Annotated in this window: 50 protein-coding genes (1 of these 50 running past the window's edge); 24 read left to right on the plus strand and 26 right to left on the minus strand. The window is 43.0% G+C overall.

Annotated features, from left to right (window positions below; genetic code table 11):
• The first annotated feature begins 582 nt into the window (after positions 1–582).
• Positions 583–708: a hypothetical protein gene (locus L1070_RS20355; RefSeq protein ID WP_275423278.1), complete on the plus strand. Its 126-nt coding sequence runs from the start codon at positions 583–585 to the stop codon at positions 706–708.
• A 32-nt stretch (positions 709–740) separates the two neighbouring features.
• Entirely contained in the window at positions 741–1301 is a 561-nt protein-coding gene (locus L1070_RS12065; RefSeq protein ID WP_070983683.1) for a hypothetical protein, read from the plus strand.
• A 99-nt stretch (positions 1302–1400) separates the two neighbouring features.
• Here the strand turns inward: L1070_RS12065 and L1070_RS12070 are convergent, their stop codons facing one another.
• The 9 genes from L1070_RS12070 to dinG all read right to left on the minus strand — a co-directional run bounded on the left by L1070_RS12070 (position 1401) and on the right by dinG (position 11624).
• Positions 1401–2507 (minus strand): efflux RND transporter periplasmic adaptor subunit, encoded by a 1107-nt coding sequence (locus L1070_RS12070; protein WP_237125734.1) that lies wholly within the window; start codon positions 2505–2507, stop codon positions 1401–1403.
• 10 nt (positions 2508–2517) lie between these two features.
• Positions 2518–5640, minus strand: a complete 3123-nt coding sequence (locus tag L1070_RS12075) for an efflux RND transporter permease subunit (protein WP_237125735.1) — start codon at positions 5638–5640, stop codon at positions 2518–2520.
• A gap of 290 nt (positions 5641–5930) precedes the next feature.
• Complete coding sequence (locus L1070_RS12080) at positions 5931–6725, minus strand: NPP1 family protein (RefSeq protein WP_237125736.1); 795 nt, start codon at positions 6723–6725, stop codon at positions 5931–5933.
• A gap of 69 nt (positions 6726–6794) precedes the next feature.
• Positions 6795–6971 carry a pleiotropic regulatory protein RsmS gene (gene rsmS, locus L1070_RS12085; protein ID WP_070983676.1) on the minus strand — a complete coding sequence of 59 codons (177 nt, stop codon included), beginning with the start codon at positions 6969–6971 and terminating at the stop codon, positions 6795–6797.
• A complete protein-coding gene (locus tag L1070_RS12090) occupies positions 6968–7240 on the minus strand; it encodes a late competence development ComFB family protein (protein ID WP_237125737.1) in 273 nt (90 codons plus the stop codon). Before L1070_RS12090 ends, rsmS begins: the two co-directional genes overlap by 4 nt.
• 33 nt (positions 7241–7273) lie before the next feature.
• On the minus strand, positions 7274–8176 hold the full coding sequence (locus L1070_RS12095) for a histone deacetylase (RefSeq protein ID WP_070983671.1): 903 nt from the start codon (positions 8174–8176) through the stop codon (positions 7274–7276).
• Entirely contained in the window at positions 8176–8778 is a 603-nt protein-coding gene (locus L1070_RS12100; protein WP_237125813.1) for a primosomal replication protein PriC, read from the minus strand. The genes L1070_RS12095 and L1070_RS12100 overlap by 1 nt, the downstream gene beginning before the upstream one ends.
• Positions 8772–9551, minus strand: coding sequence for a TSUP family transporter (locus L1070_RS12105; protein WP_237125738.1), 780 nt, complete (start codon positions 9549–9551; stop codon positions 8772–8774). Before L1070_RS12105 ends, L1070_RS12100 begins: the two co-directional genes overlap by 7 nt.
• Positions 9552–11624, minus strand: a complete 2073-nt coding sequence (gene dinG / locus L1070_RS12110; protein WP_237125739.1) for an ATP-dependent DNA helicase DinG — start codon at positions 11622–11624, stop codon at positions 9552–9554.
• Positions 11625–11648: 24 nt separating this feature from the next.
• Here dinG and L1070_RS12115 point away from each other — a divergent pair, with 24 nt between their 5' ends.
• The 3 genes from L1070_RS12115 to L1070_RS12125 all read left to right on the plus strand — a co-directional run bounded on the left by L1070_RS12115 (position 11649) and on the right by L1070_RS12125 (position 20305).
• Positions 11649–14033, plus strand: coding sequence for a DNA polymerase II (locus L1070_RS12115; RefSeq protein ID WP_237125740.1), 2385 nt, complete (start codon positions 11649–11651; stop codon positions 14031–14033).
• A gap of 200 nt (positions 14034–14233) precedes the next feature.
• A complete protein-coding gene (locus tag L1070_RS12120; protein ID WP_237125741.1) occupies positions 14234–17050 on the plus strand; it encodes a TonB-dependent receptor in 2817 nt (938 codons plus the stop codon).
• Between the two features lie 441 nt (positions 17051–17491).
• Positions 17492–20305: a TonB-dependent receptor gene (locus tag L1070_RS12125; RefSeq protein WP_237125742.1), complete on the plus strand. Its 2814-nt coding sequence runs from the start codon at positions 17492–17494 to the stop codon at positions 20303–20305.
• A gap of 307 nt (positions 20306–20612) precedes the next feature.
• Here the strand turns inward: L1070_RS12125 and L1070_RS12130 are convergent, their stop codons facing one another.
• Together L1070_RS12130 and L1070_RS12135 are read right to left on the minus strand one after the other, a co-directional pair.
• Positions 20613–21209, minus strand: coding sequence for a porin family protein (locus L1070_RS12130; RefSeq protein ID WP_237125743.1), 597 nt, complete (start codon positions 21207–21209; stop codon positions 20613–20615).
• A gap of 126 nt (positions 21210–21335) precedes the next feature.
• Entirely contained in the window at positions 21336–21704 is a 369-nt protein-coding gene (locus L1070_RS12135; protein ID WP_237125744.1) for a hypothetical protein, read from the minus strand.
• A gap of 344 nt (positions 21705–22048) precedes the next feature.
• Between L1070_RS12135 and L1070_RS12140 the strand changes: the two genes are divergently transcribed.
• Positions 22049–22957, plus strand: coding sequence for a DMT family transporter (locus L1070_RS12140; RefSeq protein WP_237125745.1), 909 nt, complete (start codon positions 22049–22051; stop codon positions 22955–22957).
• 11 nt (positions 22958–22968) lie between these two features.
• Entirely contained in the window at positions 22969–23682 is a 714-nt protein-coding gene (locus L1070_RS12145; protein WP_237125746.1) for a Sir2 family NAD-dependent protein deacetylase, read from the plus strand.
• A gap of 8 nt (positions 23683–23690) precedes the next feature.
• Here L1070_RS12145 and L1070_RS12150 read toward each other — a convergent pair whose 3' ends face one another.
• Positions 23691–24392, minus strand: coding sequence for a hypothetical protein (locus L1070_RS12150; protein ID WP_237125747.1), 702 nt, complete (start codon positions 24390–24392; stop codon positions 23691–23693).
• A 256-nt stretch (positions 24393–24648) separates the two neighbouring features.
• Between L1070_RS12150 and L1070_RS12155 the strand changes: the two genes are divergently transcribed.
• The 4 genes from L1070_RS12155 to L1070_RS12170 all read left to right on the plus strand — a co-directional run bounded on the left by L1070_RS12155 (position 24649) and on the right by L1070_RS12170 (position 31050).
• Positions 24649–27048 (plus strand): response regulator, encoded by a 2400-nt coding sequence (locus L1070_RS12155; RefSeq protein WP_237125748.1) that lies wholly within the window; start codon positions 24649–24651, stop codon positions 27046–27048.
• On the plus strand, positions 27041–28285 hold the full coding sequence (locus tag L1070_RS12160) for a hybrid sensor histidine kinase/response regulator (protein ID WP_237125749.1): 1245 nt from the start codon (positions 27041–27043) through the stop codon (positions 28283–28285). Before L1070_RS12155 ends, L1070_RS12160 begins: the two co-directional genes overlap by 8 nt.
• Before the next feature lie 238 nt (positions 28286–28523).
• The gene (locus L1070_RS12165; protein ID WP_070986584.1) at positions 28524–29954 is read left to right on the plus strand and encodes a RimK family protein; all 1431 of its coding nucleotides are present in this window, start codon (positions 28524–28526) and stop codon (positions 29952–29954) included.
• Positions 29947–31050: a GNAT family N-acetyltransferase/peptidase C39 family protein gene (locus L1070_RS12170; protein ID WP_237125750.1), complete on the plus strand. Its 1104-nt coding sequence runs from the start codon at positions 29947–29949 to the stop codon at positions 31048–31050. Before L1070_RS12165 ends, L1070_RS12170 begins: the two co-directional genes overlap by 8 nt.
• Here L1070_RS12170 and L1070_RS12175 read toward each other — a convergent pair.
• Positions 31021–31515, minus strand: coding sequence for a hypothetical protein (locus tag L1070_RS12175; RefSeq protein ID WP_237125751.1), 495 nt, complete (start codon positions 31513–31515; stop codon positions 31021–31023). The two genes, L1070_RS12170 and L1070_RS12175, sit on opposite strands and share 30 nt — an antisense overlap.
• A gap of 39 nt (positions 31516–31554) precedes the next feature.
• On the opposite strand from L1070_RS12175, the gene L1070_RS12180 reads away from it, so the two are divergent.
• Positions 31555–32391 (plus strand): SDR family NAD(P)-dependent oxidoreductase, encoded by an 837-nt coding sequence (locus L1070_RS12180; protein WP_237125752.1) that lies wholly within the window; start codon positions 31555–31557, stop codon positions 32389–32391.
• Between the two features lie 9 nt (positions 32392–32400).
• Here the strand turns inward: L1070_RS12180 and L1070_RS12185 are convergent, their stop codons facing one another.
• A complete protein-coding gene (locus tag L1070_RS12185; protein WP_237125753.1) occupies positions 32401–33288 on the minus strand; it encodes a LysR substrate-binding domain-containing protein in 888 nt (295 codons plus the stop codon).
• A gap of 380 nt (positions 33289–33668) precedes the next feature.
• Between L1070_RS12185 and L1070_RS12190 the strand changes: the two genes are divergently transcribed.
• The 3 genes from L1070_RS12190 to L1070_RS12200 are packed head-to-tail and all read left to right on the plus strand — an operon-like array spanning position 33669 to position 37431.
• Positions 33669–35180 carry a cytochrome c peroxidase gene (locus L1070_RS12190; protein ID WP_237125754.1) on the plus strand — a complete coding sequence of 504 codons (1512 nt, stop codon included), beginning with the start codon at positions 33669–33671 and terminating at the stop codon, positions 35178–35180.
• A gap of 9 nt (positions 35181–35189) precedes the next feature.
• The gene (locus L1070_RS12195; protein ID WP_237125755.1) at positions 35190–36725 is read left to right on the plus strand and encodes an ATP-binding protein; all 1536 of its coding nucleotides are present in this window, start codon (positions 35190–35192) and stop codon (positions 36723–36725) included.
• 13 nt (positions 36726–36738) lie between these two features.
• On the plus strand, positions 36739–37431 hold the full coding sequence (locus L1070_RS12200; RefSeq protein ID WP_070986590.1) for a response regulator: 693 nt from the start codon (positions 36739–36741) through the stop codon (positions 37429–37431).
• A 34-nt stretch (positions 37432–37465) separates the two neighbouring features.
• Here L1070_RS12200 and L1070_RS12205 read toward each other — a convergent pair whose 3' ends face one another.
• Positions 37466–38359, minus strand: a complete 894-nt coding sequence (locus tag L1070_RS12205; protein ID WP_083330581.1) for a LysR family transcriptional regulator — start codon at positions 38357–38359, stop codon at positions 37466–37468.
• Between the two features lie 113 nt (positions 38360–38472).
• Between L1070_RS12205 and L1070_RS12210 the strand changes: the two genes are divergently transcribed.
• From L1070_RS12210 to L1070_RS12220, 3 genes are all read left to right on the plus strand, one after another.
• Positions 38473–39129, plus strand: coding sequence for a glutathione S-transferase family protein (locus tag L1070_RS12210; RefSeq protein ID WP_070986591.1), 657 nt, complete (start codon positions 38473–38475; stop codon positions 39127–39129).
• An 8-nt stretch (positions 39130–39137) separates the two neighbouring features.
• Positions 39138–39833 carry an aspartate/glutamate racemase family protein gene (locus L1070_RS12215; RefSeq protein ID WP_237125756.1) on the plus strand — a complete coding sequence of 232 codons (696 nt, stop codon included), beginning with the start codon at positions 39138–39140 and terminating at the stop codon, positions 39831–39833.
• 85 nt (positions 39834–39918) lie between these two features.
• On the plus strand, positions 39919–42228 hold the full coding sequence (locus L1070_RS12220; RefSeq protein ID WP_237125757.1) for a TonB-dependent receptor: 2310 nt from the start codon (positions 39919–39921) through the stop codon (positions 42226–42228).
• A 54-nt stretch (positions 42229–42282) separates the two neighbouring features.
• On the opposite strand, the gene L1070_RS12225 is transcribed toward L1070_RS12220, so the two are convergent.
• Genes L1070_RS12225 through L1070_RS12235 form a run of 3 tightly spaced genes read right to left on the minus strand, consistent with a single transcriptional unit; the run spans position 42283 to position 43127 of the window.
• On the minus strand, positions 42283–42474 hold the full coding sequence (locus tag L1070_RS12225; protein ID WP_237125758.1) for a hypothetical protein: 192 nt from the start codon (positions 42472–42474) through the stop codon (positions 42283–42285).
• Between the two features lie 4 nt (positions 42475–42478).
• Positions 42479–42655, minus strand: a complete 177-nt coding sequence (locus L1070_RS12230; RefSeq protein ID WP_070986595.1) for a DUF1328 family protein — start codon at positions 42653–42655, stop codon at positions 42479–42481.
• A 25-nt stretch (positions 42656–42680) separates the two neighbouring features.
• Positions 42681–43127: a PA2169 family four-helix-bundle protein gene (locus L1070_RS12235; RefSeq protein ID WP_070986596.1), complete on the minus strand. Its 447-nt coding sequence runs from the start codon at positions 43125–43127 to the stop codon at positions 42681–42683.
• Between the two features lie 473 nt (positions 43128–43600).
• On the opposite strand from L1070_RS12235, the gene L1070_RS12240 reads away from it, so the two are divergent.
• Positions 43601–44158 (plus strand): BON domain-containing protein, encoded by a 558-nt coding sequence (locus L1070_RS12240; RefSeq protein ID WP_070986597.1) that lies wholly within the window; start codon positions 43601–43603, stop codon positions 44156–44158.
• Between the two features lie 89 nt (positions 44159–44247).
• Positions 44248–44829: an outer membrane beta-barrel protein gene (locus tag L1070_RS12245; RefSeq protein WP_237125759.1), complete on the plus strand. Its 582-nt coding sequence runs from the start codon at positions 44248–44250 to the stop codon at positions 44827–44829.
• A 214-nt stretch (positions 44830–45043) separates the two neighbouring features.
• Here the strand turns inward: L1070_RS12245 and L1070_RS12250 are convergent, their stop codons facing one another.
• Positions 45044–45940, minus strand: a complete 897-nt coding sequence (locus L1070_RS12250; RefSeq protein ID WP_237125760.1) for a mechanosensitive ion channel family protein — start codon at positions 45938–45940, stop codon at positions 45044–45046.
• Between the two features lie 450 nt (positions 45941–46390).
• Between L1070_RS12250 and L1070_RS12255 the strand changes: the two genes are divergently transcribed.
• Genes L1070_RS12255 through L1070_RS12265 form a run of 3 tightly spaced genes read left to right on the plus strand, consistent with a single transcriptional unit; the run spans position 46391 to position 47412 of the window.
• Entirely contained in the window at positions 46391–46738 is a 348-nt protein-coding gene (locus tag L1070_RS12255) for a hypothetical protein (RefSeq protein ID WP_237125761.1), read from the plus strand.
• Between the two features lies 1 nt (position 46739).
• Entirely contained in the window at positions 46740–47150 is a 411-nt protein-coding gene (locus L1070_RS12260) for a hypothetical protein (protein WP_070986601.1), read from the plus strand.
• Positions 47151–47157: 7 nt separating this feature from the next.
• Complete coding sequence (locus L1070_RS12265) at positions 47158–47412, plus strand: hypothetical protein (protein ID WP_237125762.1); 255 nt, start codon at positions 47158–47160, stop codon at positions 47410–47412.
• A gap of 38 nt (positions 47413–47450) precedes the next feature.
• On the opposite strand, the gene L1070_RS12270 is transcribed toward L1070_RS12265, so the two are convergent.
• The 6 genes from L1070_RS12270 to L1070_RS12295 all read right to left on the minus strand — a co-directional run bounded on the left by L1070_RS12270 (position 47451) and on the right by L1070_RS12295 (position 54692).
• The gene (locus L1070_RS12270) at positions 47451–49409 is read right to left on the minus strand and encodes a hybrid sensor histidine kinase/response regulator (RefSeq protein WP_237125763.1); all 1959 of its coding nucleotides are present in this window, start codon (positions 49407–49409) and stop codon (positions 47451–47453) included.
• Positions 49410–49422: 13 nt separating this feature from the next.
• Entirely contained in the window at positions 49423–49869 is a 447-nt protein-coding gene (locus L1070_RS12275) for a response regulator (RefSeq protein ID WP_070986604.1), read from the minus strand.
• A complete protein-coding gene (locus L1070_RS12280) occupies positions 49841–51346 on the minus strand; it encodes a sensor histidine kinase (protein ID WP_237125764.1) in 1506 nt (501 codons plus the stop codon). Before L1070_RS12280 ends, L1070_RS12275 begins: the two co-directional genes overlap by 29 nt.
• 40 nt (positions 51347–51386) lie before the next feature.
• Complete coding sequence (locus tag L1070_RS12285) at positions 51387–51584, minus strand: histidine kinase dimerization/phospho-acceptor domain-containing protein (RefSeq protein ID WP_070986606.1); 198 nt, start codon at positions 51582–51584, stop codon at positions 51387–51389.
• A 26-nt stretch (positions 51585–51610) separates the two neighbouring features.
• On the minus strand, positions 51611–53002 hold the full coding sequence (locus L1070_RS12290) for a sigma 54-interacting transcriptional regulator (RefSeq protein ID WP_237125765.1): 1392 nt from the start codon (positions 53000–53002) through the stop codon (positions 51611–51613).
• Positions 53003–53063: 61 nt separating this feature from the next.
• Positions 53064–54692, minus strand: a complete 1629-nt coding sequence (locus L1070_RS12295) for a diacylglycerol kinase family protein (RefSeq protein ID WP_070986608.1) — start codon at positions 54690–54692, stop codon at positions 53064–53066.
• Positions 54693–55095: 403 nt separating this feature from the next.
• Here L1070_RS12295 and L1070_RS12300 point away from each other — a divergent pair, with 403 nt between their 5' ends.
• On the plus strand, positions 55096–57120 hold the full coding sequence (locus L1070_RS12300; RefSeq protein ID WP_070986609.1) for a methyl-accepting chemotaxis protein: 2025 nt from the start codon (positions 55096–55098) through the stop codon (positions 57118–57120).
• Here L1070_RS12300 and L1070_RS12305 read toward each other — a convergent pair.
• On the minus strand, positions 57110–57671 hold the 3' end of the coding sequence (locus L1070_RS12305; RefSeq protein WP_070986610.1) for an iron-containing alcohol dehydrogenase. The gene runs 641 nt beyond the window's last position; only the last 562 of its 1203 coding nucleotides appear in the window; its start codon lies beyond the right edge, outside the window; it ends in the stop codon at positions 57110–57112. The genes L1070_RS12300 and L1070_RS12305 overlap by 11 nt on opposite strands.

Consider the following 57671-nt stretch of genomic DNA (forward strand, 5'->3'; position numbering starts at 1 on the left):
ACATCGCCAGGTCCTATTTAAGTAAAAAGCCCGATTCGAAAGAGTCGGGCTTTTTTGCGTTTTTGGGTCTGTAGGCCGTGATAAGCACAGCGCCATCCGACGTTTAAGAGAGTCCCTCGGCATTCTATAACCCTCGGCATTCTATAAAATGGCTCACTTCACCTTGCGCAAAGGAAACGCCCTCACTGCGTTCGTTATCGTTAACCCTTTGCACCCAACTTGCGTAAAAGCTACGGACTTCATCCGTAATTTTGCACCCCACGAGTGTTTCTATTATTCGAATACACTGCACATTGGCTATATGAAAAGTGAGTGTTGTTGCAATAGAGAATTTCAATAGTTGCAATTGGTATACGATTTAAATTAAGCTGAATATGAATATATTCATATGTCGATAAAGGATCTGTATCGGTGTTTAACCTTGTAGTTGTTATAGATCCGGCCCGTTGCGTTTCTAAAATCAGTAGCTAGATTTATAGATGTACATAAAAACTGCTCGAAGGTTGTTGGTATGTGTTAGTCATCGAGCGTGTTTATTTGTCCGGCCTATATTGTGCTATGTAAATAAAAGGTGTAGATTGCATGAATACTAATAAAAAGAGTTTTACAATACTATCGAAAAGCTTGTTAAAACAAGTCTTTGGAGGTAACGGCGGAGCAGGTGGTGGTCATGAACCGCCTATTTCTGTTTCCAACGTTATGAAATAGAGGAACAGAGGGGAAAAAGGAGCTTTGTTGCTATGAGTGGCATTTTGGTGCACATAGAATTAACGCTGACGGTGATTAAAATCCTCACGCTTATAATTCTTGGCGCATTTGGCAAGGATTCTATAAGGGCAATGATATTCAACCGCCCAGAATCTGGTAGTGTTGAGCAGTTTGAGCACTCACTATTTGTCTTTGTATTTACTTCAATGGTATTTCAGTTGATAGCCATTGCCATAAGAGATGTAATTTACAGCCTTGATGTAGGTGTGCAGGCCGTTCGGCAAATATTTTACATTAGTTTTAGTATTCACGAAGGCTTGTTCATGGTTGCGGTGATTCAATGGCATAACTTTAAGAAATGTAACTTTGCTAAAATTACGACCTACGGATTTTACGTATCAGGTATGTTAGTTATTCTACTGATGTCACGGTATGTTGATCGGGTGGTGTTTGGCACGGATGTTCTTAAAGTTATATATACCCAAATAGTGGTATTAACCAATGTATTTATGTGCTTACTGATGGCAGCTTACCCTATGCAAAAATTGCTTCAGTTTATAACCTTTAAGTTTAAGCCATCAAGTCGCCAGTGAGGCGATTAAAACCTCTAAAATTGACGATGTGAAAGTAAATAAATGAGGGAGGTTCATATAGGTGAACCTCCCTCATTGGGCTAGTAAACGTTGATATTGTTATGGCGCATTAGAAGGCATATGTACTTCTACTTCCTGACCCGTTGATAGACGCTCAGCACCACGTACTGCAACCGAGTCTCCGACCTTTAACTCATTTTCTCCTAGAGCCTTAATCGCAACATACTTTCCCTGTCCTTTTCCCACTTCTACTTGGATTTGCTCAGCCTTGTTGTCTTCATTAATACGCACCACATGGACACCCTGCTTTCTGAGTATTAATGCATCTCGATTGACTAGTAGCTCAGGCTTTCCCGAGCTTAGCGGTAAGGTTACATCCACTAATTGACCTGCGGCCCATTTTCGTGCAGTTTGCTTTGGCAAAGTTGCCCGCACTTCAAAAGATTGTGAACGCGGATCTGTTGCTGGAATAATTGCTGTAATGGATGCCTCTACATGGCTTGAGAGATCTGTGTTACTTGTTGCTATTGGTAGTGTTACACCATTGTCTAGGCTACTTAGATATTTGACCGGTACATAAAATCTAGCTTCCAAGTTTTCAATATCGATTAACCGCACTAGCTTGTCGGCACGGTTAATATCTTGCCCAGAGCGATTAAAACGTTCACTGACCACACCTGAAAAGGGAGCCTTGAGTGTTGAACGTGCGATTTTATCAGCGATCACGCGCAGCTCAATCTTCGCAAGTTGGATATCTGACTCAGCAAGGTCGTGCTGCTGTTTAACACTATCAACCTGACTTGCGGCTGCACTACTAGTTTGGGCTAATTGGGTTAAACGCTTCAACTCCTGCTTATGAAACTGCAGGTTAATTTTGGCTCTATTAAGCATCTCTTGTTGACGAGCTTGTTCTAGCTCTAATGGTAAAGTGTCGATGCGAGCTAGTATGTCACCTTTGGTAACTGTGCTGCCTGGTTCGACAACAAAGGTGAGTAGACCACCAACGCCAGCGGTTAGCGTAACATCTTGCTTGCCGTATAACGTACCGTGTAAAAGTATTGAGCTTCCGAGCGGAGCCATAGATACCGTCTCGACAGAAACTGGAGATTTTGCAAATGTTGGCGTAGTAAATGTAACCATAAGTGCAAGCAGCAGTGTGCTAACAACAGGTCTGCTTAAATTTAGGTGTCTTTTAAATAACAACATAGTAATTTCTCTATTGGTTGGCGACTAAATTGAGTTTAGGTTGGTTGCCTCTTAGGCGATCGCCGTCAATAGGCGCTTTTTGTTTTCCCAGTTGTAGCAGACTGGGCATGAGTAATAACGTGAATAAAGCGCTAATTGCCATACCTCCAACTATTACAGTAGCCAAGCCTCTATATATTTCAGAGCCGACCCCAGGCATCAACATTAATGGCAGCATTCCAAATAGACTTGTGAGGGTGCTTAAGTAAACGGGGCGTGCTCGAAGTAAAACGGCTTGTTGCACCGCTTGTTTTCTTGAGGCCCCAGCGCGTTCTGATGCTCTAGTCTGGTCGACTAATAAAATGGCATTATTTACAACTAGCCCCAAAAGAATAATAAATCCAATCATGGTGAGAAGGTCTAGTGATTGGAAAGCGAATAAGTTTAGTACATACAGCGCTAGCACCCCCCCTGCAATTGCTAGAGGCATGACCAACAAAACTAGCAGGCTGTCTTTCGCTGATTTAAACAAGGCGGTCATGAGCAGGAATAGGATAAATAGCGCAAGTAGAAAGTTGAGGGTCATTTCTTCGATTGCTGAATTCATCTTTTGAGCATTTCCAGCAAGTATGGCGCTAGCATTTGCTGGTAAGGCGTCTCTAAGTTTTGGCATAACTTCTTCAGACAGAAGCGCTTGAGCTTGTTGCAAACTCATATCTGCCGGAGGCGTTACCACGATGGATACAGTACGCTTCCCGTTAACTCTGCGTAATTGTGTGGGACCAACCGTACGCTCTACTAAGGCAAGTTCACCAAGAGTTTGAATACCCGAGTTGGGAGTTACGATAGGGAGTGCTTGTAGCTCTTCAGGTGTGTTCCATGCGCTTGCCCTGAGGATGACATTCATTCTCTCATTTCCGTTAAAGTATTCGTTCACGAAAAGACCCCCAGTAAATGCTTGAACAGCTTGCGCGACGTCGTTTCTCGTTAAACCAGCTTGGGTGATTCGTCTATCATCGGGCTGCAAACGGAGCTCAGGCTCCGCCAAATCTAATCTTGGTTGTGGCTGAGCGGTGGCTTGTGGCAGCGCTTCTTTAACAGCGGCTAAAGCGACTTGTGCACCACTGATCAGGTCGTCCATGCTTGGGCCAGTTAAATCAATATTAATAGCGCGCCCATCACCACCGTTTGCTACTTGGATCATCGAACCTCTAAACAGGTACACTTGAGTATCCGGTAAATCATGAAAAATCTCTTTACGTGCAACGTCCATTAATTCTTCTACGCGTTGTGGATCATCTGAGTAGATGAAGCCCCCCGCGTTGGAGCCAAAAACATAGAAATTAAAGTCTTTAATTTTCGGTAGTTTTTCGCCCTCATAGTAGGGCATGACTCTCTCTTTTACGCGCTTTGCTATTTCCTCTTCCATAAAGCCAATATTTCCACCAGGTGGTGTGTTTAAACTATAAAAGAAGCCATCCGTAGGTGCTCTAGGCATAAAATCGGTTTGCGGCAGTAAAGTCAATGTTATAGCGACAGAGCTCCCAAGCAAAGTAGTAATCCAGGCGAGCTGCTTTTTTCGGCTGTTGGTCAGTGCCATAATCCACTTTGTTAGCTTGCTCCAGTATTCTAAGTAAGGGTCAACTGTCAGTTCTTTTTCAGGTAAATATTTATTAGCAATGGGTATAATAGTCAATGCGCAGACGAGCGACGCAATGACAGCAATTGATAGTGTCAGTGCTAGGTCAGAAAATAGTTGCCCTTCTACCCCGGCCATAAACATAATCGGTAGAAATATGGCTACGCTAGTCGCGGTTGAGGCGAATAGGGCCCCAGCAACTTGTGTGGCACCCTTAAGTGCGGCTTTGGCGTTGTCTATGCCTTCACTTTTTAATCTAGCTATATTTTCTTGAACTATAATTGCGGCATCTAATACTAAGCCTACAGCAAATGCAAGGCCCGCTAGAGAGATCACATTTAAGCTGCGTTCAAACAAGTTTAGTGCGAGAAATGCCACCATCAAAGAAATGGGGATTGTGACTGCAATGACGAGTGTAGCTCTGAACCCTCTAAAAAATAACCATAATATGCCGCATGCCATCAACACGCCCAAACCAAGATTACTTTTAACTAGCTGTAGCGCGTTGCGAATGTGAACAGATGCATCAAAGCTAAGTTCAATAGACAGTCCTGCCTCTTTAAGTACGCCAGAGTTTAATTCATCTATAGCCTGATTAATGCCATCAAGCACGGCAACAGTGTTTGATTCATTGCTTCGTGAGATGGTGATGTAATATGCTGGTTTGCCGTTTCTGAGCGTCATTGAACGTCTATCTGTAACAGTATCTGCCACACTGGCGATATCGCCAAGGTAGATGGGCCTGTCTCCAGAATAGCCTACTCTCATTGTTGTTAAGCTATCAACGTCGTATTTACCAGTAAAGCGTACCGTATACTGTCGTCTACCCACATCAGCGATGCCCCCTGATACATCGGTAGAAGAAGAAATGGTATTACGAATTTGGGTTAAGCTAATGCCATATGAAGCGGCTTTGTACGGGTCAAATGTCACTCGTAATTCGCGTTGCCTTTGACTATTTAAGTTTACGCGCGACACGCCGGGAATGCGGGCAAGCCTAGGTTCAATAAAGTCCTCAATTTGCTTTTGGTAGACTGCCATATCGAAGTTATCGCGTTCATAATTCAGTGGTAAAACGAGCAAGCTCGCAGCCGTGGGGCCACCTGATCCCGGCCCACCACCACCGCCAGACGTCACGATTGGATCCGTAGCGTCAAGTGGGAGAGGGGGGGCTTGATTGAGGCTGGTAAGTACATCAAGCATTGCCTGCTGCATATCGGCACCTACTGCAAAAGTGAGAGTAATAGTACCGTTGCCCTGATTAATTTGCGTATTGACTTCGAGCGCGCCTGGCGTGTTCTTAACTGCATTTTCAAGCGGTTCGATGATCATAGACTCGATTTCTTCTGGCGCGGCCTGTCGCCACCCAGAAAATATAGTGATCTGTGGTTGTTCAATATCAGGTGTGAGTTGAATTGGCAGTTTAAAAATACTGATCAAGCCAAATAACATAATCAGCACTAATATCACTAACACACTGGCAGGGTTTTTAAGCGAACTACGTGTTAAATTCATAACAACATCCAATCTTTTTCTTTACTCAACAAGTATCAGGTAAAAGAGTGAGCTGCGCTAGCGGCTATTTTTCGCTTTCCACAGGGTACAGCGATTAACAGCCGCTATTTTAAGATAAATAACTAAGTTGCAATAATTTGTAACGAAATTAGATAATTTGAAATACTTTTAGAAACCTAATTTACATGTATTGCTGGACATGAACTAGGATGACTACAATAGGTTGGTAATACTGGAAAGGACAATAAAGTTGGGGGAGGCACATGATAACTTATGCCTACCCCGGAATGCTACAGTGGCTGTGTATCTGCAAACTCAAATGTTGGGTAGTTAGCTGGCTTGAAACGGTTGATGTTGTATAGGAATCGGCTATCTTTTACGGGTAATGTGGCTGATCCATAATCATATTCATTCAGTTTGGCGCGTAATGTCTGATTGTTTACTCCGTCGCCCTGCATTTCGTACCAGCTGATTATATTGGGTGTTACAAAACGGTTATAACCGTTTTCTGCAACTTCTTGATACTTAGCAAATCGTAATGCATGGGTTAACAAACCATCCTTGTGGTAAACGATTTTCAAATGGCCATTTTCGAAAGGTAGCTCACTTGCTGGCTTGGTGTACAGATCCCCATGGGCACTGTAACTACCATGTGTAACTATACCGTCATGGGTCCATACCGCCGCATATTCCCAATCATGTCGATGTCCGCCTCCAAAATAATGGAAAACTTGGTCTTTTTTGAAGTACAACGCATAGAAATGGGCGCAGTATTGTCCCTGAGCATCGTTATGACAGGCGTACCTGTGCACGGTATTGGATGTTTTTAAAAATAAGCTGTCACGACAGTCTCCTCCTAACGTGCCTGAGGTTTTTAGTCCCGCGTTTTGTTGTCCGGTTCGACTGATCCCCGCACTTGGTAAACAACCATCGCCATCAAAGTCAAATACTGGCTCTGTGCCGTTGATGACGTAGCTTGGTGGCAGTGCAGTGTCTAAAGCTAAAAAGTCATTTGCTAAGATGGTATGGCTAAAAAAAGGGGCTGTAAGTAGAGTGAGGCGAAAGAATCTAGCTGTTGTTGTCATAATAATAACTCATCATAATGTTATAAAATTAGAATAAGTTATCAATATGACATAAATGTATACCGCTTGTTAAGTTTTGTGTTTTTGTTCTTTTTGCTGCGACAGGAGCTTGTTCATAAAGTCGCTCTCTACTATTTTTAAAGCAGCCAATACTTCCTCAGGGTCAAGCTCATTTTGCTCAAGCAACATGATAAGGTCAACGGCCAGCTTTACGTGGTTTGGTGCGGTTTCTAGAGAATTATTCATTGCGGAGTCTTTTTCTTTTTTGCTACCTGTTCGCCTGCGAATTTGATTGCTTTTTCTACTAGCTCTTCCATTACGATACGCTCGCTTTGTGGCAAGTAGAAAGCCATATCTACGTCATTTCTGATATAACGGGCGGGCAATTGATTGAGAACGGTACAACAGAAATCAGCCATAACATCTTCATCGTACTTTTCATGTAAGTTGTGCTCTACAATCTTGTCTAAAACGATTTTCTCATAATAGTTATGTACATCATCATGTAATTTCATTTTGCTTACCTGCCGCGTTAGTACATTCAGTCTCTATATCATAATAGCTGGGTTAGCGGTCAGGGCAACAAAAAACTGCTTATGTACATCAACGAGTTGGGTTATATTTTTTTGATAGCCACCCCCCATGGCAGCGGCCATGGGAATATTATTTTGGCGGCAGTAATCCATCACAAGTTTATCACGCGCTAATACGCCATCGAGGCTAACATTCAACAGGCCTAATTCATCTTGCTTATATATATCCGCACCCGCATTGTAAAGGATCAGATCGGGTGAGTGTAGGCGACAAACCAGTGATAATGCTTGATGAACAGTATCTAAATACGCTTCATCTTGGGCATTTGCTGCAAGTGGAAAGTCGTAATCGGATTCAGCTTTGTTGCGAGGAAAGTTTTGTTCACAATGAATCGAACAAGTTATGATATCAGACCGTTCGGTCAAAATACTTGCGGTTCCGTCACCTTGATGCACATCACAGTCAAATATAACGATGGTTTCTGCCAACGCTTGCTGAATTAAATAGCAAGCGGCGACAGCAAAGTCATTGATAATACAAAATCCAGAGCCGAAACCTTTGTGAGCATGATGATAACCCCCACTTAAGTTGGCAGCGACTCCATGTTTCAACGCACAATTTGCAGCTTCAATGCTGCCACCAACAGAATACAGAGTACGTTCAACAAGCGCTTTAGACCAAGGAAAGCCCATTTTCCGAATTGCTTTTTCTGATAATGTGCCGTTTATAAAGCTCTGTACGTAGTTTGCATCATGGCACAACAAAAGAGATTCTATGTTGACTTTACTAGGGCAAACCAGCTTATTCTGTAATTGTAACTGCACTAATTGGTCTTTTAGCAATACATATTTTTGTATTGGAAAACGATGCCGAGGCGGTAGTGACAATGCGGAGTAAGATGGGTGATAGAATAACATTAGCGATTTTGTTGTTTTTCAACTTGCTGAATCTTGGCTTCCGTTTCTGAAATGGCTTTTCTACAGCGCCCAAGTCTAGCGTGCAGAGCGAGGATCTCTTGGTTTATTTTCTGTGCTTCAGCATTGCTTGCTTTATCGAGCTTTTCTCGGCGAATTTCTATCATTTCTTGTAGCCGTCTTTCAAACTCATGGTTTTGAGACAGTTCTTGATATAGCTCATGAGAGCTTTGCATGATTTTCTGTACAGCTTTACGGTAGACTTTATGCTTTTTGCTAAAACTGGCTTTGTTCTCTTTGGCCCAGACTGGTGTTGACTTGAGTACTTTAATGATAGCTTCAATCTGTGTCGCTATACGTTGTACAGCAAAGCTGTATGCGTGACGCTTTTCCATTGGCGGAAGATGCTTTACTTGCGCTTTTATCTCATCAACATAGTCACAAAGTAACAGGCTTTTAGTGGCAAACACTGTACGGTCAAATAGGCTTGGTTGGGCCTGAATATAACGGTTTTTATCAAACCACTTGGCATTATCAAACTGCTGGGCTTGCTCACTCAATCTGGCCAGTTGCTGGTGCAACTTATCAAGCGCGTTATTCACGATAAATATGCCTCAATGACCAACTTTCCTGCGAGTATTATAACAATGGTATTAAACAAAGGTTTTATTAATTTGTTGCCAAATTTAATAGCAGAATGCGCGCCAATCCATGCCCCAAGCATCAAAAACACACCCATTGATATCCCCAGTAGAAAGTTAACATGGCCTAACGCTACAAACGTGATCAAAGAAATGAAATTGGAGACAAAATTCATTGAGCGGGCTAAACCACAGTTTAACAATAAGCTTATCTTGTAAAGCATACTGTTAGATGCGGTCCAAAAAGTACCAGCTCCAGGGCCCGCCATGCCATCAAAAAAGCCTAAACTTAGGCCTTGAGCCCACTGCTTTATTTTTAGTAGTCGAGTAACGGGTGGTAGTGTATGTGATTCGGTTGGGCTTAATTTACCAAACAGGCTATAGCAAGCGACAAGAATAATTACCACAGGGAGTAACTTGTTTAAAAACTCAGTACTGAGATAATCAACGAGAAGTGTACCTAGTATTGCGCCAATTGCGGTGGCGAGAATAGAGGCTGCCCAAAACCTTGGGTTAAATAATTGCCTGCGGTAGTAGGTCAGGCTGGCCGTTATAGAGCCAAAACTCGCAGCCAGTTTATTTGTACCAAGGGTAACATGGGGTGGTAGACCAGCTGTCAGTAAGGCTGGTACAGTTAACATACCCCCACCACCGGCGATAGCATCAATAAAGCCAGCGGCTAAAGCAACTACACAAAGCAGTCCCCAGGTCATTGGATCGAGCGCGAGTTCAAACATTTAATAATCTATTTTTCTTTTAAATGGAGGCAGCGTATCTAACATGGCTTTACCGTAACGTTTAGTTACTAAGCGCCTGTCAAGTATGGTTATGCGGCCATGATCAGATTCTTTACGCAGCAGTCTACCACAGCTTTGTACTAATTTCTTTGCAGCATCAGGAACGGTGATAGATAAAAATGGATTCCCACCTTTGCTTTGCACGAACTCAGCCTGTGCTTCCTCAATCGGTGAGGTGGGAACGGCAAAAGGAATTTTTGTAATTATGAGGTTTTCCAAATATGCACCTGGTAGGTCAAGACCTTCCGATAAACTCTGTGTGCCAAACAGTATACTGCCTTTGCCCTTATCAATATTACCCTTGTGGGTTTGTAATAGACTCTCTCTCGATTGTTCGCCTTGTACCAGAATTTGCCAGCGTTCTTTGCGTAGCAGCTTAACCACATGATCCATTTGCCAATACGATGCGAATAGCACCAGATTACCCTTATCACGTTGTAGATATTGAGGAAGAACTTGTGCCAGATAATCACTAAATTCTTGGTTCGTGGGTTCTACTTCAGCTTTCGGTAAGTGCAGTGTTGCTTGAGCTGGATAATCAAATGGCGAGTTAGCTTTTATGTACTTGACTCCGGGTTCGTTGCTTAGACCGTTCTCTTTTGCAAAGTGATCAAAAGTGCCCAGCGCACTTAAAGTCGCCGAGCACAGCACTGCACCTGCACACTCTCTCCAAAGCTTATCTTTGAGGTAGTAGCCCACTTCGATAGGGCAGTCACATAACAGGTAGTCATGATGGTGTTTATACTCTAGGCGTTTTATCCAACGTGCATGAGGCGTGTTTTCGCCTTTGCGTGCATAACTGTCCCACAATTTATGAAGTTGTTCTAAACGATTAATGTATTGCCCACTTTCACCAAGTAATGGGTCTGCTAGAAAGGGTTTAACATCGCCATCACTTACATCCTGAGTGAGTGCATCATGCATTTTATTGAGTGTGCGAAGCACATCTTGTGTAGCATCGCTTATATCTTTTGCCTTAGAAATAAGAGAGTCGGGCACCAGTCCATGCTCAAAGCGATAGGTGTCATCCTGATTGTAATTAAATTCCGCGCGCTCAAGGATGTCCCTAACTGCTTTGAGATCTTTACTTGCGTCGTTGGCTGCATCATTAAGTTTGAAGTTTTGGCCGATGGCTTTTTGCGACACGATAGTCGCAGCCATTTTGCCACTAAATTTTAATAACTTTTCGAGCCAGTCTAAGGTGCCTTTGATAGTTGCCGCGGCAGACGAAAAATCTCGGGTAATATGAGGCAGGTGGTGTGCTTCATCGATTACATAAAATGTGTCATCTGGCTCTGGTAAAATTTTCCCGCCCCCCAATTCCAGGTCGGCCAGCAACAGGGCGTGGTTAATGACCAATACGTCCATCTGCGCCATCTTTTGACGTGCCATATGAAATGGGCAAAGATGATGCGATTTCATTTGTCGCTGACATGCATGCTTATCACAGGCAATAAGATTCCAGACTCTATCAGGTATGGTGTCGGCCCAACTATCTCTGTCTCCTTGCCAGCGCTTGTCCTGATAAGCAAGGTGTAAATCTCTAAGGCACTTTTGTTCCATGTCTGATAATGGAGAAGTCAAAGTCGGCGTGATTGATAACTGTATACTGTCTTCATTGAGAGCCGCGTTAAGTTTTTGCGCACAAATATAGCGCTGGCGCCCTTTGACGAGGTCAAACTTGAAGTCAAAACCACAGTGCTCCTTGAAAAAGGGTAGCTCCTTATTAATCAACTGTTCCTGCAATGCAACCGTTGCGGTCGATATAACCAACTTTTTCTTTTTAGCTAACGCCGTTGGCAGCGCGCTGAGGCAATATGCGAGTGATTTACCTGTGCCTGTTCCTGCTTCTATCACACAGATGCGTTGGGTCTTGTGATATTCCCCTGCAAGCGTTTTAGCTATTTCTGCAACGAGATAATTTTGGCTACTGCGCTGACGGTATCCATCTAGGCTGTCGGCAATATTTTGATGGGTATGCCGAATGGTCTTTTTGAGAGCGTCTGAAAGCATGGGAATCGCCTAACTTGGATTTATATGTATATAATTACAGTGTCAAAGGGCTATTTTAGATGGGGAACGGATTTGGCACAAGCAGTCTATGCAGGCTTCATACTATCACGACAGCAGATTAATCACCATGGGCGATTACAGCTGTGCTATTGGCTTAAAACGGACCAAGGAACAATAAAGGCTTACGTTGATAATGAGCAACCAGTGTTCTTCATCCGATACAGCGACCAGCCACAAGCGCAGCGCTTGCTCAAACAAGAAAGTATCGAGACAAGTTTTAAAAATGTTGGTTTAAAGCACTTCGATCAAGAAGAGATGATTGCCTGCTACTGTCAAAATACACGCTCGTATCATCAGGCAAAGCAAGCATTAGACGGTGTTGTGAATATGTATGAGGAGGATATCCGGCACTGTGATCGCTTCTTGATGGAGCGATTTATCCGCGGTGGGATATGGGTACAAGGTAACTCAGTCGCCAAGACCGGCTATATGGAATTAACATCAGCCAAATTAAAAGCGCACCGCAGTTACCGGCCTACGCTTTCAGTATTATCATTAGACATTGAGTGTAGTGGTGACGGTGTTTTATTTTCCATTGGATTGGCCAGTGAGAATCATCGTTGCGTGATTATGATTGGAGAACCACCAGAGGGCCAAGATACACCAGCGTATATCCATTGGGTCCCGGATGAATCTGCTTTGCTATTTGCGCTCATGGAGAAAATTAGCGTACTAGACCCTGATGTAATCATTGGGTGGAATGTAATTGAATTTGACTTTGTGGTGCTAGCCGAGCGAGCACAGATGCTCGGTATTGAGCTTATTCTAGGTAAAGATGCACAGCCAATAGATGTGTACAAGGGCAATTACGTTAGGGTGATGATTTCTGGGCGTGTTGTGATCGACGGTATTGATACCTTAAAAAATGCGACGTATCACTTTGATAGCTTTCGTTTATCCAATGTAGCTGAAAAGGTTCTGGGTGAGAAAAAGCTGATCGAGCAAGACGACAGGTTAGAGGAAATTATACGGCAGTTTAACGAAGACAAGCTGAACCTTGCAGCCTATAACCTCAAAGACTGTGAGTTAGTCCTAGCAATCTTTGCCAAGCTAAATTTATTAGATTTTGCCATTGTCAGAAGTCAGTTGACAGGGCTTGAGCTTGAACGAATGGGGGGGTCGGTCGCCGCATTTACCAATTTGTATTTACCACTGTTACACCGCAGTGGCTACGTAGCGCCGAATTTAGGCGAGCATGGACTAAATTTTGAAAGCCCAGGTGGCTATGTGATGGATTCTAAACCTGGGTTGTATAAAAATGTAGCAGTACTGGATTTTAAAAGCCTTTATCCTTCTATCATCCGGACATTCTGCATCGACCCTATGGGGTTAATCGAAGGCCTCAAATCGCCTCAAGATGCAGTGCCCGGTTTTCACAATGGTTCTTTTTCTAGAACTCGGCATCACTTACCCACTTTGGTGGCTGAGCTTGCACAAGCAAGACAGAGCGCTAAACAAGCACGCGATGATATGCTTTCACAGGCAATTAAAATCATCATGAATAGCCTGTATGGCGTGTTAGGTTCAAAAGGGTGTCGCTTTTACGATCCGCGTTTAGCCAGTTCAATCACATTGCGAGGTCATGAAATAATGCAGACCACGCAAGAGCTAATAGAGGAGCAGGGTTTAGAGGTCATATATGGAGATACAGATTCAACATTTGTAAAACTGCCTGATGAGTGGGGTATTACTAAGTGTGAAGCTGAAGCTGTGGCATTGGTCAATATCGTGAATACCTTTTGGCAACAAGAATGCAGTGCATCTTTCGACTTAACCAGTCATTTAGAAATTGAGTTTGAAACTCTGTACCACACCTTTTTTATGCCTACGATTCGAGGGCAGGCGGTTGGTTCTAAAAAGCGCTATGTTGGAGAAATCATTGACAATGGCAGAGCAAAACTAGTTTTTAAAGGAATGGAAAGTGTGCGCAGTGATTGGACGGAAATAGCCAAGAAATATCAACAAGATGTTATTAGAGCTTTGTTTGATGGGGAATGTTTGTTGCGTATAACAAAAGGGTACGTAAATTCTATACGGTCAGGTGAGGTTGATCGCATGTTGCGATATTCGAAACGTTTGGGTCGCGCTTTGGAAGAATATACCAAAACAGTCCCCCCACACGTCAAAGCTGCAAGGCTTTCCGTGTTAAATAATCAGAGTCGAAATTTGTCAAAAGGCAGTGTTATCAATTATTACATGACTAATAACGGACCTGTTATGCACCTTGAAAACAACAAAATAGACTATGAGCACTATATAGAAAAGCAGATTTACCCCATTTTGATGATGATACCTGATTACGAAAATGTTCTTTTTCAGTTAACAGGGCAGCGCTTTTTTTCTTTTTGAGATCAAATATATGTTTATTATTTGTTGGTTTAATGTTGTACCTTATACTGGTAATTTCTAAAAATTAAATAATTTGCGGTTGACGCTAACGTCAATGCTTGTTTAATATTCATGGTGAATGTTGCACGAGTGCAACTTCCCATAAGGGCAAAGCCCACAAAAAATTACAAGCTACTAACAAGTAGTCCAGGGAGATACAAATGTTAAATAGTAAAGTTTCAAAAGCGGTTCGCTTAGCAATCGCGTTTGGCGCTGCTTCTACGGCTGCGTTTTCTGCGAATACGTTCGCGGCCGAAGGTGAACAGAAAGTAGAACGTATCGAAGTTACTGGTTCTGCAATCAAAAGAACTGACTTAGAAGGTGCATTACCTCTAGACGTAATCGATGCTTCAGCAATTGCAAAATCAGGCGTAACAAGCGTACCTGATCTAATCGCTAACCTTCCTGCGATGCAGGGTTTCACAGCTGCTGGTGAATCAGTAGGTGGTGGCGGTGGCGGTATCCAGACTGCTTCACTAAGAAACCTAGGTTCTGAATACACGCTAGTTCTTCTAAACGGTCGTCGCATGGTATCTTCTGATTCAGGTGGTACAATCGACCTTAACTCAATTCCTCTAGCGGCTATTAAGCGCGTTGAAATCCTAAAAGATGGCGCATCTGCACTATATGGTTCTGATGCTATCGCAGGTGTTGTTAACTTCATCCTTAAAGATGACGTACAAAGCACAACTATCAGCGCTCGTTATGACAAGCCAAAAGATACTTCAAGCTCAAACTTCTCAATCACGACTGGTTTCGGTGATTTGAGTACTGATGGTTTCAACATCACAGCTGCATACAGCCGCGATGAGCAAGATAACCTACGTTCAGTTGACCGTGATTTTGCAAAAACTGGTTTCGTTGAGTTTGAACACGCTGGTCAAGACTTGGTTGCTATCGCAGGTTCTTCGAATGCGATTCCTGGTAACGCGTATGTTACTTACCAACTTCGTGATGATAACGGTGATCTAATTGTAGACCCTGATTCAGGTAAAGTTAAAACAAGCACTTACTCGCTAAACCCATATAATGAGAAGAATGGTTCTTGTCACGGCACAAGTGCTCCTTCAGGTAATGCATGTCAGTTCGACTACACCAGCACTCTAGAAATTCAGCCTGAGTCAGAGCGTGACAACGTATTTGTTCAAGCGCTTGCTGAAATCAATGACACGACTCAAGTGTTTGCGAACGCTTCTTGGTCAAACTTCAAAATGACGACTCGCATCGCGCCATACCCAACAGGTACATTCTCGCTATCTGCTGATTCTGCGTTAGTACAAGAAAATGTTATGCCTTACCTACCTGAAAATGTAGCGGCGGACATGACTCGTGTAGCTGCGCGTTGGCGTGTACTACCAGGCGGTAACCGTACTGATGAATGGAATACAACAACTAGCCAAATCACAGCGGGTATCCGTGGTGAGATTTCTGAGTGGTCTTATGACTTATCTGTGACTCGTGGTGATTCAGAGCGTGAGCAAAACCGTATCACAGGTTACCCACTTGAAGAAGAATTCATGGCCTTGGTTACTTCAGGTGATGTTGATATCTTCGCAGCGCCTGAAGACCTAACAGCAGAACAAAACCAAATGGTTGCAGACACTATGTTCAGCGGTCTTTGGGAAAAAACTGAAACTTCACTAACAACTATTGAAGGTAAGCTTTCAGGTGCAATTGCTGACCTTGACGCAGGTAGCGTATACCTAGGTGTTGGTTTTGATTACCGTATGGCTGAGTACTCTCGCGTAAATGGCCCTGGTAATACAGCTGAAGTTGTATTGTTTGAATCTGCTTCAGACGAGTATGATCTAGAGCGTGATACGTACGGTGCGTTTGCGGAAGTAATCGTTCCAGTAATGGATAACTTAGAGTTCACAGGTTCAATCCGTTACGATAACATCGGTGAGATCACTGATTCACTACGTACTGGTAACCAGAAAGTAAACAACAGCGAAAACGATACTACTTACAAGTTGAGCCTATCTTACCGTCCAACAGACGAACTATTGCTACGTGCTTCAATGGGTACTGGCTTCAAGATGGCTACCATGCGCCAGATAGCTGAACCTCGTGTAGAGTTCGGTGTAACGGCTTCTCCTTACGACTGTCCGTTCCAATCAGGTCACCCACTTAAGCAATACTGTTACTCAGATAAGCTTCAGTACGATGTATACCGTGAGGGTAACGCAGAATTGAAGCCAGAGACTTCTGAGCAGTATACATTAGGTTTCGTATGGGCTGGTGACACAGGTACAAGTGTATCTGTTGACTACTGGAACATTGAGATGGAGAACGAAGTTCAACGTCTTACTCAGAACCAAATCTTCGGTGATCCAGCTACTTACGGTCACTTGTTCGTAACTAAGACAGATGCTGGTACAGGCGATACAGTTCTTGCTATCGTACAGGCTGCTGATAACGTAGGTAAGTCAAATACTTCAGGTATCGACTGGAGCATCAACTTAACGAATGAACTATCTTTCGGTACGTTGAAGACTGGCATCATGGGTACTTACCTAATTGAGTCTGAAAGCCTACGTGTGGGTACAACTGACGTTTGGGATACAAGCTTAGGTAAAGTTGGTCTTGATGAAGCAGTTGCATTCCGTAACATCATCAACATCAACAACACGTTCACTCACGGTGACTTCACTCATGACTTGAACATCAAAGCTCGTAGCGGCTATACAGATGCTGCTGCAGATATCAGCTTCTATGTTGCAAAAGCTGATGATTGGAATGACGCAGTAGATGGAAGCGTTATCCAGAAACACATCCCAGTTTACTTCACTGTTGATTACCGCTTGTCATATGCTTACGGCGACAATGCAAACGTAACATTCGGTGTTAAGAACCTATTAGACAAAGAGCCACCATTTACTCTAAATGCTGCTGCTGGTCACCAAGTAGGTTACGATCCACGTTACGCAGACCCGTACGGTCGTCAGTTCTACATTCAAGCTGACTACACTTTCTAAGTTAGTTTGATGTAATAAAAATTACAAACCCCACTTTATGTGGGGTTTTTTTTAATGAGCTATCCAAAAACATTTCATTTGCTACCTTTTGATAAATATTTCAAATAAATTTAATTTTTTATTGTTGATCCACTTATTTGAAATAAAATGTTAATTTTACACCATCGTTTCTTGTTGTTAATTTAGGTTCAACATTTCAAATTCATAACCCTTTGATTTTAAACGATCTCTTATTTTATAAACTTTTGTTCACACGTTGCTATTTTTGGTACTTTTGGTTTTAACTTGTACCTTTAATGGGTTTTTCAGATGTTGACCTGTCGTTTCAACCAAGCTTAGTATTGAACCCAATATCTAAATAGGAACACTTTGTTTTAGTTTTGGATATTTCAATAAAACTATAAAAATCAATTGATTAGTTTTAATCAGGGAGAAAAATACATGTTAAATTCAAAAGTTTCAAAGGCGGTTCGCTTAGCAATCGCGTTTGGCGCTGCTTCTACGGCTGCGTTTTCTGCGAATACGTTCGCGGCCGAAGGTGAACAGAAAGTAGAGCGTATCGAAGTTACTGGTTCTGCAATCAAAAGAACTGACTTAGAAGGTGCATTACCTCTAGACGTAATCGATGCTTCAGCAATTGCAAAATCAGGTGTAACAAGCGTACCTGATCTAATCGCTAACCTTCCTTCAATGCAGGGTTTCACAGCTGCTGGTGAGTCAGTAGGTGGTGGCGGTGGCGGTATGCAAACTGCTTCACTAAGAAACTTAGGTTCTGAGTACACGCTAGTTCTTCTTAATGGTCGTCGTATGGTATCTGCTGACTCAGGCGGTACAATCGACCTTAACTCAATTCCTCTAGCGGCTATTAAGCGCGTTGAAATCCTAAAAGATGGTGCATCTGCACTATATGGTTCTGACGCTATCGCAGGTGTTGTTAACTTCATCCTTAAAGATGACGTACAAAGCACAACTATCAGCGCTCGCTATGACAAGCCAAAAGATACTTCAAGCTCAAACTTCTCAATCACGACTGGTTTCGGTGATTTGAGTGTTGATGGTTTCAACATCACAGCTGCATACAGCCGCGATGAGCAAGATAACCTACGTTCTGTTGACCGTGATTTCGCAAAAACTGGTTTCATCCAATTTGAGCACTCAGGTCAAGACCTATTAGCAGTTGCTGGTTCTTCAAGTGCTATCCCTGGTAACGCGTATGTTAGCTATAACAAGCGTGATGAGAATGGCGAACTAATGTTCGATGAAGATGGTAATAATATTACTACTACTTACTCGTTCAACCCGTACAAACTGAACAACAACGATACTTGTCACACTACAAGTGCACCGTCTGGCGCACGTGCGTGTCAGTTTGACTACACAAGTACTTTGGAAATCCAACCAGAGTCTGAGCGTGACAATATCTTCGTTCAAGGTGTTGCAACTGTAAATGATACGACTGAAGTATATGCGAATGCTTCATGGTCAAAATTCGAAATGATCACACGTATCGCGCCATACCCAACAGGTATTCCTCTAGCTGCTGACTCAGAGCTAGCTAAAAAATACGTTATTCCTCACACACCGCAAGCTGTTTTAGATGATATGGTTGGTATCAGTGCTCGCTGGCGTGTACTTCCAGGCGGTAACCGTACTGATGAGTGGAATACAACAACTAGCCAAATCACAGCGGGTATCCGTGGTGAGATCTCTGAATGGTCTTATGACTTAGCAGTAACTCGTGGTGATTCAGAGCGTGAGCAAAACCGTCTAACAGGTTACCCTAAGCAGGATGAATTCCTTGCACTGCTTAACTCTGGTTCAATTGATATCTTCGCAGCGCCTGAAGATTTAACTGAAGAAGAAAACGCAGCGGTAGCTGCAACTATGTTTAACGGTCTTTGGGAAAAGACTGAAACTTCAATGACTTCAATCGATGGTAAGATCTCAGGTGCAATCGCTGATTTAGACGCAGGTAGCGTGTACCTAGGTGTTGGTTTTGATTACCGTACATCTGAGTACTCTCGTTCAAACGGCGAAGGTAACAACAACAAGGTAGTATTGTACGAGTCAGTATCTCCTGAGTATGACCTAGATCGCGAAAACTACGGTGCGTTTGCAGAATTGATTGTTCCAGTAATGGAAAACCTCGAAGTAACTGGTTCAATCCGTTACGACAACATTGGTGAAGTTACTGATTCACTTCGTGAAGGCAACAAAACAGTTAACGATAGCGAAAACGATACAACTTACAAGTTAAGCCTATCTTACCGTCCAACAGACGAGCTATTGCTACGTGCTTCAATGGGTACTGGCTTCAAGATGGCTACTATGCGTCAAATCGCTGAGCCTCGTGTAGAGTTCGGTGTAACGACTTCTCCGTATGACTGTCCATTAGCATCAGGTCACCCACTGAGATCAGCATGTCACTCAGACAAACTTCAGTATGACGTATACCGTGAAGGTAACGCGGCATTGAAGCCAGAAACTTCTGAGCAGTATACATTCGGTTTCGTATGGGCTGGTGACACAGGTACAAGTGTATCTGTTGACTACTGGAACATTGACATGGAGAACGAGGTTCGTCGTCTAACTCAGAACCAAATCTTCTTCAACCCAGCGACTTATAACCACTTATTCACTACTAAGTATGATGAGAGCTTGAAAAAAGACGTTCTAGCTATCGTTCAAGCAGCGGATAACGTTGGTAAGTCAACGACTACAGGTATCGACTGGAGCATCAACTTAACGAACGAACTATCTTTCGGTACGTTGAAGACTGGTATCATGGGTACTTACCTAATTGAGTCTGAAAACCTACGTGTTGGTGAAGACAATGTATGGGATTCAAGCCTAGGTAAAGTTGGTCCAGATGAAGAAGTTGCATTCCGTAACATCATCAACATCAGCAACTCATTCACTCACGGTGATTTCTCTCATGACTTGAACATCAAGGCTCGTAGTGGTTACACAGATGCAGCTGCTGATGTAAACTTCACAGTTTTCAGATCTGACTTGAGCGAGACAGTTGACGGAAGCCTTATCCAGAAGCACATTCCGGTATACTTCACTGTTGATTACCGCTTGTCATATGCTTACGGCGACAATGCAAACGTAACATTCGGTGTTAAGAACCTATTAGACAGAGAACCACCGTTCACGCTAAACGCGTCAGCTGGTCACCAAGTAGGTTACGATCCACGTTACGCAGACCCGTACGGTCGTACTTTCTACATCCAAGCTGACTACACTTTCTAAGTTAGTTTGATGTAATAACAATTCAAAACCCCACTTTACGTGGGGTTTTTTTGTGGAGGGCGTGCTGCATTCAACAGCCGATTTTCAATAAACACTAAGTTTTTGTTACTCGTTCATCTTGGTGGTTTAATATTATTGAGGACCTATAGAGAACAGCAATGCTAGAAACATTGAACAAGGTTGATAAAGCGTAGGGAAGATAGGTTGTTAGCCAGCATACACTGACTAACTGATTAGAAAGCTTTGGTGCTTGTAATACACCATAAGGCGTTTAACACCAAAATTTTATTAGGCGATAGTTTCTTAGTTAGAACCTATAGCTGATACCTACTGCGAGTGAGCTGGTATCTAAGTCGCCCATATCCATATATTGCCAGCCAATATTTAAAGCAATCCCGTTGTCCCAGTCGTATTGCCAACCAGCTTCGGCAAACAGTCCCATACCGTCATCTTCTTTGAGTTTTTTGCTATTTTGAGCGATTTCATAGTCGTAAAGCTGTGCCCCTAGTTTGCCGTAAAAGTGGCTATTGTCGGTTATTTTGTATTGGCCTTTGGCGGCTACGACAAAGTTATTGTAATCCAACTTATTGGCGTCCAATTCAAACAGCAGATTGTCGTTTCGGTTACAAACAAACTTATCATTGGTGATGTCTTTACAGTCCCAGTCATCAGCCTCGCTACCACCATTTAGACCCAATTCTAAGGCCCATATAGAATCAAACTGGTAGTTGTAATAAATATAGAGCGAACCAACACCATCACCATCCTGACTTGAGCTTTTATACTCTGCATCACCCCCTTGTAACTGGGCACCGATACGATGGGTTTCGTTATGTTGTTTAGCCTCAGTTGTAAAGCTTATTGCACTAAGTAGCGCAAGAGAGATAATTGAGTGCGTTTTCATATTCTACAATTCCTGTTTGTTTAAGATACAAAGCAGTGTAGAGATAAGGCTTGTGAGAGTCTGTTGTGGGTTTGTGAGGGGCTGTGGGAGTGTGTCAGAAAATGTAAAGAGCTGTATTAAATTGGACTATTTAAGATGCAAAGAATGTGTTTTGGCGTTTAAGAATATTCTTATCCCATATAAGGTTAACCCGCCAGCAATACCAGCGCATAGGATGTGATGTACTATCAAATGGGATGCGATAAAGGCTGGTATGTCTTGCAGGCCATCTAGGAGTGTGAACTTAGCAATAAGCAAACCATAAGCTGACAAATGTGTGAGTGTTGCCATTTTGAACGCGCGAGCAAAATGCTTATGTTGATAGGCTGGCATATTGAAAACGGCAAACTTGATCAATATCAGAGCTGAGATTGAAATTATTAAGCTAGCAACACCTAGCCCCAGTAATGATGTTTTGATTGTAGCAGCGAGTAAAATGTAAGCAAATACTTGCATGAATGCCTGACCTTGTAGATTTGAGTTTTGGATTGTAAGGAATGAGGGGATTTTGTCTAGCAGTTCATTTCAGTAGACATAGAAAATAAAAGTTGATTAGTACATTTTTTGAATTGACTTATTTCCTTGATTTGATACAACTATAGACTCATTAATCTTTTGAATTCTTATACTTTCATGACCCAATTAACGCATCTGACAAACCTGACAACATGGCAACGAAATAACGTTGTTGTGCGCGTGTTTGTGCTCTGCGGTTAATTATTTTTTCTAACCGCGATGATAAAAGCGGTTAGCCTCCAATTTTTTCCCTTTTATCGTCCAAACTGACAAGGATATAGATTATGCCCGTTCAGGCATCCTATTTGTTTGTGATCTTAGTGTGGTCAACGACTCCACTGGGGATCGTTTGGAGCAGTGAAACAATTGCACCAACATTGAGTGTTTTAATGCGTATGTCAATTGCGCTAATACTTGCTGGGCTGGTTGTTGCAATAGGTAATATCCGTGTGCCTTGGCATCGACGTGCTTGCACGCTGTATATGTACTCAGCCTTAGGTATTTTTGGTGGTATGCTGCTGAGCTATATGGCTGCGCAAAGCGTGCCATCAGGTGTGATCTCCCTAATATTCGGGATAGCCCCCATACTTTCTGGATTGCTTGCTCAAAAGCTGCTCGGTGAAGCTAAATTTACACCCATTAAAGTATTTGCTTTGCTGCTCGCACTGTGTGGTTTGTACTTGATATGTGCTGCACAGATCCAGCAATTGGACTTAGCGCCAAAGGGCTTATGCCTGGTTTTTTTGGCTGTATGTTGTTTTAGTCTCAGCGGAGTGCTTATCAAACGTGTTAAAGTTGCGATTCACCCAATGGCAACGACTTTCGGGGCATTGTTATTTGTGACCCCCATGTTTGCGCTTGTATGGTGGATGATTGATGGCACCTTGGCGATTGAGCAATGGCAAATGAAGTCGGTTTGGTCAACTGTATATTTGGGTGTGGTTGGTTCACTACTTGGGTTTTTAGCTTACTTTCATGTTTTGCAAAAACTGCCCGCAAGCACTGTGGCGCTTACGACATTAATTACACCTGGGTTTGCTATCGCTTTGGGAGCATGGCTCAATAATGAGGTGATAACTGGCAGCTTGCTGCTTGGTGCGGTAATTATTATTTCGAGTTTGGCGTTGTTCCAATTTGGTGAGCAGCTTAAATGGTTCACACCGCAATGTGATCAAGCCAAAAGCGATAGGTAGATGAAAAGCATATGAACACTTTATACATTACAGGGGCGGGAGTCAGCGCACAAAGTGGCATCCCCACCTTTAGGGGAGAAGATGGATTTTGGACTATCGGTAGCCGTAATTATACACCGAAGCAAATGGCTACTCGGGCAATGTATGAACATAACCCTGGTGAGTTTTTGAGTTGGTACTATAAGCGCTTTGTTACTTATCGTGATCACGGCCCAAATGAGGTGCACGCTTGGTTAGCTGACAAAACATTGATAACTCAAAACATTGATGGGTTAGACGCTAAAGCGGGAAATATGAATTATATCTCGGTACACGGACGCATAGATAAAGTGACTTTGTTTCACAACCAAGGTGACCCTGTATCACTAGAGCCTGCACCTTGGCACGAGGTGGATGAAAATAACCTTAAAGCGTCGCTATTGGATATTTTTAAAATTGGACAATTTGGCCCTCAGATCAATGAATCGCTCAAGCCCTATGTATTGCTCTTTGATGAGTATTATACCGATTTATATAATATCAGTCGTGCCCAAGAGATGATGATAGCAGCAGACAAAATCGTTTTTATCGGCACGTCGTTTAGTGTCAATATCACACAAATAGCACTTGAAATAGCCCGGTATAACCAAATTGAAGTTGAGGTGGTTGACCCTGTGCCGGCGCACATCGTGTACGATAAAGTGACCTACTATGCGATGCCTGCATCACAATATATTAAACGCTAACTAAGTGTTTATTGCGAGCCCACTAAGGTCATTACTTCTTCGTTGGCGTATTCAAACGCCGCCCCGAGTAGTAATATACGGTGATTATTGCTGTCTAACTTTGCAAAGTTAGCGCTTTTTTTCAAATGTTTACAGATCTGCACCAAAGTACTTGCCTGACTGTTTTGCTGTTTGATTTGCGCCTCCAGTAAAGCAAGCGCAGCGGTCAACTCATGGGCTGGCAGTGTGTCAAAACAGGGGTTATAGGCTAAGTAGCATTCCATCGGCATCAGTTGTTGATTGTTTTTACATGCCAGTGCCTTCGCCAGAGATTCATTCCGCTCAAACAGCATGAGTGAACGAATGTAGTTAAAAGGTGGTGGCGTAGGGTGTGAGTGCCCTAGCAGTGCATGTAGTATGGTATTACCATGTTCATTTTGTTGATCAAAGCCTTCGCTGGCACTTAGAGCGGGTGTAAAAAATGTCAGCTTATCTAGATCGTTAATACCTGCAATCAGCGGTTTGGGAATGGGCTTTTTTTCAAATAGTGTGCTAACCAAATCTTGAAAAAACTGATAAAGCGACTGATCACTCTGGGCCTGTTGATACAAGTATTTGAGTTGGGCAATGTTATCACTGTTGTTGCTTTGCTGATAAAACTCAACGAGTGCTTGCGCATCTTGGTGTTTGATTAGTTCTACCAACTTTATAACCGATTCTTGCTGACCCATTCTATTGTCACCACACTATGATTTGTTAGCTTCAGTGTAGAATAAAATGTTTTAAAAAGGGAGACTTATAAACGCCTTGTGGTTGATGTACTGCTTGAGGCATAACGCGTGCTCTACAAAAGTTAGTTCTCAGCGATAAAAACCACGATGTTAGTTCTTTAAGTATTTTGTAACAATATGCTGTTTGGAATAAAACTATTCGCTTTTCTCATTTGTTCACTACACTTAAAGCTTGGATCGCCCAAAGAGTAGTCATATGTTTGATGATGATTCAATTTTATTTAGCGGTGAAGAAGAGCCTGAAGACATTGTCGTAAAACCCCCATGGAAAGTGCTGATAGTGGATGATGAGGAGGATATTCACCAAATATCGAAGCTAGTTTTGGCACAAATGAAGTTTGATGGTCGTGGCATTGCATTCCTACATGCCTACAGTGGCCAGCAGGCCAAAGAGGTATTGAGCGAACATGACGATACCGCGTTGATTTTACTCGATGTTGTGATGGAAACCGCCGAAGCAGGGTTGGACTTTGCCAAGTATGTACGCCAAAGTGCCCAAAATGCCAAGGTCAGGATCATTTTACGAACTGGCCAGCCGGGTATGGCGCCAGAGTCTGACATCACCCGAGATTATGATATCAATGATTATAAAACCAAAACAGAACTAACCAGCAGTAAACTCAAAGCCGCAGTGATCGTTGCCCTGCGCACCTATCAGCACTTAGAAAAGGCGGAACATGTACAGTCGGGGTTAGACAAAATCATTCGCTGTACTAATTCATTGCTTGGGGACTGTGAACTGGTTGAATTTGAAGTCAAAGCATTTCAATCTATCGTGGAAACTCTGCCTTTAAGCCAACAGTTTGAACCTAGCCCTGTCACTGTGTTTATCGCACAACTAGATGTCCGAGCAGATAAATTGGATGTGGTGTTACCACAAGGAGAGTTGTTAGAAATTCCAAAACATATACTAGATGTATTTATTGGTAGTTTCGACACACATTTTTACCGCAGTGTGGTCATGGAGAACTTTGCGATTTTATATGTGGGAGACAGGCAAGATGGTGTGCCTGTATTTGTCGTCGCCCAGTACCTTAACACCATTGATGAACAAGAAGAGCTATTACTGCTAAGCCTCGGGCAAAATGTAGAAATAGCTTGGCGCAATGCCAAATTGCAGCTTAGGTTGAGCGATAGCAATATTGATTTAGAAAATCAAGTTGCTGAGCGTACAGCCGAGCTGACCAAAGCAAGAGAGCGGGCGGAGCAGGCAAATCTAGCAAAGTCTATGTTTTTATCCAATATGAGTCATGAGATACGTACACCACTGAATGCTATTTTAGGGTTTGCTCAGCTTATGGAAAGAGCCAAAGACTTGTCTCAAAGCCATAAACAAACGATGAGTAAAATCATCAGGGCAGGACATCACCTCCTTGATATTATTAATGATGTACTGGATATCTCGAAGATTGAAGCGGGATCTATGCAACTGAACTCTGGTGATTTTGAACTCAGTGGCTTACTTGAAGACCTCAGTAGCATGTTTAAGCTCAAATGTGAGCAAAAGCAATTGGCATGGCGTTTGGAAAATAATGTTCATGGCAAAATTTCTGTACACGGTGATCAGGGAAAACTACGACAAATATTGATCAACTTATTAGGAAATGCTGTTAAATTTACAGACAGCGGCGAAGTTAGGTTGGTACATTCACAAAGCGATGATGACGTCTATCATTTTGAAGTACACGACACCGGACCGGGTATATCTAAGCAGGAGTTGAGTAATTTATTCACCAGCTTCACACAGGGCAGTGCGGGTGTGGAAAAAGGTGGAACTGGGCTTGGGCTGTGTATTTCGAGCAAGCAGGTAGCGCTTCTGGGCGGTAAGCTTAACGTATCCTCTGAACAAGGAGAGGGAAGCTGTTTTTCTTTTAGTATCCAACTGCCACCCGCTAAAATGGATATCAACCAGCGAAAAACAACAGAGCTCACTCAGCTGTCATTGCGCGCTGGTAAAAAACTGCGTGCACTGTGTGTGGATGATGTTGCCTATAATCGAGAAATATTAGGCCAAACGTTACTGTCCTGTGGTATTGAGGTTGAATATGCTGAAGACGGCAGCCAGGCGCTTGAGAAAATAAAACATCAGCCATTTGATATTGTTTTCCTAGATTTGTTGATGCCAGTAATGCGGGGTGATGAAGCAGTGCAAATCATTCGCAATGATCTAAAGCTCAGCGATTTAAAATGCGTAGCCATTTCTGCGTTTAGTTTACATCACGAGGTACAGCATTACTTAAGCATTGGTTTTGACGAATTTATTGGCAAGCCTTATACCATAGAGCAGATATTTGACTCGCTTGTGCGCTTTTTTCCTGAACACTTTGAGTCAAGTGAGCTTGATAGTGCACAGGCACAAGCTAATCAGCAGGTTAAGAGTATAGAGCTATCTGACTTTACCTTACCAAAAGCTCAACGAGCGCAGTTGCTGTCGTGCGCACAGATCAATGGCACCTCGAAAATTAAACAAATATTGCAGGAAATAGAGCAACAGCAGCCAAATAACAAGCAACTTACTCAATATTTAGCTAACTTTATAAGTAAGTTTGATATGGCGGGGTTTATCACCGCACTGGACGAGGTGCAAGATGAATGATGATTTGGCATCACTCAACAATTGCAAGATATTGATAGTCGATGATAAAGCTGAAAACCTAGAACTGCTTACGGGTTTTTTAGAAGCGCAGGGATATGAAGTCGCTTTTGCTACCTCAGGTAAAGAGGCTATTAATATCGCCACTATCTTTTTACCACACCTAATATTACTAGACGTGATGATGCCGGGGATTGACGGGTTTGAGACCTGTAGACGACTCAAGTCGCTTGACAAGGTTAAAGATGTTCCTGTGATTTTTGTTACCGGTAAAGCAGAACTAAGCGATATTGTAGAGGCGTTTAATGTGGGGGCGGTCGATTATGTCACCAAACCGATTCGACAGGAAGAATTGTTAGCGCGGGTGTCAACCCATTTGCAGTTGCAGGCGCTGATAAACTTACGAGACGAGTTGATTTCCACACTTCGCGATAAAACACTAGAGCTTGAGAAATTATCTAAGCTAAAAGAACAACAGTTAGAGGCATCTCAGCAATTTAGCCATTTAGGTGAGCTGGTGGGGGAGCTCACGCACGAGCTTGGTACGCCGCTCAGTGTGATAAGCACAGCAATTACACATTTGGATGATAAGCAGCGGGAGTTAAACCAGAAAGTTCAACAGCAAACCTTGGCCAAGAGTGATTTACAGGCATTTATTGATAATTCAGCGCAAAGCTATGACATTGTACTTTCAAACTTAAGTAACGCAATGAATCTTATAAACAGTTTTAAGCATATTGTCGTGGGAGAGTTTAGCGGTGCCATCACAGAGTTTAATTTATTAGATTATTTATATGATATTCAAAGAGTTCTACACCCCAAACTCAAACGCTTACCCCATGAGGTACAAATTACTTGTCCAACGGCTTTACAGATCACATCTGACGCTGGGGCGCTGTCGCAAATATTGATTAACCTGATTAACAATGCCCTCATTCACGCATTTTCGCAAAGCACTGCGGGTCACATTTATATCGATGTGAGTCATCAAAACCAACAAATTACGTTAAGCATTAAAGATGATGGACGAGGCATGGACACTGATAGGCTAAATAAGATATTTGATAAATACTTTTCCACTCGCATTGGCCAAGGTGGTAGCGGACTTGGATTATATATAGTGAAAAACTTGGTAGAAAAAAGCTTACAGGGTCATATAGAGGTCAGCAGCCAAATTGGAAAAGGAACGCATTTTTGTATCACCTTACCTCAACACATGGCTGTGCATGAACAAAGTTAGCTAGAGTCATATTTTTTTGTTTGGTTACTGACGTAGCCCACAGAAGTAGCAATTAGGTAGTAAAAGCTTTAAGTACTCACTCCTAAAGATTCTCATCGTGTAGATAAAAATAACTCACTAGTCAGTGGGGTATTTTAGTTTTATAAATCGCGCAGTGCTTAGTTGCACGATGCTGTGATGTGTCAACAAAGCGTAATTGATACGTCACGATTAATGACTCTAATGATTAGGAATTATCATGTTAAAAACTTTGATTGTGGTTGAATCTGAGCAAACCGCAGCTGAGTTTGGTTTAGCCAATGTGCTAAGTTTTGAACAATACCTGCAAGATTACCCAAAGCGTGATGAACCGAAAACACGCATCATCAATCTTTGTGATACTGGGCAATATTTGAGCAAGGGCTATTATTGTTCACTGTTGGCGGAAGCGCGTAAGCATGTCGTGTTGCCGACGGTGAAAACCATTAATGCATTGCGCACGGAACATTTAGACTTTTCTTTGACGGCAGCTCAGCGAAAAGCGCTTGAACAAAAACCCCAGTGGGTGTTTTTTGGACAAACAGACGTTGTAGCATTAGAGGTTGTGGCCGCGACTTTGTACAAGCGTTTTGCGGCACCGTTACTATGTATTCGTTTAATGACTGAAAATCGTCTGATTGTGGAGCAAGGCTCAATCACTCAGTTAGATGAAGCGCAAAAATCATACTTATTTAGCGCGATGGCGAAGTTGAGTGAATCTGTTTGGCGACTCGGTAATAAGCAGCAACATGCTCGTTGGGAAATGGCGATTTTGGTTGACCCACAAGAGCCTTCACCGCCAAGTGATGACGATGCGATTGCTAAGTTTGTGAAAGCGGCTCGTAAAAATGGCATTCATGCACAGGTGAAAACCATTCACACCCTTGATGATATCAATCAATATGACGCGTTATTTATTCGCCAAACAACCGCTATTGATCATGTAACTTATCGGCTAGCGAGTAAGGCGGAGGGTGCAGGTGTGGTGGTGATGGATGATGCAACATCCATTTTGCGTTGCTGCAACAAAGTGTATTTGCATGATGCGTTTAGTTACAACAAAGTACCGACATTGAAGACTCAGGTTGTCAGTGATGCGAGCGAGCACACTCTCATGCAGTTAGAGCAGCTATTTAGTTACCCCATGGTGTTAAAGATGCCTGAAGGCTCATTTTCTCGTGGTGTTTACAAAGTTAAAGAGCGCCAACAGCTTATAGAGCGATTGGAAGAGCTATTGGCAGAGAGTGCGCTGGTACTTGTGCAAGAGTATTTATATACCGATTTTGACTGGCGTATTGGGGTACTTAATGGTCGGGCAATTTATGCTTGTCGCTACCACATGGCTAGAAATCACTGGCAAATATATAACCACGATTCGAAACGCTTTAGTTCTGGTGGCTTTGAAACACTGCCGACCTTTGAAGTGCCAAGAGCGGTACTATCCGCTGCACTAAAGGCTTGTAAGGTAATTGGCAATGGTTTATATGGGGTTGATATTAAAGAAGTAAATGGCAAGGCCTATGTTATTGAGGTGAATGACAACCCAAGCATAGATCATAAAGTAGAGGATGCCTATTTAGGCAATGAGTTGTATATGCTGATCATGGCAGAATTTGTTAGGCGCTTAGAGGCGAGAGGGAAATATGAATAGCAACGCGGTTACGCTGCGTTTTGCCAATTCAGACGATTTAGCGCAACTGGCTAAAATAGAGCAAAGTTGTTTTAGTAACGATAGGTTGAGTGTGCGTAGTTTAAGGCACTGGGTAGGCGCTAAGCATGGCTTATTTTTAGTCGCATGCTGTGATGATGCGGTCGTCGCCTACGCACTGGTGTGGTGTTTAAAGGGCACGCGCTTGGCTCGACTGTATTCACTGGCAGTGTTGCCCGCTTATCGTGGTCAAGGGATTGCACAACTGTTGCTTAGTGAACTTGAGTTGCTTACACAACGCCGTGGCCGAGCATATCTACGATTAGAAGTGTCGGCTTTAAATAAAGCCGCAATATCGCTGTATAAAAGTCTGGGCTATCAAGTGTTTGGTGCCTATAGCGATTATTATGGAGATGGTAGCGAAGCGTTACGTATGCAAAAGCGGGTGGCCAGATTTGACGGTAAGGGCATACAGCTACAGGTGCCTTGGTACAAACAAACCACAGATTTTACCTGTGGCCCTGCTGCATTGATGATGGCGATGCACAGTCTTGACTCTGAGCAGCCTCTAACACAAGTGCAAGAGTTGGCGATTTGGCGCGAAGCAACCACTATCTTTATGACCAGTGGTCATGGTGGTTGCCATCCAATTGGTTTGGCGTTGTCGGCCATTAACCGAGGTTTTAATGCCCAGGTATTCTTAACTCAGCTGACCCCACTGTTTTTGGAGGGAGTGAGAAGTGATGATAAAAAACAAGTGATGAGCGTTGTCCATCAAGAATTTGTGTCACAGGCAGATGCTCTGGGTTGTCAGCTTAATGATAAACCTTTGGAGTTAGAGCAGCTGCATAAGCTACTGAAGTGCAACCATAGGGTACTGATGTTAATTAGCACCTATCGTTTAGATGGAAAAAAGGCACCACATTGGGTGTGCGTGACAGCAATCGATGATCATTGTGTATACGTGCACGACCCCGAACTGGACTCATCTCAGCAGTCCATTGACTGTCAACACGTCCCCATTGGCCTTGAAGAATTCAACAAAATGGCCACGTTTGGTAAAAACCGTTTACGAGCGTCCATCGCGATTGCAATGTAATTCTGTGGCTGGTCGAGTAAAGTACCAGCCTACAGCAAACCCACATCCGCATAAAAACCAAAGCAAGCTTGCCAGTAGTGAAAACCCCGTGGTTTGTTGCCAATAGATGACACTCAATGGCACAGCTGCCAGTCCCCTTAAGGTACAAAGTATTGCTAACGTGAGTAAAGCCAGCCTTTGTAATGGTATGGTCCGAATGATGTTTGCACCAGCGAGTGCATAAATGCCACATAGTAAAAATAATAGAGATATAAAAACACTCGCCACCGGCGCAAGCCATGTCCCTTGTATTGCAGACTCAATAATGACTGGAGGAGCGAGCTGTGAGCGATAACATTGCTCGCCTAAATATATACAACTGAGGTGCGCCAAAGCGGTGATGGTTGCCATAGCGGCGCAAAATAGCAGACAGTACTTAACTAACTTTGGCAAACCATAGGCCCTTTCTGGTTGTAACTTGTACATGTATAGTGGCTATAGTACGGATAACAAAGATTAATCACAATGACAGAATATACATACCCAACCATTCTTATCACCGGTGCTTCTAAAGGGGTCGGTGCGGCCTGTGCTCATGCTTACGCAAACGCTTACCCACAAGGAGTGAATCTGGTGCTAGTGGCAAGGAACTTAGCGCCTCTTGAACAGGTAAAAATGCAATTAGCCAGCTATACAAACTGTCAAGTTTTGCTCGTTCAAGCAGATGTTGCCTCATTAGGAGATTGCGAGCGTATTATCGCGCAAACCGTCGAGCAGTTTAACAACATCAATGTATTGGTCAATAACGCTGGGTTGCATCATCGTGGTGAGTTTTGCAAGTTGCATGCTCAGCAAGTGGCTGCGATGGTCGATGTTAACTTACGAGCGCCATTAGTATTAACGTCGCTTGTCCTAGAACATATGCAAGCGGATGGGCCCAATGCAGTGGTGATGGTTGGCTCGCTTGCTGGACTTACACCGTTACAGGGGGCGGCCACATACAGTGGTACTAAAGCAGGTCTAAGGGCTTTCACGTATGCCTTACATGACGAGCTTGCTAGTCAGCATACAAATATTGCAGTGGTGTCTCCAGGCCCAATCGACACGGGTTTTATTATGGATGAAATTGATCAAGTTGAAGACATTGTTTATTCACAGCCCATGAGCAGTGCTGAGCAAGTCGCTGATGCGGTCGTCCGATTGAGCCAATCCGATAAAACAGAGATAGCCATGCCAAAAGCCAGTGGTAAACTGGCAACATTCAGTTATCTATTTCCTCGTTTTCGCCGTAGTGTCAGAGGGTTACTTTATCGCATTGGTGCCAAGAACAAAGCGAAGTATCGCCAAATGCAGCGCAAGTAAGACCTGAATTCATGGTTTGTTCAATAAATCCACTAGCCAGTTTCTAAATTCTGAAATTCTTTCTCTGCGTGGTGAGTCTGGATTGAATAGAAAGCTGTAACGTACGCTGGGTTCGCAACTGATGTCGAAAGGTTGTACTAGCAAGCCTTGTTCTAGATAATGCTTGGCTTGCATTGGCGAGCCCAAACATACTCCATGTCCTGTTATTACTGCCCCTAACGCAAAATCCATGTTGCTGACTTCTAACCACTGACTGTTGTCACTACAACGTGAAATACCCGCTTTATTAAACCAATTTTGCCAATAGTCATTGTAGGTGTAATACACCAACTGACAATGCGCCATGTTGGCTATATCGTTCAGCTTGGCTTGTTGGGCGAAGGTTGGGGAGCAAAGCGGAACCAATTGATCCTCTAGGATAACCTCCTGTTCCAGATCGGGAAATTGCGAATGACCATAGCGAATAGCGACATCTACTTCGGTATGGCGGATATCTTCAACAGCGGGTGAAACAAGTACACGAACGGCAATGTGGGGGTAGGCTTGCGCAAAGCGCCACATATTGGGGATTAAGATCATCGAGGCGAACGACTGGGTTGTGGTGACCGTGAGTACTCCCTCCAAAGGCTCACAACTTATCTGCTTTACGCTGGCAGCAATACTTTCAAAGCTATCAGAAAGAGCTTGTGCAAGTTGCTTTCCTTGTGAAGTCGGTTGCATGGTACGACCCTGTCGATAGAACAGCTTTCGGCCAAGATGTGATTCTAACAGTCTAATTTGTTGGCTTACTGCGGCTTGTGTCACGTACAGCTCTTGGGCAGCTAAACTATAACTTTGGTGGCGCGCAGCCGCTTCTACATAACGCAGTGCAGTAAAATGATTTAATTCTTTATACATAAGCTAATCTTATAGTTGATGTTAAAAATCATCGTTCGAGAGAATGTTCTTTTTTGTCAATAATGACATGGTTTGATAATCACAGGAAATAGCAATATGACTCAGAGATCACATAAAGAACATGAAAGGAGCGCAGGTTTAGCGAACAATGTAGAGCAAGTTAAACATAAACAACTGATGTCATTGTTAACTTTAATTGCTCAGAAATTCCAACTTGGCCAAGCGATAAAGACAAAATAATTATTAGTTGAAATTTATCAGCTGTAAGGCTGAAGTTTCCATGGATGTGGCTTGGTTAAAATAAATTCAAGCTTTCACATTTGGTGCACTTTTACTTGCCAATGTTTCACTGGAATCATATTAAGGTTTGGAGTGACACTATGAACAACGTAAAGTTTGCACGGGCAATAGTGCTGACAGCAGTTTTGAGCGCATTACAAGTATCAGCATTGGAAGCTAAGCCAAAGCCTAAGCATCCACCAAGGCAGCAACAAATCGCATCGCCATTAGACCTAGAGCTTTCAGCCTTGGCAGTACAGCATGGCCTAACGGGGCGTGTTGAGGGGGCGCAGCAGCTGCCCAGGATTTCAGATCCTATTGCACAGTTAGGCATGCAGCTGTTTTTTACCAAGGCACTTGGTGGTGAAAAGACGGTAGCGTGCGCCAGCTGTCATGACCCTCGACTTGGTGGTGCGGATGGACTGTCATTGCCAATTGGTACTAATGCAGTTGACAGTGATGTCGTTGGCCCAAGTCGCCAGGCCATCAATGATGAGATAAATATACCACGAAACTCACCGACAATTTTTAACAGTGGGTTTGCCTCACATTCTTTATTTTGGGATGGCCGTGTGGAGCGTGTTGTTACCACCGATGAACAAGGTAATGAAATTAGCTTTATTAGTACGCCGGATTCTGGTTTTAATCAACCGGACGAACAGGCGGGTAATACTTTGGTGAGCACCTTGGCACGTTTTCCTGTCACATCACGAGAAGAAATGCGAGGCCAAGCCTTTGAGACGGCAACCACCAATGATCAAGTGCGTGCTCATCTAGCCGAGCGTATTGGTGATTACGGCTCTGAGCAGGGGAGCCTCCCGACTAACGATTGGTTACAAGCATTTCGCGAAGCATTCAATTCACAGGACGATGCACAATCGCTGATCACATTTGATAATATTGCTTTTGCGTTGGGACAGTACCAGTCTTCATTTGTAATGGTTGATACGGATTGGCATCGTTATGTGCGAGGAGACTTAAACGCGTTGACAGAGCAACAAAAGCAAGGTGCTAAGTTATTTTTCACTCAGATCTCCGATGGGGGCGCTGGATGTGTAAATTGTCACAGCGGTGAAAGATTTACCAACGACGGCTTTTTCAATTTAGCATTTCCGCAATATGGTATTGGTACTGATGAAAACCATGCTGACATCGGTCGTGCAGCCATTGATCCTCAGCCTCGCAACCAGTTTGCATTTCGAGTACCGAGCTTGATCAATGTTGCTTTGACTGCACCCTATAGCCATGCTGGAGCATATGAAAGCCTAGCGCAGGTGGTTAGTCATTATTCGAACCCCGAGCAAACCGTGGAGCAATTTTTCCAAAGTGGTGGCGCTTGTGGGTTAAAGCAGTTTGCCTTGAGCGCACAGTGTGAGACACTCAATCAACACTCAAGAGAGAACACCGATGCGGCCTTGAGCTTGTTGCGCACTTCGCCATTTGTGGCGGCAAATTTAGCGCCACAACAGCAGCAAGACTTAGTCGCATTTTTACATGCGCTAACAGACAAGTGTGCCAAAGACAGGGAGTGCGTGAGACGTTGGATCCCAAATCGTCATACACCAGACCCTGACAATTTGCGCTTGCGTGCGCCGCGCAGAACGGGCGGATAACCAAACATTATGAAACTGACCATTCGTGTCAAACTGTTGTTACTTATTTTGATAGCTAATACCGCTTTGGTATTAGCTATTTATGCAGCAAACAAACTTGCGTTTGAAAAAAGTTTTTCTACATACATCGAAAATACCTCTAGAGTGCAGCTACAGGAAGTGATAGCCAAAGTTGCGCAAACTTATGAAAAGCATGGCTCCCTTGCATGGGTTTATCGAGGGTCAGACGATTGGGAAAGCCTTGTGCGTTTTTATTATGAGCAATCAAGGCTCTCTGGAGATGGCTTTGAGAGCCATGAAGGACGGCGGCCTCCACCACCAAGGAAAGAAACTCGCCCTCCTAGGCCACGTCGTCACGATGAAGGGCATGGTCCGAGACCACGTGCTGATGAAGAGTTTAGCCGTCGATCAGAGCACCGCCCACCGCCACCTAGGGCGGGAAACCGTCGTTTGTTACTCAAAGACGCTGATGGTCAATTATTGATGGGCAGTGCGCAAAATACCAAAAACACGTTTTGGTTCCCAGTTTACAAAACTGATCATCTAAATGACCCCAAACAGGAGCAAGTGATTGCCTATTTGGGCGTAGAGGGCAGTGCGTTGATCCGCAACGAGTTTGATCTGCTTTTTGCAAAGCAACAGCAACAGCAGTTTATTATAATCGCGTTGATTGCTTTGTTAGTTACTGTGGTATTGGCTGTGCCATTTAGTAAATATATGGTCAAACCTATTGTACAATTAAGGCGTAACGCGAAGGTGCTGACTCAAGGGGACTACAGTGCCCAAGTTGATATCAGCAGCAAAGATGAACTCGGTCTGTTAGCGCGAGATATGAACCGTTTGGCAGATACCTTGGCGCAAAATCAAGTGGCCAGACAACAATGGATAGCAGATATTTCCCATGAATTGCGTACACCAATCGCGGTTATTCGTGCCGAGTTGGAAGCGATGATTGATGGCATTATTGACAGTACGCCCGAGCAATTAATGTCGCTACATGAAGAAATCCAAAGGCTGACTCGATTGGTGGATGACTTACACCAATTATCGTTATCCGATCGTGGCGCACTAACTTATCACATGGCGACACACAATTTACATGATATTCTGTCGCGTACATTTGCGAAAAGTCGCCATCAAATAGATACCAAGCACCTAGTATGCACATTACAATGTAGTGAAGACTTGGCACTTGATTGTGATGAACAGCGTTTGGGACAACTGTTTGATAACCTACTGCAAAATACCTTGCGCTACACTGACTCGTCATTACAACACCCCGGAACACTTGACGTTAAAGTCACTCAGCATAATGGTGAAACAAAAATATGCTGGCAAGATAGTGCGCCAGGCGTATCTTCAGGCCAACTTGAGAAGCTGTTTGACAGGTTATATCGTGTGGAAGGGGCACGCAGTCGTGAGGCTGGAGGCTCGGGGTTAGGGCTGGCTATTTGCCAAAGTATTGTGCTGGCACACAATGGTCAAATCAGTGCAGACTTGAGTGAACTGGGCGGTCTCGCTATTATGATCACATTGAGGCATTAAGTGGACACAATGTGTGGCAAACAAACATATTTTAATTGTAGAAGACGAGCCAAAACTGGCCGATATTCTAGCTAAATACCTGGCGCAGGAAGAGTTTACTAGCCATTGTGTGCTTGATGGCGCTTTGGCAGAAGAAGCATTTAAACAACAGCAACCTGCGTTGATTCTACTGGACTTAATGTTGCCCAATGTGGATGGTATTGAGATCTGCAAACGAATTAGAGCCTATTCTAATGTGCCTATTGTGATGATCACCGCTCGGGTCGAAGAGGTTGATAGATTGCTAGGCTTAGAAATTGGCGCAGATGATTATATTTGTAAGCCCTATAGCCCCAAAGAGGTCGTTGCGCGTGTTAAAGCAATACTGAGGCGTGTAGCGCTGAATCAAAAAGGGCAAATATCCGAGTTGGAAAGTAAACTAAAATTGGATGAAGAAACCCTTTTTGCCTCATTTTTAAGTGCGAAAGTGGCATTAACACATGTCGAGTTTATGTTGCTCAAAGCAATGTATGGTCATCCTAGCCGCATTTATAGCCGAGATGCACTGATGGATCAAATTTATGAAGACAGCCATATTGTCAGCGATCGAACCATAGACAGTCATATCAAAAAAATTCGCAAAAAACTGCACAGTATCGCACCTGAGCATGAGTTTATTCACTCTATCTATGGAGCGGGTTACAAGTTTGAAGCACAGAATAATTAGCGAGGCGAGCTGAGCAACTTAGTGCTGGCAAGAGTTACATATCGACTCGAAAGCTAACGTCGGTGATGTTGTCTTGGATTGCGTTGTGAGTATTGCTGGTGTAGCATTTCGCAATATTAGCGCAAAAAATGTCCGATACTGGGTTTTGTTGGTTATTAGCTCTGACCAAAACCACATCTGCAATGGGTAAGATTGGCAGGCTTTTGTCGCTAAGCACGCTTAAGCTTCCTTTGCTCAATACCGACATCGCGCCAATCGCAAAACCATTGCGCACAATGCCGCGTTGCGCACTGGCACTGCCACTACAAGCGATGATGGTAAACTCGCGATTGAGTTTATGTAACCCTTCAATGGCAGCTTGATGAAAACGGCAATCCCTCTGGAAAATAGCAATTGGCAAAGGTTGTTTGTTGTGCGCATCACATTTGGGGTTGTACACCCACACGCCTTGAGTTGATTCGAGCAAGTAACCTTCCTCAGAATCTGATGAGCGAGTGATGATGGCTAAGTCTAGATGGCCGCTATCGATCATAATTTTAACTCTATTACTGGGTGTACAGGTTATTTGTAAATCTAGATTTGGCCATTGCTGATGAAGTAATTGAACAACTTTAGGTAAAACAGACTCCGCGTAGTCATCTGGGCAGCCTAGACGAAGCAACGTGCTAGGCTTAACAGCGTTCATTTGTGCCAAGGTTTCATCGTGTAATTGCAATAGTTGTTTAGCGTAGCGCGCAAATATTTGCCCATCGTAAGAGAGATTAAGTAAACGACCTTGTTTTTGAAACAATGATTTATTTAAGTCTTGCTCTAGCTTTTTCATTTGCATGCTGATGGCTGATTGTGTGCGATTCACTTGTTTGGCGGCACGGGTAAAACTGCCAGTTTCAACAAACGCCAAAAAACTTCTCAATGCATCAATGTCCAAAAATTGCTCCAACCTATCAGTAATGCTTATAGGTTATATCAAAATTATCCGTTAGTCAGAACTGTTTTTATTGGGTTTAATTGCGTGACATCGCACGCTAAGGAGACATAAAAATGCAGTTATATATAGGTAATAAAAACTATTCATCATGGTCACTAAGAGCATGGTTAATGCTTGAAAAAAATGGCATAAAGTTCGAAGAAATTAAACTTCCACTAGCAACGCCTGCATTTTATGAAGCGTTAAAAGCGGTGACACCTAGCCTTAAAGTTCCCAGTATTATTGACAACGACATTCATGTTTGGGACTCATTGGCTATTTGCGAGTATATCAACGATGTTTATTTGTCTGGTCGTGCGTGGCCTGAGTCAATGGGTCAAAAGACAAAGGCTCGAGCGGTAGCATGCGAAATGCACTCTGGATTTGGCGCCTTACGCAATGAAATGCCGATGAATATTCGGGCCAAGCGCAGCTTAACGATAAGCGATGCCTGCAAAAAGGACATCGCTAGAATAGAGCAGATTTGGGCTGAGCAGATGAAAGATTATGCAGACGAAGGAGGTTGGTTGTTTGGCGATTGGTCAATCGCAGATGCGATGTTTGCGCCTGTGGTGATGCGCTTTCAAACATATGGCATAGTTGTAAGTTCGCAGGCTCGCCTTTACATGGATAAGGTGCTTAGTTGCTCGGTGTTGGGTAAGTGGATAGACGAAGCCTTACAAGAAACTGACATCGTTACAATAGATGAAGCTGGAACAGAACTTGAGTAGGAAGCACAATGAAAACAATAGGTTTATTAGGGGGCATGAGCTGGGAGTCTACCGCTACATATTATCGATTGATAAATGAAGGTGTGAAAGCCAATCTTGGTGGACTTAATAGCGCTAAAATCGTGCTTCATAGTGTTAATTTTGCAGAAATAGAGGCGCTGCAACGTACAGGCGATTGGCAAACATGTGCTCAGATATTAGGGCAAGCTGCCGCAGGGCTGGAGCGTGCTGGTGCCGAGTGTATTGTAATTTGCACCAATACGATGCATAAAGTGGTCCCACAGCTCACAAAATATGTGTCTGTGCCCATTATACATGTTGCGGATGTGGTCGCGCAGACACTAAAGGCACGGAGCGTTGAACGCGTCGCACTGCTTGGTACGCGTTTTACCATGTCAGAGCCATTCTATGCTGAGCATTTAAGCAAGCACGCTTTAGAGGTGATTGTCCCAAATCAAGACGAGCAGAAAATGGTGGATGGTGTCATTTATCAAGAGTTATGTGTTGGGCAAATTAATCCAAGTTCAAAGCAACAATACCTAACGTTGATAAATGCATTACATAAAAGAGGCGCTCAGGCGGTAATACTCGGATGCACAGAGATAGGTTTGCTTATCAATCAACGAGATTGTGAACTGACGTTATTTGACACAACACAAATACATGCACAAGCGGCTGTAAGCTTTGCCTGTGACAATAGCTAGCGCCCCTTACTTGCTTTTATGTTGCTAAGTTATACAAGCGCATCTATAACTGTATGATGCGTTTATTTTTTATAGTGATATAAAAGTGAGTAAGAGGCTAGCGGTATGTTGTATCTGGGTGTCGAGTATATTTGGAGGTTTGTTGCAAGCTCAGGAGGACGAACAAGAGATCTTCTCACTTACGTTGAATGACTTACTGGAGCTTTCCGTGACGTCCGGCTCTGAACGAGCCGAGAAGTTGCGCTATACACCCGCTTCCATTCAAGTCCTCACCAAAGAGCAAATCAAACAGCGTGGTTATACAAGCCTAAGCGAGGCCATTACAGATTTTTCTGGATTCGACCTCAGTACTTCGTACGGTTCTGAACACACGACTTTTTATCAAAGGGGATATAGAACTCCGAGTGCACAGCGTACATTGGTTATGATTAATGGCATTATTAATAACCGGCTGTGGAGCCACGACTTTCCAGCTAATCGGCAGATCCCACTTACTGGTATTGAACGTGTAGAGGTGCTTTCTGGCCCTGCTGGTGCTGTATATGGGCCCAATGCCTTTTTGGGAGTGATCAATATCATTACGCAAAAAGGCAAGGACTTAGAGAGTGACGAGCACCATTTAACGATGCAAGTTCAGATGGCTGATTTTGATTCGAAGGGGTTAGATTTCACGGTACTGGGTAAGCAACAAGGCCTAAGTTATTGGTTATCGGCAAAGGTCTATGAAAGTGATGGGCCTGAACTTGAAGATATGGCGACCTGGGACTTTACGAATGAGCAGTATTTATCAGATGAGCGGTTTTGGGGACCTGTACTCAACTATAAATATAATGGCGTACCATACGGAGAATATGTTTCAAAGAATCAAGAGCAAGGGGTGTTTGGTGAGATAAGCTATGATGGCTTGACCGCTGGTGTTAACCACTGGATCACGCACACTGGCTATGGCGTGCAGTTTAGTTTTGATAGGGGGCAGCCTAATGCTACCTGGAGTAAAAGAACTAACATGTATTACCTTGAATACGATCATGTTTTTTCTTCAGGCTTTGGAGTGAAAAGCTTCTTGCGCTATCGCACTGAACAGAGATACGGTAATTGGGCTGAGGCAAGCCCTGATAAAAACAGCGAAAACTCCCAATATTCGTTCGTCACCATTTCCGATTGGAACTCGTTTAACTCCTCTTGGCAAGCTCGTCAGGATTATGACTACCAATATTCAGACTCATTACATTTGGCTGCGGGAATTAAATACGAAAGAAAGGAATTAACCAAAGCTTATGAAATTTGTGGGTATTGGGCATCTGCGTACTGCTCATTAGAAGATGATGGACAGTTGGGACCTTATGGACTGGGCAAAGGGGTATATTATTCCACCGACAGCAGCATGCCTGTACTACTTGGTGCGTTGGGGGAAATGGACGAGTCTAATCTCATTCGAACTACAGACAGAGGCGCATATTTTAGAGCTAGTTTAAAAATGCCAGGTTGGTCGTTAAGTGGCGCCATTCGCTGGGATAATAATTCAACCTATGGCACATTCATCAAGCCCAGAGTGGCGGCTACTTATGATTACAATGAACGCAATACATTTAAGATAATTTATGCCACTGCTTTTCAAGAACCTGCACCCATTCAACTCTATGGCGGCTGGAATGGTCGCAATGCCAATCCTAACTTGTTGCCAGAAGAAGTTCGTGACTTGTCGTTAATATGGATGTATCAAAGTGGGGCATGGTTTAGTGATTGGTCAGCTTTTTATAGTAAATATAAAAACGTAATAAAAGAAGAAGCGGATAATGCGGGTAAAAGGGATGTAAAAGGAATTGAGTGGCGTGTTAAATATGAGATGGATAATCACTGGTTTGACGCAGCTCAGATAAGCAGTTACATAAACTACAGTTATACTGATGTTACGAGTTATATCAACTATGATCATCAGCGTGGCCGTTGGATAGGTAGTGGCAGCGCAGCCTGTAAGCAAGATAGCACGCTATGCGAAGAGTATCGATTGCCCTTGGGTGATATAGCGCCACACAAACTGAATATTGGTTTTAATGTGCCGGTTACTTCCCAATGGAGTGTAAATACTCGGTTTAACTATGTATCTTCTCGGCACCTTTACTTAAGAAACCCATTAAGAGCACAGGGAATTAAGCTTGGAGACTATTTGACAACGAACCTAAATTTGACGTGGCGCAGTGATAGGCTCAGTGTTCACGTTAAAATTAACAATCTATTTGATAGTCAAATATATCATTCTGGGCTTGGACCTGCCGACTCGGGCAATGCATTTACAAGTGCTGATGGTAACCTTTCACGCACTCAAGGGTTTTACAATTCAGTGTTGCCACAAGTGGGCCGTAATTGGGAAGTTGTCGTCACCGCCAGCTTTTAGCTCGTTGAAAAGCTCAAAAGGCGGGGGGCGCACTTTTGAGCTTAGTTTGTGTTATTAACAGTTTTCGTTTTCTGCTTTCGCTGCTTCTTTGAGGTTTTCACAAGCGTCTTCGACAGCGTTTTGAGCGTCAGTGACCATTTCATCAACCTCTTCGCCTGTTTCCTCGGCAGGGCCGTCAGAGCAACCAGCTAGTGTCAATAGTGTTGCTGCACCAAAGACTTGTATCAATGTTTTTAAGCTATTCATAATATCACCTTGTTCCTTTTGATTTATTTATTAACGACAGAAGAAATGACAGCACTAAAAAAGCAACGAAGATAAAGAACAAAATCTTCGCAATGCTAGCTGCTGCACCCGCGATGCCACCAAAACCAAATACAGCGGCAATAAGCGCAAGTACTAAAAAAATAAGTGACCAACGTAACATGGGAACCTCCTTTGTACTTAGGCTGTTAAGCCGTAGTTTCTTTCAGGCCTTTCATCTCATCATGGTTTGCCTGCATCACCGAGCGGATTTGATTGAGGGCGAGTGTACAGCTAGGTGGTAAGTCTTGCTTTAAAGCTCTGTCGATTTTTCTCAGTACTTTATCTTCGACCTCTTCAAGCTGAGAAAGGTAGGTATGCTCTTTATCCGTACTAATAAGCGAAATGACTTTAGTATAGGACTCTCGAAGTTCAACGCTTAACGCGTTGTCATCTTCAATTTTACCCTCATCGGCAACTATGAATTTTTGTAGCTCAGATACGGCCTGTGCCTTATCGAGAATATTTTTCTCAAAAATTCGTGCCAGTATAAGGTTGTCAATGTTCTTCTTGGCTTGCGTGTAAAACTCTACGCCTGCATTTAGTACTTTGATCAGTTCTTTAACTGTACTTAAATCATGATTGGGATGCGTCATATATTCTCTCCTTAATCTTCAACAAATTAAACTTTGCGTGTTCAAATATCATCAAGCATGTCCTATGCCATATTGTTTTTACTTTATTTTCATGTGGTTATGGGGTTTTTAACTAGGAAGATGTAATTTTTACTTAATGGTTGTAATCACTTCACGTAATTTTTGCATGATTGTGACTCATGTGATTTATAACAGTGTGTGATGGGTAAGCTTGGTACTTTAAAAAACGAATGAGCCTGTATTGCGACGTCTAGTGATAGCAAGTAGATGGATAACAGTGCAGTTGTTTGACATAGCCTGTCAAAAAGTTACAAAGGCCGTGAATATTTTACCTGTAAAAATTTCATGTTCAATGCAATAGAGGCGCATATAGAACTAAGGTTTTCTTTTATTTGTTTGATTTATATGATGTTTTACTTTTGGTATGCGTTGTGCTTCATCTAATTCGACCAAATAATTTAAGGAGAATGATTATGAAACGCACATTGATTACTATCGCATTGGCTTCAACTTTGGCTGCAACCTCAGCAAGCGCTAAAGATAACACGTGGGAGAAAGAAGCAAGCGATGCTTGGATAGATGGTAAAGCAGAAGCTACGCTGCTATTTAACACGAACCTAGATTCTTTTGACATCAACACCGATGTCAAGGGGGGGGTAGTTATCCTGACTGGTAAAGTTGAGCGTAGCGTAGATAAAAAACTCGCTGAAGAACTCGTTGAGGGGATCGACGGAGTAAAAGAGGTTGAGAACCAGATCACCATCGTTGAGAGCGCTCAGCAAGATAAAAGCAACCATATGGATAAGTCTACATTTACGGACGCTAAAATAGCTACCGTGATTAAAACACGCTTTCTATTTGATACGGATGTTGATGCCAGCGACATTGAAGTTGATGTTGAAAACGGCGAAGTAACATTGCGTGGGGAAGTGGCTTCTTCTTCAGAGAAGCAGCTCGCTGTAGCCATAGCGAAGAATACAGCTGACGTACGTGATGTTAATACAGAGCTAAAAATCGTTAAAGAATCTTAATTACCCAATGCTTAAAAGCGCTCCTATGAGCGCTTTTTTTATCACTAAATTTCAATTCACAACTTTCTATAAATACACAAGGAATTATTATGCGTAAATTCGCTTCAATTACCGCTGCGTCTATGGTTTTAGCAATGAGTGGGGTAGCATCTGCTGCACAAGGCAATTACTTTGATTTTAATGGTGAGCCTAAGGTGTATGCCGGTATTGGCTATGGTCAGTATTCGTTTCAGTGGGATGACAGAGAAAACGATACCAGCTTTGATGAAGATGAGTCGATGTTAAAGGGTTATATCGGTACGGCTCTAAATGAATACTTTAGTGTTGAGCTTGCCTATCAAAACTTTGATGAAGCTAGTGATATCGATAGCAATGCAGAGCTTGATGGTGTCTCGTTAGCTGCGCGTTTTTCTGCGCCACTCAGTAATAGATTTTCACTCTATGCAAAAGGAGGGTGGCTTGAGTGGAATGCTGATATTTATGCCAATATTCCAGAAGTAGGTAGGGTTGGTACTGAACTTGATGGCGGCGATTGGTTTTATGGTGCGGGTGTTGCCTTCGCTGTGACTAACAATGTAAACATGCGACTGGAGTATGAGCGCTACGAGCTGGATGATAGAATAGACCCGAATATGGATGTGGCATCTTTGTCTGTTGAATATGTATTTTGACGTACAATTATTCCAAACATAGTGCCCAGTTTACATGTTGTTTTTCACCGCTGTGATTTATCATAGCGGTGTTTTTATTTAAATAAAGAGCGCAAGGTTCAACAGGGAAAGGCGCACGTATTTAAGTTAACCTTACTTATAGCAAGCGTGTTAAATGATTAAAAATCTTTGGCTTTGGTATCAGGCCATTTTTAACGTTCTTTAGCGAGTCAAATTACTCATCATGCTTTTGCATATCCTGCAAGGTCTTCCCACCCTTAGCATTAAAATCAAGCGTGCGAATAGGAAATGGTATGAGGATATCGTTCTCATTGAGTGCCTTATTGATGGTAACAATGGCTTTGTGACGAATATCCATAAAGTTCCCGTTGCCTGGATATGCTATCCAAAACCAAACGAGTAAATTTATTGCACTATCACCAAAGTGGCTGGCATAGACAGCGGTTTCTTGTTTGTTTATAACAAACTCATGCTCATTAATCGCTTTTTCTATAACATCTCGAGCTTTGTCAATATCGTCGGCATAAGATATACCGACGGCTACCTCTATACGCCTCTTACCTGTACTCGAATAGTTTTTAAGGTCATGTTTGAAAAGTATTTTATTTGGGATTATATGAAGCTGTCCATAGAAGTTCTCGATTAGCGTATTACGCAGGTTGATTTGTTTAACCGTACCAAAGGTATCACTTGTTTCTACGATATCACCTACCCTAAACGGCTTACGTATCCCCATGACGACACCCGCAATGAGGTTTTCTGTCATATCTTGAAATGCAAAACCGATAGCAAGCCCAATAATTCCTGCACCAGCTAAAAGTGACGCGACCGCACCAGAGAGCCCCATAATATCCAAAGCGAAGAAAAAGCCTATGGCTATTACAACCAGCTTAATGATTGCCGCTAGTAACCCTGCGACTTGAACAGAGTTAGATGCCCTTTTGAGTAGCTTGAGTGACCACTTAGCAATTAGGCTGGATAAGAAAAGAAATAGTACAAAAATAATGATGGCAACAATGAGGTTGGGTACATTTTTAATGCTTAGTTCAACCCAAGCTTCTACTTTTTCATGTATGAGCTGCCAAAACTTCTCTAACGATAAAATATCCATATGGCTTCACCGTGTTAAATTGAAAGGTACAGTGTCGCAGTTATTATGCCAACCAGCCCTTAATTAAAAGTTAGTTGAAACAACATGTTGTGAGCGATGCGTGGAGAGGGGCGGGAAGGTGGTAAATTTTTACCTGTAATTTCTTCACAATGTTGGAAGAACCTACATCACAAATGAGTGGTACGCTAAGGTGTAAATATTAATACTTTAATTATGATTGTTTTTCTCTGTGGTGTGCGACACGCTTGCTTTCAGCACGAGTAACTTTTCAAGCACACGTATTCACTTTGTCGGGTACGAAAATTGTACAGTGTAAATTTTTCTCACTCAGACTGTATAGGTTACAATTCAATATTGAGTTTTTATATAAGACTTTGATTTTTAAGTTATTTAAGTTTGGCCTGTTGATTGCTTTATACAAGTGACATTTACTTTTTATAAGGATTAATCATGGCTACTACAAATACAGCGACAAGTAACTCTAATCGTAAGTCTAACTCTAAAGATCAGCCAACACACGCGCAATACAGTGATGAGGAGCACCCTGTATCAGATAAAGTGGCAGACACTCTTCATCATACAGTTGATGGCTTGCACTCGAGTGCAGCTCATGCTGAAGAGGTGCTAAGGGCGAAAAGTGGTGAATCTGCAACTGCGATAAAAGCACAGTCAAGACTACTTCAGCAAAAGTGGAACAAATCGGGCGCTAAAAAGTATGCAACTGAAAACCCCGTGAAAACAGCTGGGTTTGCCTTTACAGCGGGTATGTTGCTGACGTTATTTTTAAGGAAGAAATAAGATGAAAGAGTCACTTGGTTCTTCACAAAAAGAGCAAGGCTCAGTTGATCTGAAAGCGCAGTTTGATGCGCTTTCGGATCAAGGACGCCAGTTGGTTGCAAGTTATATCGACATCTTTTCGAGCTACTCGAATTTACTCAAAGCAAAGTTAAAGGCGAACTTAAAGCTGCTTGTGACCATCTTCTCGCTTATTGTTGCAGCGGTGATGTTGATGATGATGGTCTGGGCGAGCCTTCAAGTGGTGCTTGCCTATGCTTTGGTATCAACGGGGTTTAGCTGGTATGCCTCAGCAGGTTTGGTGATGGCACTGAATGTTGCATTGGTTTATTACCTAACCGCAACGGCTGTGCGATTATTTGACAAAGCCAGTGGAGATTTACTGGACGACTTCTTTAACGCTGATAGTAAATAGGTTCAACATGACTTATCTAGCTAAATACATATACCAAGCTGCGAATAAAGAAGTGAATGAGCGCCGAGCACATTACCTACGCAGCACTTTACGCCATCAGGTTATTAAAACCTGTATGTGTGCGCAATTAAAAGAAGTCATCTCATCGCCTATCGTTTTGACAGGCGTGGTAGTCGCTGGTGTTTATGTTTCTGGGTCAAATAAATTTGGAACGTTGCGGCAATTAGTCCGCATGAGACAAATGATAAAGCAGCTCAGTTGACCATCTCGACAGGTATTCTTATTTTTCGCCCGTATGATTTACAGTGACTCAATGAGTGCTTGAAGATCAGGTAATGACACGGGCTTAAGCAGAACTTTATCTATGTTCGCGGTCGCCAGTTTTTGTGGGTCTGGATCTGAGCCACTCACAATCACTATGTCTTGATGTGGATTGAGCGCTTGAATTTTTGTTACCGCATCAAACCCAGAGCCATCCGGTAGTGTCAGGTCAAGTAAAACCAAGTCAAAGGGGGCTTGATCAGCGTACACATTGAGGCTGCTTTCGATGTTATGCGCACTACATACATTGGCGTCCAAAGAAGACAGTAATAATGTCATCAACTCTCGTGCATCATTGTCATCTTCCACCAACAAAATGCGTTTAGCACTGGAGTTATGTGATTTTTTAAAGGTCTCTGAGTGCTCGTCTTGATTCTGAGAACCTAGATGATAGGTCAATGTAGCGTTTAGTTTAGCGACGTCGATTGGCTTGGTTAAGCAATCATTAAACCCAAGCGCTTTTAGTGTTTCTTTATTGCCTTTTTGCGCTGCAGCGGTCAGAGCCACTACTGGGATCTCAATGCCTTGTTTTCTAATCGCCACAATGGCTTCGTGACCATCCATTTGTGGCATATGTAGATCCATGAAGGCTAAATCTATGTGCTGATTCAGACTTAACGTGTCGACAGCTTGCTTACCGTTGTTTACAGCTGTTACGGTAACGCCTGTTTTTTCGATTAAGTCTGAAATCAAAAAGCGTATTTCTGGAATGTCCTCCACCACAAGCACATGGCCACCCAGTTGTGGTAAAGGCATTTGTTCTACCTCCGATGGTGCTTGCCGTAAATTTAGTGGCACTAATTGTATCTCGCTTGGGGAAGTGTGCTCGTTCAAGATATCTACATAGAATGAGAAAAGGCTGCCTTGGCCGAGCGCAGATTCAACCGTCAAACCTCCGCCTAGCAGCTCAATGAGGGCAGAGCTGATTGCTAACCCAAGGCCCGCGCCTTCATTCGTCTTGGTCGTTGTGTTTTGAACTTGCTCAAAGGGCTTAAATATACGTATGAGGTTTTCGGGGGGAATACCAATACCAGTATCTTTGATATAGACGTGCAGCTGAGTGTGCTTTAGTTCTAGCTCAACTTTAATGCTACCCTCATCAGTAAACTTGATAGCGTTGTAAATAAAATTAGTAAGTACTTGGCGCATTCGTGTTGTGTCATTATATATCTTATCGGGTAGCGGGCCACGGGCTGTGATAGAAAAACAGAGGTTTTTCTTTCTCGCAGCCATTTGAAACAGGCTTTGTAAATCTACAAGGAATGAGTTGAGTGAAAGCCACTCTTTCGATAGCGATAAGGTATTGGCTTTGATTTTCGATAAATCCAATACGTCATTGAGAAGGTTCAGTAAGTGTAGGCTATTGTTATTTATAATTGTCAATTCAGGTTTAATATTGTCCAGTTCTTTGCGAGACAGTAACAGGTCGGTATAGCCCATGATTGAGGTTAAAGGAGTTCTGAGTTCGTGACTCAAGTGCGCTAAAAAGCGGTCTTTTGCTCGGTTGTCGGCCTCGACCCTGAGGCGTTCCAAGCGCTCATTAGTCAACTCTTTACGAGATAGGGCATAGCGGATAGCACGAATAAATCGTACGCTATTAATTTCAGACTTAACCAAAAAGTCTTCAGCGCCAAGCTCAAGAGCTTGCTTGTCTAGCACTTCATCTGCCAGACCAGTTAGCATAATAAAGGAGGTTGAATTGCCCATCTCTTTAGCTGCTTTTAATACTGATAGGCCTGTGTAGGCACCAAGATGATGGTCTAATAAGCAAAGGTCAAAAGTTGTCTGCTCAAGTGTATGAATTATTTCGTCAAAGTCACTTAACCAAGTGATCTCAAAGTCAAACTCTAGCATTTCGTTAAGATAGTCGAGAGCCAGCGTATAATCGTCTTCATCATCTTCGATTAATAGTAGCTTGACGGTTTTATCGTTACTCATCTAGTGCTCCACGCTACGGTAGTTCGACTATCTCAATCCAATATTTACCTAGGTTTTTCATCAACTCGACTAAACTTTCGAAATTGACAGGCTTTGAGATGTAAGAGGCGGCACCTGAGTCATAACCCCGTAGCTTATCTTCCTCTTGCTTAGAGGTGGTGAGAATAACTACTGGGATTGAGCGTAGGTTCGGGTCTGCTTTTATTTCCTTTAGTGCTTGTCTACCATCCATTCTTGGCATGTTTAAATCCAATAAAATCAGGCTTGGTCTAGGGTGAGCTCGCACGTCACTAAAGCGCCCTTCATGGCGAAGATACTCCAGTAGCTCAACGCCATCATGAACAAAGTTTATGGTATTAAGCACACGCCCCTCATCGAGTGCATCTTGTGTTAACATCCGATCATCTTCATCATCATCGGCCATTAGAATATTAATTCTTTTCGGTTGTGAGTAGTTCATTTGTGTTGTCCTGTACACTGAATAGATTGGCGTCAGTGGGTAGTATAATCGTAAATGAGGCACCATTATTGGCATTGGGAACCGCATAAATTTGGCCACCATGGCGCTCTATGATCCGTCTGCATACGGCTAAACCAATACCTGTGCCAGCGTATTCTTTACGTGTATGTAAACGTTGGAACGGGGTAAATATTTTTTCAGCATATTCTGGCGCAAAGCCAATACCGTTATCACTGATGGTGATTTTGATCCAAGTTTCTTGCTGATGCGTCAGATGGGAGGGGGCTGAGATTGATTCGCTATGAATCTCTATTTCGAGCGCTCGCTGGTTGTGGCGAAACTTTATTGCATTAGACAGCAAGTTAGAAAATAACTGAGAGAGTTGGCTGGCGTCAGCAATAATTGTGGGGAGTGGATGGATGACTATCGAGCCTTGGCTTTCTTCTATGGCAATTTCTAAGTCGTCAGTGACTTGCTTGAGTAAGTTATTTAAATCAACTTGAACGAACGCTTTACCTCGTGTAGTAACACGAGATAGCTCTAATAAATCAGTGATCAGTGTAGACATGCGCACCGCCGCGGCATTCATTCGCGCGAGATAATCACAGCCTTTGGCACCGAGTTGATCACCACAGGTGGTGGTGAGCCTGTCAGCAAATGCACGAATTTTTCGAAGTGGCTCTTGCAGGTCGTGGGAAGCAACAAATGCAAAGTCTTCTAATTCTCGATTACTTCGGTTTAGTTCGTCGGTGTAAACTTCAAGTGCTTGGGTACGCTCTTTCACTCTTTGTTCTAGCACTTGGTTTAATGCTTCTAACTGTTGCTTCGCGGCTTTTTGGTTCTTGAGGTGTTTATTCAGCAGTACCACAATGAATATACACATCAATATGCTTAGTACTGTAAACCAAATGACATTGCTTTTTGCTTGTGTTCTTGCTTGTTCTAGTCGCTGCAGCAACGCTTGCCTGATCAAGGTTTCTTCTTCAATTATTACTTGATATAGCTTGCGCATATCACCTTGAGATAACTGTGTATCTTGTAATAATCTTTGTTGCTGCGTTTCATCTGTTATAGCTGCTAAATCGATACTCGCGCCCAAAGAGTTCAACTTTATTTGCGCAAGTTTGGCGAATTCTTCAATTCGAGCCTGTTGTAAATGGCTTTGTGATTTTATTTGCTGCAAGCGCTTCAAGGTCGCTTTGAACTGCTCAAGCGTTTCTTTATAGGGGGCAAGAAACGCTTCTTTTTTAGAAATGAGGTAACCTCTTTGGCTTGATTCCGCATTGAGCATGTCTATATGCATGCTATCAATAACCAGCATCACCTCACCGGCATTGGTTAGGTCTTTGTGAATATCAGCAATATCATAGATATTTTTAAAGCCAATCATGGCGTTGGATAAAATAGCACCTATGATAAGCATGGCATTTAGCCATGCAAAGCGAGAGGCACTTAGCCTATTTATGAAGCTGCTCATGGTTATTTAGCCTCTATTATTGTGCTGATTTTGCCAATGCTCATTGTTGTGTCATTTGCTGTATGGTGGCACTACATTCTTTCGCTGCAAGGATAATTTGATCAGCAATTTTTTTGACCTCCTCTGGTGAGGCGGACTTATCGACCATGATTTTAAGTAACTCAGCATTCATTGATATATGATTGAGTGGCTTTCGTGCATCATGAACAATTGCGTCGAGTTTTGCTTTATCTTGCATTGTTTATAACCTCCAAACTAAAGTGGTTAATGAGAGCTTTCGTAAGTGTTTAATCGGTTATATAGCGTTTTCGTACTGATCCCAAGAATTTTTGCCGCATTGGTTTTATTACCATCAACCGATTCTAGTGTTTTGTAAATTAACTCTTTTTCCAGTGCCTCTATGGTTGTACCTACTTTGATGTTGGTGTTTATGATGGGATGAGCATCTTGCTGTGTTGCATTGTCAGTGGCAGGGTGAGCCACTGAAGTGGCGCTACTATGCTTCGAAAAAGGCGAGTCGAATGAATCAGGAAAGACCAAAATCTTTCGTTTTAAATCTGCCATGATGTAAGCACGATGAATAGTATGCTTGAGTTCTCGGATATTGCCGGGCCAATCATGCGTCACTAGCCGGTCCATGTCTGCGTCATTCATGGTAACGTTAGAGTTATATTGCTGATTTAACTCATCGAGGAAATGTCTGGCGAGTAATGGAATATCATCTTTTCTTTCTCGCAAAGGTGCTATCGTAATCGGGAACACTGCCAATCGGAAGTAAATGTCTTCTCGTAGCACTTTGCCTTGAGCAATTTCTTCTATGCAACGGTTCGTCGCTGAGACAACGCGGCAATTAATAGGGATACTTTTTGTTGCGCCGACTCTTGTCACTGTTTGTGTTTCTAGTACGCGTAATAAATTAGGTTGCATATCTAAGGGCATTTCAGTGAGTTCATCCAAAAATAGCGTACCGTTCTTAGCCAACTCAAACACGCCTTGTTTTTGTGCGTTGGCCCCAGTAAAAGCCCCTTTTTCATGACCAAATAACTCACTGCCAATTAAGTCTTTGGGTATCGCTCCACAGTTGATAGATACGCGATCGCCGGTAGCGTTACTTGCATTGTGAATTGCTTGTGCGACCATCTCCTTACCAACACCACTTTCGCCCAATAGCATGACGTTCGCATCGGTTTTTGCAACGCGCTCAATCATCAGGTACATGTCTTTCATCGCCTTTGATTCGCCAATTAGGCAACCGAAGTGATGCGTGTAGCCTTTACTTTCTTCTTTACTTGAAGCTTGTTTGTTGGGAGGTGTGAATAGGATTCCTTTCAAGTCATCTGCATCAATGGGTTTAGTTAAATAGGCGATGCTGTCATCGCATATCTCTGCGATGGCATTTTTTACACTAGGGTGGCCTGTGATCATGGTCACTGATGAGGGAATGTTTGCGCTTTGGATATAATCGAGCAAGTGTAATCCACTGCCATCCGGGAGCATGAAATCTAATAAGATATGGTCAAATTTATGTGAGGCAAGCCATTGTTTAGCTTCTTTAATTGAGGCGGCACTATACACCTCACAGTCTAGGTATTCGATGATCTTGCATGCCAGCTCGGTAAACTCCAAATCATCGTCAATTAATAAAACACTTTTCACAAGTTCATATCCTTTTCTTACCTCTTGTCCATTCTAACTGATATCAAAGCGTTTTTACATGCTACGTATCAGCACAAATAATTGAGAGGCTCTGTGGTAGCACGGCAATACTTAATTGTTTGGCAGACTCTATCTCACCATCAATAGAATATTGGAACTCGGTTTCGCTACTAAGATGAACGGCTTTTGCTTTGTGGTGTTGCACACTCATGTTGGCGCTGTTGCTTTGGCTGATGCTATTGGTGACAAGCTCGGCTAAACTCAATATACGCTCAGAGGTATCGTCTGTATAATTGAGTTGTGTAATATCGAGCAAACCGTCTTGCCAGTCAGGCGGGCCACCTCCTTGTGCTAGCAAGGTACTAAAAGGAGCCGCGTTGGCAATGGCAATACTACTACACTCTACATGCTCAGGGGGCTGCTCATCCACACACAGGGTCATGTCAAGTTTGTCATGTGCTATGAGCGCATTGTAAAACCCTTTGATATAAGCCAATTGCCCTAGGCGGTTTTTTTGCTCACGATTGGCATGGTCAATCATGCGCTCTTCTAAGCCTACTGCCACAACCAATAAAGCTGTTTGCTCATTACATGTCATGGTGTCCATATTGACAGTTTGGTGTGCAAGCAGTGCCTCACACGCTTCAGTTATCGGGTTTACTTTGCTGTTAAAACCCAGCAGCACATGAGCAAGGGCATTTGCGGTACCTGTAGGCATAATACCCAATGTATGTGGGGTGTTTTTAATTGCCGATGCAACTTGAGTGACTGTGCCGTCGCCACCGCAAGCGACAAAGGTGGTTGCGTTTGAGCGAGGTTCCAGCAGTGAAGAAGCTAAATTAGTCACATCCGTGTCTTTTTCTGTGAAATGAAAGTTCAGCTGATATTCTTTTGTAAGTTCTCCAATAATTTCATTGTCATACTGATACCACTTACCTGAGCCAGAGACAGGGTTTACGATCAACTGTAATTCTTGCGGTGCATGTTTTATAACATGGTTGTTAATAGAAATAAGGCCCTTAAGTTGTTTTTTATTAAGTCTTGCTGTGCCGCGAATACTTTGTATTTGCTCAATTACTTCTCGAACGGTTAAATCAGGTTGAGAGGCGAGTAAGTATGCGCAAAGCGTGAAAAATGAGCGACCACGACCCAGTGCGCAGTGTATGACAACTTTGTTCTTAAGCTGATGCTGTGCTTTTATCCAGTTGATTGCGTGTATTATTTGCGTTTCGTTTGGTGAGTAATGATCTAAAATAGGAATATTCAGATAGTACAGACCTTCCTGTTCAGCAGACCAGTTCAAGCCATCAAATTCAGCAGTAACGTCAACAATAGCATTAACGCCCTCTGCCTCAAGCATTTCAATATCGGTAGGAAATAGTCGACATGCTAAAAATAGATCTGGGGTGATCTGCTGTATTGCTGGAACTTTATCATTATGACGCACAATGGCATTGTACAACTGCGCGCCTGCAAGGTAGGGCAGAAGTAAGATTTTGATCCATAATGGTATTGAGCCTGTGGCAGATTTTCTGAATATTTTAGGGTAGTTGCTTGTGTAAGCGAGTAATATAAAAAATAGTGACAATGAGAGCCACACAGAGGGAATGAGTAACCAGCCATGACGGCCTGCCCAGACTAGCCCAAGTGAGAGTAAAAGAGCGACGGCATAGTATTTAATCATTTTCATTAAGTTAAAACTCCTTTGGTTACCTAAAGTGAAAGCAAAATCTGCACCACACAACCATATTTTAACGTTTTGATTTAAAAGAAATTATTTTTCTATATTATTTGGCGTGTCGAATTTACACGAACAGACTGATTATATTGTAACTTTTACAGGCCCATGTCTGTAAAAGGTATCGTGTGAATCTTACTTGCTAATTGATTAACGATATAGCTTTGTAAAAATAGCACATAAAGTTGTTGAGTCGGCTCAGTTGTGCCATGTTTAATTAGGTTTTACTGTATTTTTTGCAATTTAGGAGGTTGATATAACAATAAATTTTAAAGTTTTTATTCTAATTTTGAAGTATGTGTGAAATATTAACCTTTTGATTTGTAGTAGGAGTGTGCACTAGCACTGAGGCCAAATGCTTAAACAACTTTCCATCAAGCAAAAAATCATTTTGGGCTTTACTAGCTTAGGTATTTTACTATTGATATCAAGTGGCCTTGCATATACGGCTTTAAAGCAAATCAACCACGCCAACAGTGAGGTAAAAAGTGTTGCATTACCTATATTAAAAACGGCTAACACCTTACAGCTACAACAAAGTTCATTAAGCAAATTAATCTCTAAAGCTTACAGTGAAAATGATGGCGCGCAATTGAGAGCCATAAAGCAGCGCTTTTCTGAACAACAGCAAACGTACCAAACACAATTGTCTACACTTCATTCTATTACTCAAGACAAACAACAGTTTACTGAACTTTTAAACACCATAGTGTCAGTGAGTAAAAATATTGAACGTGAGGCGAACTCTCTACTGTCGGCGAAACTCACAGTCATCGAACAAAGACAGCGTATTAGCGAGCAGATAGAACAGTTTGAACAAGCCCGAAGCTTGGCCAGTGACGCTATGCTTAATCTTGAACTAGTTGAAACGAGCAATAGGCGTCAGCTTGCGGAAGTGGCAGGTACAGGTATACGTATTGACGATATGATGTATACCTTAAGCGACAACGTAAAAGTTGCGAATCAGCTTGAAGGACAAAATTGGCAAGCCCAACAAGATGATGTGCGGTTTTTGCTAGGTAATATTCACGATAATTTGCAGTTTTTAAAACGCCAGTCACAGGGATTGGATGTAGAGGAATTATTAACAGCGTTTGGCGAGCAATTGACGGTAATTGCAGCCATGGTAGATGAACCCGGCAGTTTGTATCAAAGCGTAGCAAAGAAGCTGTCTGCTCAGGCTCAGTCGCAAAGTGCATACCAGCTAGCAGAACGGGCAACAGAGCGGGTTCAGAATACGTTGCGAGACCTACAAAAAGCTGCCGATGAGCAATTTAATTACTATGAAAACATTGCAGAGCAAAAGATTCAACAGGCTCAAAAGGCCGCTTTGACCATGGCCGTGGTGTTTATTGTTTTAGCTGTATTTATTGCCATTTCAACGAGTCGAGCGATGTTGGGCCCTTTGGCGGCCGTAAATAAAATGCTTGGTTATCTGGCTCAAGGAGATTTCTCTAGAGCTATGAAAAAGCGCAGTGATGACGAATTTGGCATGTTGATTGACAACATCAACCGCGTAAAAGACAGCCTGCGAGTGCTGTTGGATGATATTAACAAAAAGGTTCATGAGTTGGAGCACATGTCAGACTCGACGCAACAGCGCAGCCAGACTTTGGCACAAAACGCCCAGCAGCAACTACAGCGCATTGACAGCGCAGCAGGGTTGGCCTCACAAATCGCGCTCAGCGCTCAACAAGTTAGTGAAGAATCAGCAACGACGCTTAGCAGTATCAAAGAAGCGGAACAGCAGAGTTTGAGCGTCAATGATATCGCCAACGACAACAAGCAGCACATGCTATCGCTCAACAGCAAAATGGCAGACACCGTTGCGGTTATGGATAAATTGACACAGCACAGTGAAAACATCGGATCGATTCTAGACACGATCGTTTCTATTGCAGAGCAAACTAACTTATTAGCTCTGAATGCTGCAATAGAGGCTGCTCGAGCAGGCGATCAAGGTCGTGGCTTTGCGGTTGTTGCGGATGAAGTCAGGACCTTGGCTGCTCGTACTCAATCTTCAACCAATGAAATCAATACCATGATTGAGGCACTGCAACAGGACACTAAACTGGCCAATAGTGCTATTTTAGAAGGCCAGTCAGGTACTCAGGCATGTGCAGCTCGCAGTGAGTCATTATCAGATGCCATTGGCCAAATTGAGCAGGTATTGGTACAAGTGAATGAGTTAAGCAGTCGCGCCAGTGGCGCTGCCAATGATCAGGTATCTCATTGTCAAGAAATTGAGAGTGTTATGGAGCACGCTCAGCAAACCGCTAAAGACAACGCCAATGAAATGCAACATATGGCTCAAGCCAGCGAGTCGCTTAGCCGCTTTGCAAACTCCCTGACTGAATTAGTGAGCCGTTTTAAGCTGTAGTGCTGACGGACGTTAGAATACCTCTACATTCTTGCAAGTTCATAAAGTGTGGTACAGGGTAATCTGGGTGCGCTTCTTTTAGCGCAGATTGTGCAAGGGCATCAATATCTTGACCGCGCAGTTCACTAAAAGTGGTTTGAATGTGCATAGTTGTAAGAAGTTGCTCGATATGGGTGAGTAAATCCTCCGCCTGACGTGCGATTGGGTAATCCAAAGAGGTCAGACGACACTCACGAGCAATTAAAGCCAGTGTGTTATCAATACGAGTGCCGTACCAGCGTAAAACAGGCAATAATAATACCGCGTTTGATAAACCATGCGCAGTACCATAGTTGGCGCTGAGCTGGTGCGAAATGGCGTGCACGTATCCTACTGAAGTACGTGTAAACGCTTGCCCTGCATAAAACGAGGCCAATAATAGTTGTTCTCGGGCATCTAGGTCTTCACCATTTTGGTAGGCATTTGGCAAATGGCTGAAAATTAAATCACAAGCCTGTAGCGCCCTTTCCCTACTAAATCGCAAACAGTTAATGCTTAATAGCGCCTCAATT

Origin of the sequence: Pseudoalteromonas sp. MMG022, assembly GCF_021654245.1 — a bacterium.
Taxonomy (GTDB): Bacteria; Pseudomonadota; Gammaproteobacteria; order Enterobacterales; family Alteromonadaceae; genus Pseudoalteromonas; species Pseudoalteromonas amylolytica.

Bases quoted from the DNA above. Each gene is read 5' to 3' on its own strand.
- L1070_RS12075 (WP_237125735.1), bottom strand. From the start codon at position 5,640: ATGAATTTAACACGTAGTTCGCTTAAAAACCCTGCCAGTGTGTTAGTG.
- L1070_RS12145 (WP_237125746.1), top strand. From the start codon at position 22,969: ATGAACACTTTATACATTACAGGGGCGGGAGTCAGCGCACAAAGTGGC.
- L1070_RS12240 (WP_070986597.1), top strand. From the start codon at position 43,601: ATGAAACGCACATTGATTACTATCGCATTGGCTTCAACTTTGGCTGCA.
- L1070_RS12225 (WP_237125758.1), bottom strand. From the start codon at position 42,474: ATGAATAGCTTAAAAACATTGATACAAGTCTTTGGTGCAGCAACACTA.
- L1070_RS12250 (WP_237125760.1), bottom strand. From the start codon at position 45,940: ATGGATATTTTATCGTTAGAGAAGTTTTGGCAGCTCATACATGAAAAA.
- L1070_RS12300 (WP_070986609.1), top strand. From the start codon at position 55,096: ATGCTTAAACAACTTTCCATCAAGCAAAAAATCATTTTGGGCTTTACT.
- L1070_RS12070 (WP_237125734.1), bottom strand. From the start codon at position 2,507: ATGTTGTTATTTAAAAGACACCTAAATTTAAGCAGACCTGTTGTTAGC.
- L1070_RS12080 (WP_237125736.1), bottom strand. From the start codon at position 6,725: ATGACAACAACAGCTAGATTCTTTCGCCTCACTCTACTTACAGCCCCT.
- L1070_RS12150 (WP_237125747.1), bottom strand. From the start codon at position 24,392: ATGGGTCAGCAAGAATCGGTTATAAAGTTGGTAGAACTAATCAAACAC.
- L1070_RS12195 (WP_237125755.1), top strand. From the start codon at position 35,190: ATGAAACTGACCATTCGTGTCAAACTGTTGTTACTTATTTTGATAGCT.
- dinG (WP_237125739.1), bottom strand. From the start codon at position 11,624: ATGCTTTCAGACGCTCTCAAAAAGACCATTCGGCATACCCATCAAAAT.
- L1070_RS12120 (WP_237125741.1), top strand. From the start codon at position 14,234: ATGTTAAATAGTAAAGTTTCAAAAGCGGTTCGCTTAGCAATCGCGTTT.
- L1070_RS12135 (WP_237125744.1), bottom strand. From the start codon at position 21,704: ATGCAAGTATTTGCTTACATTTTACTCGCTGCTACAATCAAAACATCA.
- L1070_RS12230 (WP_070986595.1), bottom strand. From the start codon at position 42,655: ATGTTACGTTGGTCACTTATTTTTTTAGTACTTGCGCTTATTGCCGCT.
- L1070_RS12260 (WP_070986601.1), top strand. From the start codon at position 46,740: ATGAAAGAGTCACTTGGTTCTTCACAAAAAGAGCAAGGCTCAGTTGAT.
- L1070_RS12265 (WP_237125762.1), top strand. From the start codon at position 47,158: ATGACTTATCTAGCTAAATACATATACCAAGCTGCGAATAAAGAAGTG.
- L1070_RS12280 (WP_237125764.1), bottom strand. From the start codon at position 51,346: ATGAGCAGCTTCATAAATAGGCTAAGTGCCTCTCGCTTTGCATGGCTA.
- L1070_RS12130 (WP_237125743.1), bottom strand. From the start codon at position 21,209: ATGAAAACGCACTCAATTATCTCTCTTGCGCTACTTAGTGCAATAAGC.
- L1070_RS12270 (WP_237125763.1), bottom strand. From the start codon at position 49,409: ATGAGTAACGATAAAACCGTCAAGCTACTATTAATCGAAGATGATGAA.
- L1070_RS12175 (WP_237125751.1), bottom strand. From the start codon at position 31,515: ATGTACAAGTTACAACCAGAAAGGGCCTATGGTTTGCCAAAGTTAGTT.
- L1070_RS12235 (WP_070986596.1), bottom strand. From the start codon at position 43,127: ATGACGCATCCCAATCATGATTTAAGTACAGTTAAAGAACTGATCAAA.
- L1070_RS12190 (WP_237125754.1), top strand. From the start codon at position 33,669: ATGAACAACGTAAAGTTTGCACGGGCAATAGTGCTGACAGCAGTTTTG.
- L1070_RS12165 (WP_070986584.1), top strand. From the start codon at position 28,524: ATGTTAAAAACTTTGATTGTGGTTGAATCTGAGCAAACCGCAGCTGAG.
- L1070_RS12185 (WP_237125753.1), bottom strand. From the start codon at position 33,288: ATGTATAAAGAATTAAATCATTTTACTGCACTGCGTTATGTAGAAGCG.
- L1070_RS12295 (WP_070986608.1), bottom strand. From the start codon at position 54,692: ATGAAAATGATTAAATACTATGCCGTCGCTCTTTTACTCTCACTTGGG.
- L1070_RS12210 (WP_070986591.1), top strand. From the start codon at position 38,473: ATGCAGTTATATATAGGTAATAAAAACTATTCATCATGGTCACTAAGA.
- L1070_RS12285 (WP_070986606.1), bottom strand. From the start codon at position 51,584: ATGCAAGATAAAGCAAAACTCGACGCAATTGTTCATGATGCACGAAAG.
- L1070_RS12170 (WP_237125750.1), top strand. From the start codon at position 29,947: ATGAATAGCAACGCGGTTACGCTGCGTTTTGCCAATTCAGACGATTTA.
- L1070_RS12255 (WP_237125761.1), top strand. From the start codon at position 46,391: ATGGCTACTACAAATACAGCGACAAGTAACTCTAATCGTAAGTCTAAC.
- L1070_RS12115 (WP_237125740.1), top strand. From the start codon at position 11,649: ATGTATATAATTACAGTGTCAAAGGGCTATTTTAGATGGGGAACGGAT.
- L1070_RS12275 (WP_070986604.1), bottom strand. From the start codon at position 49,869: ATGAACTACTCACAACCGAAAAGAATTAATATTCTAATGGCCGATGAT.
- L1070_RS12125 (WP_237125742.1), top strand. From the start codon at position 17,492: ATGTTAAATTCAAAAGTTTCAAAGGCGGTTCGCTTAGCAATCGCGTTT.
- L1070_RS12245 (WP_237125759.1), top strand. From the start codon at position 44,248: ATGCGTAAATTCGCTTCAATTACCGCTGCGTCTATGGTTTTAGCAATG.
- L1070_RS12155 (WP_237125748.1), top strand. From the start codon at position 24,649: ATGTTTGATGATGATTCAATTTTATTTAGCGGTGAAGAAGAGCCTGAA.
- L1070_RS12140 (WP_237125745.1), top strand. From the start codon at position 22,049: ATGCCCGTTCAGGCATCCTATTTGTTTGTGATCTTAGTGTGGTCAACG.
- L1070_RS12160 (WP_237125749.1), top strand. From the start codon at position 27,041: ATGAATGATGATTTGGCATCACTCAACAATTGCAAGATATTGATAGTC.
- L1070_RS12105 (WP_237125738.1), bottom strand. From the start codon at position 9,551: ATGTTTGAACTCGCGCTCGATCCAATGACCTGGGGACTGCTTTGTGTA.
- L1070_RS12065 (WP_070983683.1), top strand. From the start codon at position 741: ATGAGTGGCATTTTGGTGCACATAGAATTAACGCTGACGGTGATTAAA.
- L1070_RS12090 (WP_237125737.1), bottom strand. From the start codon at position 7,240: ATGAAATTACATGATGATGTACATAACTATTATGAGAAAATCGTTTTA.
- L1070_RS20355 (WP_275423278.1), top strand. From the start codon at position 583: ATGAATACTAATAAAAAGAGTTTTACAATACTATCGAAAAGCTTGTTA.
- rsmS (WP_070983676.1), bottom strand. From the start codon at position 6,971: ATGAATAATTCTCTAGAAACCGCACCAAACCACGTAAAGCTGGCCGTT.
- L1070_RS12095 (WP_070983671.1), bottom strand. From the start codon at position 8,176: ATGTTATTCTATCACCCATCTTACTCCGCATTGTCACTACCGCCTCGG.
- L1070_RS12215 (WP_237125756.1), top strand. From the start codon at position 39,138: ATGAAAACAATAGGTTTATTAGGGGGCATGAGCTGGGAGTCTACCGCT.
- L1070_RS12180 (WP_237125752.1), top strand. From the start codon at position 31,555: ATGACAGAATATACATACCCAACCATTCTTATCACCGGTGCTTCTAAA.